Origin of the sequence: Microbacterium sp. CnD16-F (assembly GCF_024124465.1) — a bacterium.
Classification (GTDB): domain Bacteria; phylum Actinomycetota; class Actinomycetes; order Actinomycetales; family Microbacteriaceae; genus Microbacterium; species Microbacterium gawkjiense.
Window position 1 is genome coordinate 1 of record NZ_JAMXSA010000002.1, and the last position, 54995, is coordinate 54995.

The 54995-nt window shown below is 71.6% G+C and carries 57 protein-coding genes, 1 tRNA gene and 1 pseudogene (1 of these 59 running past the window's edge); 31 read left to right on the forward strand and 28 right to left on the reverse strand.

Features of this window, described 5'->3' with window-relative positions; translation table 11 throughout:
* On the forward strand, positions 1 to 433 hold a 433-nt coding region (locus NH287_RS00630; RefSeq protein ID WP_253034052.1), incomplete at its 5' end, for a methyltransferase.
* Positions 434 to 442: 9 nt separating this feature from the next.
* On the opposite strand, the gene NH287_RS00635 is transcribed toward NH287_RS00630, so the two are convergent.
* From NH287_RS00635 to NH287_RS00645, 3 genes are all read right to left on the reverse strand, one after another.
* Positions 443 to 904, reverse strand: coding sequence for a DUF3817 domain-containing protein (locus tag NH287_RS00635; protein ID WP_253034053.1), 462 nt, complete (start codon positions 902 to 904; stop codon positions 443 to 445).
* Positions 905 to 973: 69 nt separating this feature from the next.
* Positions 974 to 1381, reverse strand: coding sequence for a hypothetical protein (locus NH287_RS00640; protein ID WP_253034054.1), 408 nt, complete (start codon positions 1379 to 1381; stop codon positions 974 to 976).
* Positions 1378 to 1803 (reverse strand): MarR family winged helix-turn-helix transcriptional regulator, encoded by a 426-nt coding sequence (locus NH287_RS00645; RefSeq protein WP_082886071.1) that lies wholly within the window; start codon positions 1801 to 1803, stop codon positions 1378 to 1380. Before NH287_RS00645 ends, NH287_RS00640 begins: the two co-directional genes overlap by 4 nt.
* An 83-nt stretch (positions 1804 to 1886) precedes the next feature.
* On the opposite strand from NH287_RS00645, the gene NH287_RS00650 reads away from it, so the two are divergent.
* From NH287_RS00650 to NH287_RS00670, 5 genes are all read left to right on the forward strand, one after another.
* Positions 1887 to 3146, forward strand: a complete 1260-nt coding sequence (locus NH287_RS00650) for a hypothetical protein (protein ID WP_253034055.1) — start codon at positions 1887 to 1889, stop codon at positions 3144 to 3146.
* Positions 3146 to 3625: a hypothetical protein gene (locus NH287_RS00655; protein ID WP_253034056.1), complete on the forward strand. Its 480-nt coding sequence runs from the start codon at positions 3146 to 3148 to the stop codon at positions 3623 to 3625. Before NH287_RS00650 ends, NH287_RS00655 begins: the two co-directional genes overlap by 1 nt.
* Before the next feature lie 159 nt (positions 3626 to 3784).
* Positions 3785 to 4528, forward strand: coding sequence for a hypothetical protein (locus NH287_RS00660; RefSeq protein ID WP_253034057.1), 744 nt, complete (start codon positions 3785 to 3787; stop codon positions 4526 to 4528).
* Positions 4506 to 4919 carry a phage holin family protein gene (locus NH287_RS00665; protein ID WP_253034058.1) on the forward strand — a complete coding sequence of 138 codons (414 nt, stop codon included), beginning with the start codon at positions 4506 to 4508 and terminating at the stop codon, positions 4917 to 4919. Before NH287_RS00660 ends, NH287_RS00665 begins: the two co-directional genes overlap by 23 nt.
* On the forward strand, positions 4916 to 5479 hold the full coding sequence (locus NH287_RS00670; protein ID WP_253034059.1) for a DUF3618 domain-containing protein: 564 nt from the start codon (positions 4916 to 4918) through the stop codon (positions 5477 to 5479). Before NH287_RS00665 ends, NH287_RS00670 begins: the two co-directional genes overlap by 4 nt.
* A gap of 201 nt (positions 5480 to 5680) precedes the next feature.
* On the opposite strand, the gene nrdF is transcribed toward NH287_RS00670, so the two are convergent.
* From nrdF to nrdH, 4 genes are read right to left on the reverse strand one after another with little or no spacing between them, the layout of a single operon-like run.
* Positions 5681 to 6658, reverse strand: coding sequence for a class 1b ribonucleoside-diphosphate reductase subunit beta (nrdF, locus tag NH287_RS00675; RefSeq protein WP_064001665.1), 978 nt, complete (start codon positions 6656 to 6658; stop codon positions 5681 to 5683).
* A gap of 29 nt (positions 6659 to 6687) precedes the next feature.
* A complete protein-coding gene (nrdE, locus tag NH287_RS00680) occupies positions 6688 to 8820 on the reverse strand; it encodes a class 1b ribonucleoside-diphosphate reductase subunit alpha (protein ID WP_217532303.1) in 2133 nt (710 codons plus the stop codon).
* Positions 8821 to 8825: 5 nt separating this feature from the next.
* Positions 8826 to 9263: a class Ib ribonucleoside-diphosphate reductase assembly flavoprotein NrdI gene (gene nrdI, locus NH287_RS00685; protein WP_253034060.1), complete on the reverse strand. Its 438-nt coding sequence runs from the start codon at positions 9261 to 9263 to the stop codon at positions 8826 to 8828.
* 3 nt (positions 9264 to 9266) lie between these two features.
* Positions 9267 to 9500: a glutaredoxin-like protein NrdH gene (gene nrdH, locus NH287_RS00690; protein ID WP_018188439.1), complete on the reverse strand. Its 234-nt coding sequence runs from the start codon at positions 9498 to 9500 to the stop codon at positions 9267 to 9269.
* 427 nt (positions 9501 to 9927) lie between these two features.
* On the opposite strand from nrdH, the gene NH287_RS00695 reads away from it, so the two are divergent.
* Positions 9928 to 11133 carry an MFS transporter gene (locus NH287_RS00695; RefSeq protein WP_253034061.1) on the forward strand — a complete coding sequence of 402 codons (1206 nt, stop codon included), beginning with the start codon at positions 9928 to 9930 and terminating at the stop codon, positions 11131 to 11133.
* A gap of 6 nt (positions 11134 to 11139) precedes the next feature.
* Here the strand turns inward: NH287_RS00695 and NH287_RS00700 are convergent, their stop codons facing one another.
* Positions 11140 to 11544 carry a pilus assembly protein CpaE gene (locus tag NH287_RS00700; RefSeq protein WP_253034062.1) on the reverse strand — a complete coding sequence of 135 codons (405 nt, stop codon included), beginning with the start codon at positions 11542 to 11544 and terminating at the stop codon, positions 11140 to 11142.
* 52 nt (positions 11545 to 11596) lie between these two features.
* Here NH287_RS00700 and NH287_RS00705 point away from each other — a divergent pair, with 52 nt between their 5' ends.
* The 5 genes from NH287_RS00705 to NH287_RS00725 are packed head-to-tail and all read left to right on the forward strand — an operon-like array spanning position 11597 to position 16197.
* Positions 11597 to 12370, forward strand: a complete 774-nt coding sequence (locus tag NH287_RS00705; RefSeq protein WP_253034063.1) for an alpha/beta fold hydrolase — start codon at positions 11597 to 11599, stop codon at positions 12368 to 12370.
* Positions 12367 to 13524: an acyl-CoA dehydrogenase family protein gene (locus NH287_RS00710; RefSeq protein ID WP_253034064.1), complete on the forward strand. Its 1158-nt coding sequence runs from the start codon at positions 12367 to 12369 to the stop codon at positions 13522 to 13524. The genes NH287_RS00705 and NH287_RS00710 overlap by 4 nt, the downstream gene beginning before the upstream one ends.
* A gap of 41 nt (positions 13525 to 13565) precedes the next feature.
* Complete coding sequence (locus NH287_RS00715) at positions 13566 to 14837, forward strand: DUF445 domain-containing protein (protein WP_253034065.1); 1272 nt, start codon at positions 13566 to 13568, stop codon at positions 14835 to 14837.
* 2 nt (positions 14838 to 14839) lie between these two features.
* A complete protein-coding gene (locus NH287_RS00720; protein ID WP_253034066.1) occupies positions 14840 to 15718 on the forward strand; it encodes an agmatinase family protein in 879 nt (292 codons plus the stop codon).
* Complete coding sequence (locus NH287_RS00725; protein ID WP_253034067.1) at positions 15715 to 16197, forward strand: histidine phosphatase family protein; 483 nt, start codon at positions 15715 to 15717, stop codon at positions 16195 to 16197. Before NH287_RS00720 ends, NH287_RS00725 begins: the two co-directional genes overlap by 4 nt.
* Here the strand turns inward: NH287_RS00725 and hutI are convergent.
* The 3 genes from hutI to hutH are packed head-to-tail and all read right to left on the reverse strand — an operon-like array spanning position 16184 to position 20719.
* Positions 16184 to 17416, reverse strand: a complete 1233-nt coding sequence (gene hutI, locus NH287_RS00730) for an imidazolonepropionase (RefSeq protein WP_253034068.1) — start codon at positions 17414 to 17416, stop codon at positions 16184 to 16186. The genes NH287_RS00725 and hutI overlap by 14 nt on opposite strands.
* Position 17417: 1 nt before the next feature.
* Entirely contained in the window at positions 17418 to 19082 is a 1665-nt protein-coding gene (gene hutU, locus NH287_RS00735; RefSeq protein WP_253034069.1) for a urocanate hydratase, read from the reverse strand.
* A complete protein-coding gene (hutH, locus tag NH287_RS00740; protein WP_253034070.1) occupies positions 19079 to 20719 on the reverse strand; it encodes a histidine ammonia-lyase in 1641 nt (546 codons plus the stop codon). Before hutH ends, hutU begins: the two co-directional genes overlap by 4 nt.
* Before the next feature lie 52 nt (positions 20720 to 20771).
* Here hutH and NH287_RS00745 point away from each other — a divergent pair, with 52 nt between their 5' ends.
* Positions 20772 to 21611: an IclR family transcriptional regulator gene (locus NH287_RS00745; RefSeq protein ID WP_374209347.1), complete on the forward strand. Its 840-nt coding sequence runs from the start codon at positions 20772 to 20774 to the stop codon at positions 21609 to 21611.
* 288 nt (positions 21612 to 21899) lie between these two features.
* Here NH287_RS00745 and NH287_RS00750 read toward each other — a convergent pair whose 3' ends face one another.
* Positions 21900 to 22700: a substrate-binding domain-containing protein gene (locus NH287_RS00750; protein WP_253034071.1), complete on the reverse strand. Its 801-nt coding sequence runs from the start codon at positions 22698 to 22700 to the stop codon at positions 21900 to 21902.
* On the opposite strand from NH287_RS00750, the pseudogene NH287_RS00755 reads away from it, so the two are divergent.
* From NH287_RS00755 to NH287_RS00775, 5 genes and pseudogenes are all read left to right on the forward strand, one after another.
* A pseudogene (locus tag NH287_RS00755) lies at positions 22672 to 23067 on the forward strand (carbohydrate ABC transporter permease); the annotation flags it as partial. The gene NH287_RS00750 and the pseudogene NH287_RS00755 sit on opposite strands and share 29 nt — an antisense overlap.
* Positions 23064 to 24953 carry a glycogen debranching N-terminal domain-containing protein gene (locus tag NH287_RS00760; RefSeq protein ID WP_253034072.1) on the forward strand — a complete coding sequence of 630 codons (1890 nt, stop codon included), beginning with the start codon at positions 23064 to 23066 and terminating at the stop codon, positions 24951 to 24953. The pseudogene NH287_RS00755 and the gene NH287_RS00760, both read left to right, overlap by 4 nt.
* A 54-nt stretch (positions 24954 to 25007) precedes the next feature.
* Positions 25008 to 26840: a Na+/H+ antiporter NhaA gene (gene nhaA / locus NH287_RS00765; RefSeq protein WP_253034073.1), complete on the forward strand. Its 1833-nt coding sequence runs from the start codon at positions 25008 to 25010 to the stop codon at positions 26838 to 26840.
* 10 nt (positions 26841 to 26850) lie between these two features.
* Positions 26851 to 28497: a cyclic nucleotide-binding domain-containing thioredoxin-disulfide reductase gene (locus NH287_RS00770; protein WP_253034074.1), complete on the forward strand. Its 1647-nt coding sequence runs from the start codon at positions 26851 to 26853 to the stop codon at positions 28495 to 28497.
* A 14-nt stretch (positions 28498 to 28511) separates the two neighbouring features.
* Positions 28512 to 28856: a UBP-type zinc finger domain-containing protein gene (locus NH287_RS00775; protein WP_064001646.1), complete on the forward strand. Its 345-nt coding sequence runs from the start codon at positions 28512 to 28514 to the stop codon at positions 28854 to 28856.
* Positions 28857 to 28872: 16 nt separating this feature from the next.
* Here NH287_RS00775 and NH287_RS00780 read toward each other — a convergent pair whose 3' ends face one another.
* A complete protein-coding gene (locus NH287_RS00780) occupies positions 28873 to 29349 on the reverse strand; it encodes a YbaK/EbsC family protein (protein ID WP_253034075.1) in 477 nt (158 codons plus the stop codon).
* Between the two features lie 4 nt (positions 29350 to 29353).
* Positions 29354 to 30157 (reverse strand): methyltransferase domain-containing protein, encoded by an 804-nt coding sequence (locus NH287_RS00785; protein ID WP_253034076.1) that lies wholly within the window; start codon positions 30155 to 30157, stop codon positions 29354 to 29356.
* Between the two features lie 109 nt (positions 30158 to 30266).
* Between NH287_RS00785 and NH287_RS00790 the strand changes: the two genes are divergently transcribed.
* Positions 30267 to 31340 (forward strand): Glu/Leu/Phe/Val dehydrogenase family protein, encoded by a 1074-nt coding sequence (locus NH287_RS00790; RefSeq protein WP_253034077.1) that lies wholly within the window; start codon positions 30267 to 30269, stop codon positions 31338 to 31340.
* Positions 31341 to 31411: 71 nt separating this feature from the next.
* The gene (locus NH287_RS00795) at positions 31412 to 31660 is read left to right on the forward strand and encodes a hypothetical protein (RefSeq protein ID WP_253034078.1); all 249 of its coding nucleotides are present in this window, start codon (positions 31412 to 31414) and stop codon (positions 31658 to 31660) included.
* Here NH287_RS00795 and NH287_RS00800 read toward each other — a convergent pair.
* From NH287_RS00800 to galU, 4 genes are all read right to left on the reverse strand, one after another.
* Positions 31649 to 31724 (reverse strand) — tRNA-Ala (locus tag NH287_RS00800). The genes NH287_RS00795 and NH287_RS00800 overlap by 12 nt on opposite strands.
* A 54-nt stretch (positions 31725 to 31778) precedes the next feature.
* On the reverse strand, positions 31779 to 32774 hold the full coding sequence (locus tag NH287_RS00805; protein ID WP_253034079.1) for a large exoprotein: 996 nt from the start codon (positions 32772 to 32774) through the stop codon (positions 31779 to 31781).
* A gap of 72 nt (positions 32775 to 32846) precedes the next feature.
* Positions 32847 to 33467 (reverse strand): GNAT family N-acetyltransferase, encoded by a 621-nt coding sequence (locus NH287_RS00810; protein WP_253034080.1) that lies wholly within the window; start codon positions 33465 to 33467, stop codon positions 32847 to 32849.
* Between the two features lie 22 nt (positions 33468 to 33489).
* On the reverse strand, positions 33490 to 34368 hold the full coding sequence (gene galU, locus NH287_RS00815; RefSeq protein ID WP_253034081.1) for a UTP--glucose-1-phosphate uridylyltransferase GalU: 879 nt from the start codon (positions 34366 to 34368) through the stop codon (positions 33490 to 33492).
* Positions 34369 to 34446: 78 nt separating this feature from the next.
* On the opposite strand from galU, the gene NH287_RS00820 reads away from it, so the two are divergent.
* The 3 genes from NH287_RS00820 to mscL are packed head-to-tail and all read left to right on the forward strand — an operon-like array spanning position 34447 to position 35818.
* Positions 34447 to 35037 (forward strand): 5-formyltetrahydrofolate cyclo-ligase, encoded by a 591-nt coding sequence (locus tag NH287_RS00820; RefSeq protein WP_253034082.1) that lies wholly within the window; start codon positions 34447 to 34449, stop codon positions 35035 to 35037.
* A 15-nt stretch (positions 35038 to 35052) separates the two neighbouring features.
* Complete coding sequence (locus tag NH287_RS00825; protein ID WP_253034083.1) at positions 35053 to 35325, forward strand: FmdB family zinc ribbon protein; 273 nt, start codon at positions 35053 to 35055, stop codon at positions 35323 to 35325.
* Between the two features lie 34 nt (positions 35326 to 35359).
* Complete coding sequence (gene mscL / locus NH287_RS00830) at positions 35360 to 35818, forward strand: large conductance mechanosensitive channel protein MscL (RefSeq protein ID WP_253034084.1); 459 nt, start codon at positions 35360 to 35362, stop codon at positions 35816 to 35818.
* Positions 35819 to 35988: 170 nt separating this feature from the next.
* Here mscL and NH287_RS00835 read toward each other — a convergent pair whose 3' ends face one another.
* Positions 35989 to 39681 carry an AAA family ATPase gene (locus tag NH287_RS00835; protein WP_253034085.1) on the reverse strand — a complete coding sequence of 1231 codons (3693 nt, stop codon included), beginning with the start codon at positions 39679 to 39681 and terminating at the stop codon, positions 35989 to 35991.
* A gap of 194 nt (positions 39682 to 39875) precedes the next feature.
* Here NH287_RS00835 and NH287_RS00840 point away from each other — a divergent pair, with 194 nt between their 5' ends.
* On the forward strand, positions 39876 to 40400 hold the full coding sequence (locus tag NH287_RS00840; protein ID WP_253034086.1) for a methylated-DNA--[protein]-cysteine S-methyltransferase: 525 nt from the start codon (positions 39876 to 39878) through the stop codon (positions 40398 to 40400).
* Between the two features lie 57 nt (positions 40401 to 40457).
* On the opposite strand, the gene NH287_RS00845 is transcribed toward NH287_RS00840, so the two are convergent.
* Together NH287_RS00845 and NH287_RS00850 are read right to left on the reverse strand one after the other, a co-directional pair.
* Positions 40458 to 42077, reverse strand: coding sequence for a cation acetate symporter (locus NH287_RS00845; protein WP_253034087.1), 1620 nt, complete (start codon positions 42075 to 42077; stop codon positions 40458 to 40460).
* On the reverse strand, positions 42074 to 42424 hold the full coding sequence (locus NH287_RS00850; protein ID WP_197471567.1) for a DUF485 domain-containing protein: 351 nt from the start codon (positions 42422 to 42424) through the stop codon (positions 42074 to 42076). The genes NH287_RS00845 and NH287_RS00850 overlap by 4 nt, the downstream gene beginning before the upstream one ends.
* A gap of 125 nt (positions 42425 to 42549) precedes the next feature.
* Between NH287_RS00850 and NH287_RS00855 the strand changes: the two genes are divergently transcribed.
* A complete protein-coding gene (locus NH287_RS00855; protein WP_253034088.1) occupies positions 42550 to 43398 on the forward strand; it encodes a LuxR C-terminal-related transcriptional regulator in 849 nt (282 codons plus the stop codon).
* Between the two features lie 28 nt (positions 43399 to 43426).
* On the forward strand, positions 43427 to 43792 hold the full coding sequence (locus tag NH287_RS00860) for an Lsr2 family protein (protein ID WP_217532244.1): 366 nt from the start codon (positions 43427 to 43429) through the stop codon (positions 43790 to 43792).
* Between the two features lie 30 nt (positions 43793 to 43822).
* On the opposite strand, the gene NH287_RS00865 is transcribed toward NH287_RS00860, so the two are convergent.
* On the reverse strand, positions 43823 to 44482 hold the full coding sequence (locus NH287_RS00865; protein ID WP_374209348.1) for a LysE/ArgO family amino acid transporter: 660 nt from the start codon (positions 44480 to 44482) through the stop codon (positions 43823 to 43825).
* A gap of 84 nt (positions 44483 to 44566) precedes the next feature.
* Between NH287_RS00865 and NH287_RS00870 the strand changes: the two genes are divergently transcribed.
* Both NH287_RS00870 and NH287_RS00875 read left to right on the forward strand, forming a co-directional pair.
* The gene (locus NH287_RS00870; RefSeq protein ID WP_253034089.1) at positions 44567 to 45448 is read left to right on the forward strand and encodes a LysR family transcriptional regulator ArgP; all 882 of its coding nucleotides are present in this window, start codon (positions 44567 to 44569) and stop codon (positions 45446 to 45448) included.
* A 105-nt stretch (positions 45449 to 45553) separates the two neighbouring features.
* Positions 45554 to 45823, forward strand: a complete 270-nt coding sequence (locus tag NH287_RS00875) for a hypothetical protein (RefSeq protein ID WP_217532311.1) — start codon at positions 45554 to 45556, stop codon at positions 45821 to 45823.
* Here NH287_RS00875 and NH287_RS00880 read toward each other — a convergent pair whose 3' ends face one another.
* From NH287_RS00880 to NH287_RS00905, 6 genes are all read right to left on the reverse strand, one after another.
* A complete protein-coding gene (locus tag NH287_RS00880; RefSeq protein ID WP_253034090.1) occupies positions 45824 to 46666 on the reverse strand; it encodes a hypothetical protein in 843 nt (280 codons plus the stop codon).
* A gap of 90 nt (positions 46667 to 46756) precedes the next feature.
* On the reverse strand, positions 46757 to 47146 hold the full coding sequence (locus tag NH287_RS00885) for a hypothetical protein (RefSeq protein ID WP_253034091.1): 390 nt from the start codon (positions 47144 to 47146) through the stop codon (positions 46757 to 46759).
* A gap of 12 nt (positions 47147 to 47158) precedes the next feature.
* Complete coding sequence (locus NH287_RS00890) at positions 47159 to 48808, reverse strand: AAA family ATPase (protein ID WP_253034092.1); 1650 nt, start codon at positions 48806 to 48808, stop codon at positions 47159 to 47161.
* Between the two features lie 36 nt (positions 48809 to 48844).
* Positions 48845 to 49360, reverse strand: coding sequence for an SRPBCC family protein (locus tag NH287_RS00895; RefSeq protein WP_253034093.1), 516 nt, complete (start codon positions 49358 to 49360; stop codon positions 48845 to 48847).
* A 20-nt stretch (positions 49361 to 49380) separates the two neighbouring features.
* Positions 49381 to 50043, reverse strand: a complete 663-nt coding sequence (locus NH287_RS00900) for a response regulator (protein ID WP_253034094.1) — start codon at positions 50041 to 50043, stop codon at positions 49381 to 49383.
* A complete protein-coding gene (locus tag NH287_RS00905) occupies positions 50040 to 51611 on the reverse strand; it encodes an ATP-binding protein (protein ID WP_253034095.1) in 1572 nt (523 codons plus the stop codon). The genes NH287_RS00900 and NH287_RS00905 overlap by 4 nt, the downstream gene beginning before the upstream one ends.
* 173 nt (positions 51612 to 51784) lie before the next feature.
* On the opposite strand from NH287_RS00905, the gene NH287_RS00910 reads away from it, so the two are divergent.
* The 3 genes in view from NH287_RS00910 to NH287_RS00920 are tightly spaced (at most 12 nt apart) and all read left to right on the forward strand, a layout consistent with a single transcriptional unit that may run on beyond the window.
* Positions 51785 to 52804 carry a tripartite tricarboxylate transporter substrate binding protein gene (locus tag NH287_RS00910; protein ID WP_253034096.1) on the forward strand — a complete coding sequence of 340 codons (1020 nt, stop codon included), beginning with the start codon at positions 51785 to 51787 and terminating at the stop codon, positions 52802 to 52804.
* Positions 52801 to 53358 (forward strand): tripartite tricarboxylate transporter TctB family protein, encoded by a 558-nt coding sequence (locus tag NH287_RS00915; RefSeq protein WP_253034097.1) that lies wholly within the window; start codon positions 52801 to 52803, stop codon positions 53356 to 53358. Before NH287_RS00910 ends, NH287_RS00915 begins: the two co-directional genes overlap by 4 nt.
* 12 nt (positions 53359 to 53370) lie before the next feature.
* Positions 53371 to 54995 carry the 5' portion of a tripartite tricarboxylate transporter permease gene (locus tag NH287_RS00920; RefSeq protein WP_253034098.1) on the forward strand. It continues 70 nt past the right edge of the window, so the window shows 1625 of its 1695 coding nt (coding positions 1-1625); its start codon is at positions 53371 to 53373; the stop codon falls past the right edge of the window.

Here is a 54995-nt window from a genome sequence, read left to right on the forward strand (position 1 = left end):
CGACCCGCTCATCGACTTCGCGTGCGGCACGGGCGCCGTCGCCGCGCACCTCGCCCTCGCTCACCCCGGGCGGCACGTCTACGCGTCCGATCAGTCCGCCGCCGCCGTGGCCTCGGCGCGCGCGACGACCGCGGCGAACGGCGTGGACGACCGCGTCGAGGTGGCGCGCGACGACCTGCTGCAGGCACGGGCGGATGCCTCGGCATCCTTCATCGCGCTGAACCCGCCCTTCCACAGCGGGGCCGCCGTGACCGACCGCCTCGCACCGCGGATGTTCGCCGACGCGGCGCGCGTCCTGCGGCCCGGCGGCGAACTCTGGTGCGTCTGGAACTCCGGACTGCGCTACCGCAGCGCGCTCGAGCGGATCGTCGGTCCCACGCGGCAGGCGGCGCGCGACGCGAAGTTCACCGTGACGGTCTCGACGCGGCGCTGACCCCCGGGATCACCGTCCGCCCGGCGGCCCGACGATGAGCAGCACGACGTAGAGCGCGACGACGGCGACGACGATCAGCGCCACGAGGATGCCGGCGTGGCGCAGGAACCACCGCAGCAGCCGGTCGATCGGACGCCGGTCACGCGGGTCGGCGGTCTCCTCGAGCCGCCAGTGCCCGTCGAGGCGTCCCGTCCGGCGCAGCCACATCTCCATCGGCAGGGTGGCGTAGGGGACGATCGCCGATCCCACCGCGAGCAACGCCACGCCGAGGTGCCACCGGTTGTTGAGGGCGACCAGGATGGCCGTCGCCCCGTAGGAGAGGAAGACGAACCCGTGGATGCCGCCGCCGATCGTGACGGCGACGGCCGGACCGCCGACCGCGCGGATGATGAGGCCGGCGATCAGCAGGGTCCAGGAGAACAGCTCGGCGATGGCGAGCACGCGATACAGGGAGGCAGGGGTGCGGAACACGCCTTCAGCCTAGCTGAAGGACCCCGTGCCACCTGTGCGCGCGCTGTGACGGCTCCGCACGGTGACCACTCAGCGACGTGTCGACCAGAGCGCCCACGCGACCAGGAGCGGCTGCAGGAACAGGCGAGCGAACCTCTTGGCGTCGGAGTCGAGCCCCGGCACGTCGCGTCCGGTGCGCCAATGGTGCACGTTGCCGGGGAAGACCGCGACGAACAGAGCGGCGACCGCGACGCCCACGCGCCGGCGCTCGCGCGGGAGCACGAGGAGCGCAACGCCGAGCAGCGCCTCGACGACACCCGACACGACGACGATGGTGTCCTTGTCGGTGCGCAGCAGCCGGGTCGCCCAGTCCGGCACCGCGATGCGGAACCCGCGGCGGAGGACGGTGAGGTGACCGACGCCGGCGGCGACGAGGAGAGCAGCCAGCGCCGAGCGCGCCGCCGTGCGGAGCGGGTCCCGCGGTGCCGCGCGCGTCATTCGACGACGCCGGCGCGGATGCCGTCGAGCGACTCCGCGACCCTCGGATGCGCCTGTGCCAGCGCGCGGTCGAGGGCGGCGAGGCGTTCCTGCGCGTCCTGCAGGACCTTCGCACCGCGGGGCGTCACGCTCAGGTCGCTGGCCGCGCCGGCCTGCGCCGTCGCGTCCGCCACGAGGCCGTCGTCGACGAGGGCGTGCACGGCGGCGTGCGCCGACTGGACGGTGATGCGGGAGCGGCGTGCGAGCTCCGAGAAGGAGATGCCGGGCTCGGCGCCGATGTGCCCGAGCAGACCGAACTTGCGGGTCGAGATGCCGAGGTCGCGCAGCTCCGCGGCGAGCTGCGCCTCCCACGAGGCGGAGACGGCGAGCAACGCGATCACCGGGCTGAAACGCGGAGCGTCCTCGGTCGGGGTATCTGCCACGCGAGCAGTCTATGAGTCATGGGAGCGGCCGTCCGTGATTGGCGTGGCCGGGAGCGGTCCCGGCTGCCAATACAATCAGCGCTATGATGCGCGCGAACGCCCATCCGACCGCAGCCCTGGCCGCTGCGGCGATGGCGTTCGCCCTGATGACTCCCGGAGCCCCGGTGGCGCAGGCATCCGCCGCGGCGCCGACCTCGGATCACCACCGGACGCACCTCAGCGTCTCGGCGACCCTGGCCGAGCTGGCCTCCCTCGATCGCGACGGCGTGAGGGCGCTGCTGGACCGCACGCCCGGGCTCATCGCGACGCTGCTCACGCAGACCTCCGCTGCCGACGCCGCGATCTGGTGGGCCGAGATGGATGCCGCGCGCCGCGACGACCTCATCCGCACGGTGCCCGTGCTCGTCGGCTCGCTCGACGGCATCGACGCCGCCGACCGTGTCCGCGCCAACCGGTACGCGGCGCGGGCGCGCCTGGCGCGGGTCGACGAGCGGTTGCAGCAGGTGAGTCGCCGGGGCGCGGAGGGAGACGCGACACTGCTCGGCGACCTGTTGCTCGAGCGCCGGTACCTCACGAAGGTCGTCGCCGGGCAGGTGCGCCTCTACCTCTACTCCCCCGAACGCGGCGCGATGATCGAGATGGCGGGCGATCCGTCGACCGCTGCCGGCATCCTGCTCGTCGTCCCGGGGACGAACGCGTCGGTGCGCAGCTTCATGGTGGACGACCCGATCACCTCGTTCGCCGACTGGCAGGTCGCCAACGCCGACCCGGGCGCCCCCGTCGTCGCCTTCACGGTGCTCGCCGCCCCCATGCCGCAGATCTCCCTGAACCTGGCGTCGGGCCCGCAGAACAACACGATCGCCACGGCGGCGGGTGCGGACTACGCTCGCATCGTGAAGGGAATCGAGGTCGCTCTCCCCGGGCTCCCGACGCTCAGCTACGAGCACAGCGCCGGGTCGCAGGTCGGCAGTTCGGCCGAGATGCACGGCGCCCGTTTCGACGTACGGTTCCTCGCCGGCGGCGTGGGGGCCACCGACGGCTACCGCCCGGTCAGCGGAACGACCTACTACGCGGCGCAGGCCGCGGAGGACGTCAACCGGTACTACGCGGGCTTCCAGGTGGGCGACATCGGTTACGGCGTCGGCCCCGAGGACATTCCCGGGGTCATCGTGCTGGACCCCGGGTACGCCGAGGAGCAGGCGACGGGCTCGGTCGGCGCGATGCTCATGCAGGGACTGGATCTGCACAACCGACTGTTCAGCGGCGACGGTCACACGAACGGAACCGTCCTCAAGGACGTGCGCCTGCTCCTGGCCTCGCTGGCCCGCGGAAGCAGCGGCTGATGCGCGCCCGGTCCGGCGCAGCGACGATGCTGCTCGTGACCTGCCTCATCGGTCTCACCGCCTGCTCCACGGGAGCGGGGCCGTCGTACGCGGACGTGCGCGCCCAGGCGGAGGACGCGGTCGCCGAGATCGTCGCCGCTCTCCCCGACGGCGCCGAGTTCGTCCCCGACGGCGGGGCGAGCGCGCAGCCGTGCGATTCAGAGGTCAGCCCGGGCGGCCCGTCGACGGGCGAGTTCGCGACGATCCACGGCGCCGTCGCGCTGCCGGAGGGAACGGATGCCGCCGCGACCGTCACGGAGCTCCCCGTCGCCCTCGGCGACGGCTGGGCGCTCGAACCGGCCGGCGTCGACCTCGACATCGCGACCGTGCGGCTCAGTCGCGCCGAGACGAACGTGTCGGTCGACGTCACGGAGTCGACGGTGCAGGGGCGCCCCGGACTCGACCTGCTCGCCGTGTCGGAGTGCGGCCGCGGGGGCTGACGCCGCTCAGGCCGGCGGCGGCGCCGTGGACCTTCCCGGCCCGCTCCCGGTCCCCTCGTGTACCGCCTCGCGCGTTGGTGCGCAAGCCCGGTACGACTTGCTCGACCCGCTCGCACAGTGGCGCTCCCAGGACAGGAGTCCTCGAGCAAGGGAGCAACTATGTCAGTCGGATATGGACCCACGGGTACCGGTGGCGCCGACGCCGGGTCGGGGAAGACCGAGACCGTGAAGGATGAGGCATCCGCCGTCACCGGCACCGCGACCGACGCGGCGAAGGATGTCGCGCACACCGCCAAGGATGAGGCGGCGTCGGTGGCGGGCGAGGCGAAGTCGCAACTGAAGGACCTCTACGCGCAGAGCCGCACCGAGTTCTCGGAGCAGGCGGCGCAGCAGCAGGAGCGAGTCGCGAGCGGGCTGAAGGCCGCGGGCGAGGAGCTCGGGTCGATGGCCCGCAACGCGGAGGGCGGCGGCATCGCCACCGACCTCGTCCAGCAGGTCTCCGACCGCCTCACCGGCGCGGCTGCGTGGTTGGGCGAACGTGACCCCGCCGCCCTCCTCGACGAGGTGAAGCGGTTCGCGCGGCGCCGCCCCCTCGTCTTCATCGCCGGCGCGGCCGTCGTGGGCGTCGTCGCCGGGCGACTCGTCCGGGCGATGGCGTCGCATGACGACAGCGGTCCGTCGACCTCGCGCACCGCGCTTGCGCCCGCCCCGGCAGCGGCGGCGGTCCCGGCATCCGCGCCCGCCACCCCCGTCGACGGACGGGACCCGGCCTACATCGACCCGATCGCGGCCGACACGACCGGTGAACTGCCGCCGTCGGACACGCCGCTCTACGACGAGTCGGCCGGGTTCCGCGGCGGCGCAGACGAGAGGGTCACGGATGAACGACGCGACACCTTCTGAGCGCAAGGCCGCGTCGACCTCGCTCGGCGACCTGCTCGGCGAGGTGACACGCGATCTGTCGACGCTGATGCGGCAGGAGATCGCGCTCGCGAAGGCGGAGCTGAAGCAGTCGGCCACGACCTCCGCCAAGGGCGCCGGGCTTCTCGGCGGTGCCGGGTACGCGGCCTCCATGGTCGTCCTCTTCCTGTCCCTCGCCTTGTGGGCCGCCCTCGCGACCCTCGTCGGGTGGGGCTGGTCGGGCGTGATCGTGGCGGTCCTGTGGGCGATCATCGCGGCGATCCTGTACGTGGTCGGCCGCACGCAACTGAAAGAGGTGCAGGGCGCGCCGCAGACCGTCGAGACCCTGCAGGAGATCCCAGAGACATTCAAGAGAAACGAGGAGAACCGATGAGCGATTCACCTGACGCGATCCGCGCCGACATCGAGCGCACCCGCGCCGAACTCGGCACCGACGTCGACGCACTGGCCGACAAGGTCAACCCGTCGAAGATCGTCGACCGCCAGACGAGCAAGATCAAGGGCGCAGTCGGCTCCGTCCGCGACCGGATCATGGGCACCGCCGACGACGCCGGCTCGTCCGCGCACGACCTCGCCGGGTCCGCGCACGGCGTCGCCCACGACGTGAAGGCCAAGGCGGAGGGCAATCCGCTCGCCGTCGGCCTGATCGCCTTCGGCGCGGGGCTTCTCGCCGCATCCCTCATCCCCGCCTCAGCGAAGGAGAAGGAGCTCGCCGAGACGGCGAAGGAGCAGGCGCAGCCGCTCGTCGACGAGCTCGGGGAGGTGGCGAAGGATGCCGCCAGCCACCTGAAGGAGCCGGCTCAGGATGCCGCGACCGCCGTCAAGGAGCGTGCCCAGGAGGCCGTGCAGACGGTGAAGGACGAGGGTTCCGACGCCGCCGGGACCGTGACCGACCGCGCCCAGGAGGCGCGGAGCAACATCAGCGAGAACTGATCCCGAGAGGAGACATCATGAGCGATCCCATCGCGGACAAGCCGAGTCAGGCCGAGGGCGACATCGGCGACGACGACATCACGAAGGACGAGCAGGAGTCCGACGAACAGGACGACTGACCGCACGGGCCGCCGCGCAGCGAACGACGAAGGCCCCCGGCATCCGCTCATGCGAGCAGTGCCGGGGGCCTTCGTCAGTGACTCAGAAGTCCCAGTCGTCGTCTTCGGTCGCGACGGCCTTGCCGATGACGTACGACGATCCCGACCCACTGAAGAAGTCGTGGTTCTCGTCGGCGTTCGGCGACAGGGCCGACAGGATCGCCGGGTTCACGTTCGTGACCGTGGCGGGGAACATCGCCTCGTAGCCGAGGTTCATGAGCGCCTTGTTGGCGTTGTAGTGCAGGAACTTCTTGACGTCCTCGGTCTGGCCGATGCCATCGTAGAGGTCCTGCGTGTACTGCACCTCGTTGTCGTAGAGCTCGTAGAGCAGCGAGAACGTGTAGTCCTTGAGCTCGTCGCGCTCGGCCTGGCCGAGGGTCTCGAGTCCGCGCTGGAACTTGTAGCCGATGTAGTACCCGTGCACCGCCTCGTCGCGGATGATGAGGCGGATGATGTCGGCCGTGTTCGTCAGCTTCGCCTTCGACGACCAGTACAGCGGCAGGTAGAACCCCGAGTAGAAGAGGAACGACTCGAGCAGGGTCGAGGCGACCTTGCGCTTGAGTGGCTCGTCGCCCCGGTAGTAGTCCATGACGATGCGGGCCTTCTTCTGAAGGTTCTCGTTCTCGACGGACCAGCGGAACGCGTCGTCGATCTCGGGCGTCGACGCGAGCGTCGAGAAGATCGACGAGTAGCTCTTCGCGTGCACCGACTCCATGAACGCGATGTTCGTGTAGACGGCCTCCTCGTGCGGGGTGATCGCGTCGGGGATCAGCGAGACGGCGCCGACGGTGCCCTGGATCGTGTCGAGCAGCGTCAGGCCGGTGAACACGCGCATCGTGGTCTGCTGCTCCTCGGGGGTGAGCGTCGCCCACGACTGGATGTCGTTGGACAGCGGCACCTTCTCGGGCAGCCAGAAGTTGTTCACGAGGCGGTTCCACACCTCGAGGTCCTTGTCGTCCTGGATGCGGTTCCAGTTGATCGCCTGGACCGAGCCGAGGAGCTTCAGGGGTTCGGGGGTCATGTCTTCTTCCTCTATCGAATCTCGGCCGGTCAGAGCATGCAGGAGACGCACTCGGTCATGTCGGTGCCTTCGAGCGCCATCTGACGGAGACGGATGTAGTAGATCGTCTTGATGCCCTTGCGCCAGGCGTAGATCTGCGCCTTGTTGATGTCGCGCGTGGTGGCGGTGTCCTTGAAGAACAGCGTCAGCGACAGGCCCTGGTCGACGTGCTGGGTGGCGGCGGCGTAGGTGTCGATGACCTTCTCGTAGCCGATCTCGTACGCGTCCTCGTAGTACTCGAGGTTGTCGTTCGTCATGAACGGCGCCGGGTAGTAGACGCGGCCGATCTTGCCTTCCTTGCGGATCTCGATCTTCGACGCGATCGGGTGGATCGAGCTCGTCGAGTTGTTGATGTACGAGATCGAGCCCGTCGGCGGGACGGCCTGCAGGTTCTGGTTGTAGATGCCGTGCTTCTGGATGGATGCCTTCAGCTCGAGCCAGTCCTGCTGGGTCGGGATGTGGATGCCCTCGAAGAGCTCCTCGACCCGGGCCGTCGCCGGCTTCCACTCCTGCTCGGTGTACTTGTCGAAGAACTCGCCCGAGGCGTACTTCGAGTCCCAGAAGCCGTCGAAGACCTGACCGCGCTCGATGGCGATCTTGTTCGAGGCCTGCAGCGCGTGGAACAGCACCGTGTAGAAGTAGATGTTCGTGAAGTCGACACCCTCCTCCGAGCCGTAGTGGACGTGCTCGCGGGCGAGGTAGCCGTGCAGGTTCATCTGGCCGAGGCCGATGGCGTGCGACTTGTCGTTGCCGTCCTCGATGGAGCGGACCGAGCGGATGTGGCTCTGGTCGCTGACCGCGCTGAGGGCACGGATGCTGGTTTCCACCGTTCCGGCGAGGTCGCGGCCGTCCATCGCGAGGGCGATGTTCATCGAGCCGAGGTTGCAGGAGATGTCCTTGCCGATCTGGTCGTACGAGAGGTCCTCGTTGAACGTCGTCGGCGTGTTGACCTGCAGGATCTCCGAGCAGAGGTTGGACATGTTGATCCGACCCTTGATCGGGTTGGCCTTGTTCACCGTGTCCTCGAACATGATGTACGGATAGCCCGACTCGAACTGGATCTCGGCGAGGGTCTGGAAGAACTCGCGCGCCTTGATCTTGGTCTTCTTGATGCGCGCGTCGTCGACCATCTCGCGGTACTTCTCGGTGACCGAGATGTCGCCGAAGGGCACGCCGTACACCCGCTCGACGTCGTACGGCGAGAAGAGGTACATGTCCTCGTCGTTCTTCGCGAGCTCGAACGTGATGTCGGGCACGACGACACCCAGCGACAGCGTCTTGATGCGGATCTTCTCGTCCGCGTTCTCGCGCTTGGTGTCGAGGAACTTCATGATGTCGGGGTGGTGGGCCGAGAGGTACACGGCACCGGCGCCCTGACGCGCACCGAGCTGGTTGGCGTAGCTGAAGCTGTCTTCGAGCAGCTTCATGACGGGGATGATGCCCGAGGACTGGTTCTCGATCTGCTTGATCGGGGCGCCCGCCTCGCGGATGTTCGAGAGGAGCAGGGCGACGCCGCCGCCGCGCTTGGACAGCTGCAGCGCGGAGTTGATGCCGCGGGCGATCGACTCCATGTTGTCCTCGATGCGCAGGAGGAAGCAGGAGACGAGTTCGCCGCGCTGCGCCTTGCCGGCGTTGAGGAAGGTGGGGGTGGCGGGCTGGAAGCGGCCCGACAGGATCTCGTCGACGAGCTTCGTGGCGAGGTCCTGGTCACCGGCGGCGAGGGCGAGAGCGGTCATCACGACGCGGTCCTCGAAGCGCTCGAGGTAGCGCTTGCCGTCGAAGGTCTTGAGCGTGTAGCTCGTGTAGTACTTGAACGCGCCGAGGAACGTGTCGAAACGGAACTTCTGCGCGTAGGCGTGATCGTTGAGCCACTGGATGAACTCGAACGGGTACGCGTCGATGACGGCGCCCTCGTAGTACTCCTTCTCGACCAGGTAGTCGAGCTTCTCCTTCAGCGAGTGGAAGAAGACGGTGTTCTGGTTCACGTGCTGCAGGAAGTACTCCCGCGCCGCGCGCTTGTCGGCGTCGAACTGGATCTTCCCGTCCTCGCCGTAGAGGTTCAGCATCGCGTTCAGGGCGTGGTAGTCCATGCCCTCGAAGCGCGCCTCCGTCTTGAAGGCCATATCGGTCACTGCAGCTTCCACCAGTCTTCCAATCCGCCGCTCACGCGGTCGACGTCCTCGGGCGTGCCGAATACTTCCAGCCGGTACAAGTGCGGCACCTGACACTTGCGGCTAATGATGTCCCCGGCGAGGCAGAACGACTCGCCGAAATTGCTGTTTCCTGCGGAGATGACTCCGCGGAGCAGGCTCCGATTGCCCTCGTCGTTGAGGAAGCGGATGACCTGCTTGGGAACCGCGCCCTTCTCTTCTCCTCGGCCCTGGCCGCCCCCGTAGGTGGGGGTGACCAGGACGTAGGGCTCCTCGACGCGGAGCACGGGTTCGGAGGAGTGGAGCGGGATGCGGCGTGCCGGCATCCCGAGCTTCTCGATGAAACGTGCGGTGTTACCCGACACGCTCGAGAAGTAGACGAGCAGCGGCACGTTCGTCACGACGGCCGCGCTCATCGCTCAGACCAGGCGCGAGGCGAGCTCGTCGATCTTGTCGGGACGGAAGCCCGACCAGTGGTCCTCGTCGGTCACGACGACGGGGGCCTGCAGGTAGCCGAGCGACTTGACGTGCTCGAGCGCCGCCGGGTCCTCGGAGAGGTCGAGGACCTCGTAGTCGATGCCCTTGGAGTCCAGCGCGCGGTACGTCGCGTTGCACTGCACGCAGGACGGCTTCGTGTACACAGTGATCGCCATTCGTCGAACCTCTCTCGTCCTCCGGAACCCGTCGCGCGGGGTCCATCTCGTGTGAAATCTGGGGGTGAATCCATTGGCCGGAAGGCTGGGAGCCCGCCGGGAGCTCAATACTACATATGGGTACGGACACCGGGAAGCACCACAAGGGGTAGTAGTTACATCCGTGTAGTTTTTCCGCCGTCCTCCACAGGTACAACACAAGTTCTCCACCGTTTCATCCCCAATCCGGCAGGTCCGGAAGGGGGTCGAAAAGGCCAGGATTCCGGCCGAAACCCTCCCGGGTTCGGACGGTTGTCCACAGGTCGCACGCTAGAGCGGGCCACCGACATCCGATTCCGGGACCGGTCGGCGTGTCGGGCGTGTCGCGGCGTGTCGCGCCGGCCCCGCACCCCCGTCGGACGTCGTCGGCGGTCGGTACGATGAACGGGTGGCGGGATACTCGGAACTCCTGCGCGTCCCGGGTGTCGCGCGCATCATCGCGGCACAGTTGACGGCACGGTTCCCGAGCGGGATGACGAGCCTCGCCGTCCTCCTCCACGTCGAGCAGTCGACCGGGTCGTACGGCGCCGCCGGCATCGTCCTCGCCGCACTGTCGATCGGTCAGGCGATCTCCGGCCCGGTGACCAGCCGGTGGATGGGTGTCTGGGGGATGCGACGCGTCCTCACCCTCACCGCCGTCGTCTGCGCCGCCGCCGTGTTCGCCCTCGCCCTCAATCCGTTCGGGATGCCGGGGTTCATCGTGTTCGGCTTCATCGCCGGCATCGCCAACCCGCCCGTGCAGCCGGCCGTCCGCACGATCTACCCGAAGATCGTCACCTCGCGGCAGCTGACGCCCCTCTTCTCGCTGGATGCGAGCCTGCAGGAGATCATCTGGATCTTCGCGCCCGTCGTCATCACCCTCGTCGCGACCCAGGTCGGCACCGTCCCCGCGCTCCTGCTGATCGTCGTCATCCTCATCGGTGGGTGCGCCTGGTTCATCGCCTCGCCCGAGGTGGGGCGCGTCCGCATCCCCCGCAGCCGCCGCGGCTTCGGTCGCGTCCTCGGCAAGCCCGTCGTGCTGCTGTCGACCGTGACCGGCTTCCTCCTCGTGGGCGCGTGCGCCGCGGTCGAGGCGGGCGTGGTCGCGACCTTCGGGCACGAGGGCATCGAGGCGGGTCTCGTCCTCGCCGTCTTCGCCGTCGGCAGCCTCGCGGGCGGCCTCGGGTTCGGGCACATCCCGATCGGCCGCTGGGCGATGGCCCGCCGCCTCACGATCGTGGCCGTCGGCGTCACCCTCGTCATCATCAGCCTGAACGCCTGGTGGATGGGCGCCTCGCTCTTCGTCGCGGGCCTCGGCATCGCCCCGGCCCTCGCCGTCATGTTCGCCATCACGAGCGCGAGCGTCCGCTTCAGCGAGACCGCCGAGGCCTACGGCTGGATCGGCACCGGCCAGCTCATCGGCGCCGCGGCCGGCTCGGCCGTCGCGGGGTTCCTCATCGACGGCATGGGGGCGGTCGGCGCCTTCTTCGCCGCGTCGGCGTTCGCCGTCGCGGGCGCGCTCGTGGCGGCGGTCTTCGTGCGCGGGTTCCCCGACCTCCGCGGCCGCGACGCGAGCCCGATCCCCGACACCGAGCCGGTCCCCCTCATCACCTGAGCGCGGTCAGCGGATCCGCCCGAGCAAGAACAGCAGGGCCTGACCGTAGGCGTCGGCGGGTTCGGGATGCCGGAAGCAGTGGGGCGCGGCATCCACTTCGATCTCGACCTCGTGCGTGTCGGGCAGGCGCCGCAACGCGCGGAACGTCCCCCGCAGCAGCTCGCGCAGCTGCGCCTCGGAGGGCAGCCACAGGGCGTCCTCGAGCGCGACCGAGTCGAGCGCCCACTCGGTCGTGCCGTTGAAGGCGAGCAGGTCGCCGGTCGGATAGCTGCGCGCCTCGACGGTCATCTCGCTGACGGTGTAGACGTCGGCCTCGAACTCGGGCTCGTCGAGCTGGAACCGGTCGCCGGAGCGGGGACGCCAGGTCAGGCCGCTCGCGCGCAGCTCGCGTGCCAGGTCGGTGGAGATCATGCCCCCATCCTGGCCCGGCACCGGGGGCCGGGGCCCGTCCTAGGCTGAGAGCATGCCGTCACCCGTCACCCTCCCCCGCCTCGGTTGGGGCGACCCGCGCGCGCCGCGGCACGCCCTCCTCGTCCACGGTCTGGGCTCGAACGGCGCGCTCATGTGGCGATACGCCGTCGCCCTCGCCGACGCCGGCTGGCACGTCGAGGCCGTCGACCTGCGCGGGCACGGCACCGCCCCGCGCGCGCTCGACTACGCGATCGCGGCGTACGCGACCGACCTCGTCCACACCCGTCCCGCCGACGACGGGACGTGGGACCTCGTCCTCGGCCACTCCCTCGGCGGCGCCGCCGCGACCGTCGCTGCGGCCGACGCGCCGACGTGGACCCGCCACCTCGTGCTCGTCGACCCCGCCATCCACCTCTCCGACGAGGACCGTGAAAGCGTCCGCGCGAGCCAGGAGCAGGCGTTCGCCGACACCTCGATCGCCGCCGTCCGCGCCGCCCACCCCGGGTGGCTCGACGTTGACGTCGAGCTGAAGGCGATCGCCGCCGCGCAGGCGAGTCGCTCGGCGGTCGAGGCGACGGGCACGCAGAACACCCCGTGGGATGTGCGGGAGGCCGCATCCCGTCTCACCGTGCCGACCCACGTCATCGCCGGCGATCCCGCGGTGTACTCCATCTTCACGGGGGCGCTCGCGGCCGAGGTGCAGCAGAACCCGCTCGTGTCGATGGCCGTCGTGCCGGGCACGGGGCACTCGCCCCACCGCGATGCTCCGGATGCCGCCGCGCGGGCCCTGCTCGACGCGGTCGCCGCCTGGGGGCTGGGCGCATGAGCTTCGACGTCGCCACACACCTGCCCGACGATCTGCTCGCGCGCATCCGCTCGCGCGCGGCCGCCGTCGACGCCGAGAACGTGTTCCCCGAGGAGGACCTCGCCGACCTCCGGGCGGCGGGTTACCTCGCAATCCTCGTGCCGACGGAGCTCGGCGGTGCGGGACTCGGCCTGCGCGAGGCATCCGTCCTGCAGCAGCGGCTCGCGGGCGCGGCCCCCGCCACGGCGCTCGCGATCAACATGCACCTCGTCTGGACCGGTGTCGCGAAGGTGATGTCCAACCGGGGCGACGACGCCCTGCGCTTCCTGCAGGAGGGCGCCGCCCGGGGCGAGGTGTTCGCCTTCGGCATCAGCGAAGCCGGCAACGACCTCGTGCTGTTCGGCAGCGACACGGATGCCGCGCCCCGGCCCGACGGCTCGTACGCCTTCACGGGCACCAAGATCTTCACGTCGCTCGCGCCGGTATGGACGCACCTCGGGCTCCACGGCCTGGACGCGTCCGACCCCGACGACCCGCGGCTCGTGTTCGGCTTCGTTCCGCGCAGCGACGCCGTCGTCACGCGCGACGACTGGGACACGCTCGGGATGCGGGGCACCCAGTCGCGCACGACCGAGCTGCACGGCGCGGTCGCCCCCGCCGACCGCATCGTCCGGAAGCTGCCCGTCGGTCCGAGTCCCGACCCGCTCGTCTTCGGCATCTTCAGCGCATTCGAGATCCTGCTCGCCTCGGTGTACACCGGCATCGCGCGCCGTGCCCTCGACCTCGCGGTCGAGACGGCGCGCGCCCGGACCTCGAAGAAGACGGGCCGTTCCTACAGCCAGGACCCCGACATCCGGTGGCGGGTCGCCGACATGGCCCTCGCCTACGACGCCCTGCCCGTGCAGGTCGAGACCCTCGCCGCCGACGTCGACGGCCTCGTCGACCACGGCGCGATGTGGTTCCCGAAGCTGTCGGCGATCAAGCACCGCGCGGCGGTGACGGCGAAGCAGGTCGTCGACGAGGCGATGCTCGTCGCCGGCGGCTCGTCGTTCTTCACCCGCAACGAACTGAGCCGGCTCTACCGCGACGTGCTGGCCGGTCTGTTCCACCCGTCCGACCCCGAGTCGGTGCACGGCGCGCTCGCGAACGCGTGGCTGGGTCCGCTCGAGCCGTGAGTCGCCCCGGCGCGTGAGGGGCGCCGTGGCAGGATGGCCGAATGGCCCGCATCCCGTACGGCTCGCTGAGCACCGCTGATCAGCAGCGGTATCGCGGGCTCCGCACCATGAAGGCGGTCGCGCTCGGCGCCCTGCTGTTCATGGCGATCGTCTTCGTCATCGCGTTCATCCTCGAGAAGGACCTCTCGGGCTGGGGGTACGTGCGCGCGGCGGCCGAGGGCGGCATGGTCGGCGCGCTCGCGGACTGGTTCGCGGTGACGGCGCTGTTCCGGCATCCGCTCGGCATCCCGATCCCGCACACGGCGATCATCCCGCGCCGGAAGGACGAGATCGGTCGCACGCTCGGCGAGTTCGTCGAGACCAACTTCCTCGAGGGCGGCGTCGTCCGCCAGAAGCTCGAGTCCACGCACATCGCGCGGACCGCGGGCACCTGGCTGCAGGACCCGGCCCACGCGAAGACCGTCGCGGCCGAGGCGTCGACGATGGCCAGCGGCATCCTGACGGCGCTCAGCGACGACGAGGTGCAGGATCTCATCAGCGACCTCGCTCACGAGCACCTGCTGAGCCCGTCGTGGGGTCCGTCGCTTGGGACGTGGCTCTCGCGGGTGGTGGATGCCGACGCCCACCGCGGCGCGGTCGACCTGGGCGTCGACAGCATCGCCCGCTGGCTCGACGCGAACCGCGAGGCGTTCGACGGCCTCGTCTCGCGCCGTCTGCCGTCCTGGGTGCCGTCGGTGGCGATGCGGCTCGTGGACGACACCGTCTACCACGAGGCGACGAAGTTCGTCGCGGCCGTGCAGCGCGACCCCGAGCACCCGGCGCGCAAGGCGCTCGACCAGTACCTCGAGCGCCTCGCCGACAACCTGCAGCACGACCCCGAGACCATCGGCCGACTCGAGGGCGCGAAGAGCGCCGTCTTCGACAGCCCGCGGGTGCGCGCCCTCGCCGCCGACGCGTGGAACACCGCGAAGGCCGGCCTGCTGCGCTCCCTCGCCGACGAGGACAGCCCGCTCCGCCGTCGCGTGACCGCCGCACTCGGCGACCTCGGCGACCGGCTCGCGACCGACACGGCTCTGCAGGAACGCGTCGACAAGCGCATCGCGGATGCCGCCGTCTTCCTCGTCGATCGCTACCGCCACGACATCGCGTCGATCATCACCGACACCGTGGAGCGCTGGGACGCCGACGAGACGAGCCAGAAGATCGAGCTGCAGGTCGGCCGCGACCTGCAGTACATCCGCCTCAACGGCACGATCGTGGGTGCCCTCGCCGGCCTCGTGATCTTCACCGTCGCCCACCTGCTGCTCCCCTGACCATGGCGCTCTCCGTCGATCCGCTCTGGCCGCGCGCCGGGGACTGGCCGGCTCCGGACGGGCGGGTGGATGCCGCGATCCTCGGCCTGCCCGCCTTCCGCACGTCGCTGTCCCCTACCGGGGCGCACGCGACACCCGCCGCCGTGCGCGAGGCGCTGCGCCGATTCAGCCCGACCCTGCTCGGCCCTCCCCCCGTCGACATGAACGAGGCGCTCCGGATCGCGGACGCCGGTGACGTCGCCGACCCTGACGGACCCGAGGGCGAGGCGCGCGTGCGTGAACGCGTCCGCGGGCTGCGCGCGGCATCCGGTCTCGTGATCGCCCTCGGCGGCGACAACTCCGTCACCTACGCGACCGCACAGGGAGCGGGGGCGTCGGGGCTCATCACCCTCGACGCCCACTTCGACCTGCGCGACGGGGTGTCGAACGGCTCCCCCGTGCGCCGCCTGGTCGAGGACGGTCTCGACCCGCGGCGCATCGTGCAGATCGGCATCGCGGACTTCGCCAACTCGGTCGCCTACGCCGAGCGCGCCGCCGACTTCGGCATCACGGTCATCACGCTCGACGAGGTCCGGCGCCGTGGCGCCGAGGACGTCATGATCCAGGCGCTGTCGATCGCGGGCACCGCCGGTGACGTGCACCTCGACATCGACGTGGACGTCTGCGACCGCTCCGTCGCGCCGGGATGCCCGGCATCCGTCCCCGGCGGACTCGAGGCGTGGGAGCTGCGCTCCCTCGTCCGCGCGGCGGCCGGAGACCGTCGCATCGTGAGCGCGGACATCGTCGAAGTCGACGCGACGGCGGATGCCGCGGACGGCCGCACCGTCCGACTCGCGGCGCTCTGCGTCCTGGAACTGCTCGCCGGAAGGGCCCTCGCATGATCACCCTCATCCTCGTCCGTCACGCCAAGAGCGACTGGGGCACCGGACTCGACGACCACGAACGTCCGCTGAACGACCGCGGGCGGCGGGACGCCCCGGTCATGGCGCGACGGCTCGCCGCGACCGGCGTGCGACCGGCCCGCATCCTGTCGTCGACCGCCGTGCGTGCGCGGACGACGGCGCAGACGTTCGCCGACGCGCTCGGCGTTTCGGTCGAGACCGATGAGGGCCTGTACGGCGCCCCGGGCTCGCGGCTGCTCGCGACCGCCGCCGCGAGCGGCGTCACCGACGTCATGGTCGTCGCGCACGACCCGGGGATGACAGTGCTCGCCGAGCAGCTGTCGGACGGCGGGATCGGCGCGATGCCGACGTGCGCCGTCGCGACCTTCGTCTGGGACACCGACGACTGGGACGTCGCGACGGCTGTCCCGCCGGCGCGCTGGAACCTCGACACCCCGCGGGACGTCAGCGGGAACTGACCACCTCGCCGCCGCGGTACACGCGGTGGACGAGCGGCACCCCCGGCCGGTAGGCCAGGTGCCGCCGGCTCGGCGCGTCGAGGACGACGAGATCCGCGTGCGCACCCACGCCGAGGTGGCCGACGTCGCTGCGGCGCAGCGCCCGCGCTCCCCCGGCGGTGGCCGCCCACACCGCCTCGCCGACGGTCATCCCCATCTCGCGCACGGCGAGGGCGATCATGAGCGGCATCGAGCTCGTGAACGACGAGCCCGGGTTGCAGTCGCTCGCGAGGGCCACCGTGACACCCGCGTCGATCAGCCGTCGCGCGTCGGGGTACGGCTGCCGCGTCGAGAACTCGACGCCCGGGAGGAGTGTCGCGACCGTGTCCGACGCCGCAAGGGCCGCGACGTCGGCATCCGTCAGATGGGTGCAGTGATCGACGGATGCCGCGCCCAGCCGCACCGCGAGCTGCACCCCCGGCCCCTCGCCGAGCTGGTTGCCGTGCACGCGGACGCCGAGCCCGGACGCCGCACCGGCGCGGAGGATGCGCTCGCTTTCGGCCTCGGTGAAGGCACCCCGCTCGCAGAACACGTCGACCCAGCGGACGTGCGGGCGGACCGCGGCCAGCATGGCGTCGCACACGAGGTCGACGTACGCCTCGCGGGCGGCTCCCTCGGGGACGACATGCGCCCCGAGGTACGTGACCTCGTCGGTCACCTCCGCGGCGAGCCGGGCGAGACGTTCCTCGCCGTCGAGGGTGAGGGCGTACCCCGTCTTGACCTCGAACGTCGTCGTCCCCTGCGCATGCAGTTCGGCCACCAGGGCCGCGAGGCGGGCGCGGAGCTCGTCGTCGGTGGCTGCCCTCGTCGCCGCGACCGTGCGCCGGATGCCGCCCGCGGCATACGGGACGCCCGTCATCCGCGCCTCGAACTCGTCGGCGCGATCCCCGGCGAACACGAGGTGCGTGTGACTGTCCACGAAGCCCGGGATGACCGCCCGTCCGCCGAGGTCGACGCGCGTGACCTCGACCTCCGACCGCGAGACTGCACCCGCAGCCCGAGACGTCGGCGACGGACCGCTGTCTCGGGCCGCCGTTGCAGTCTCGGCGTCGGAGGCGGCGCCCAACCACGCGACCCGGCCCTCGTCGACGAGGAGGGCGGCGTCGGCGATGGTCGCGGCGGGGGCCGCGGCATCCGCGTTCGTCGTCAGTTCGGCGATGCCGGTGAGGAGCGTCGCCATCTCACGCGTCCAGCATGGGGACGGTCAGGCCGCGCTCGCGGGCGACCTCCTTCGCACGGTCGTACCCGGCGTCGACGTGGCGCATGACGCCCGTGCCGGGGTCGTTCACCAACACGCGCGCGAGCTTCTCGGCCGCGAGCGGCGTGCCGTCGGCGACGGTGACCTGCCCGGCGTGGATCGAACGCCCGATGCCGACGCCGCCGCCGTGGTGGATCGACACCCACGCCGCCCCCGACGCCGTGTTGAGGAGCGCGTTCAGGAGCGGCCAGTCGGCGATCGCGTCCGAGCCGTCGGCCATCGCCTCGGTCTCGCGGTACGGGCTCGCGACCGACCCCGCGTCGAGGTGGTCTCGGCCGATCACGATCGGACCCGACAGCTCACCCGAGGCGACCATTTCATTGAACTTCAGGCCCGCGAGGTGGCGCTCCTTGTAGCCCAGCCAGCAGATGCGGGCGGGCAGGCCCTCGAAATGCACCTTCTCACCGGCCTTCTCGAGCCAGCGGTGCAGCGCGGTGTCGTCGGGGAAGAGCTCCGCAACGGCGCGGTCGGTCTTCGCGATGTCCTCCGGGTCGCCCGAGAGCGCCACCCACCGGAACGGCCCCTTCCCCTCGGCGAACAACGGACGGATGTAGGCGGGGACGAACCCGGGGAACGCGAACGCGCGGTCGTACCCGCCGAGCTCGGCCTCGCGGCGGATCGAGTTGCCGTAGTCGAAGACGGCAGCCCCGGCATCCTGGAACCCGACCATCGCCTTCACGTGCCGCGCCATCGACGCCCGCGACCGCTCGGTGAACCCCTCGGGATCGGCGGAAGCCTGCGCCTTCCACTCCTCGAACGCGACGCCCGAGGGCAGGTACGCGAGCGGGTCGTGCGCGCTCGTCTGGTCCGTCACGATGTCGATCGGGATGCCGCGGCGCAGCAGCTCCGGGAACACGTCCGCCGCGTTCCCCACGACGCCGATCGAGCGCGCCTCCCCCGCCGCCTTCGCCGCGAGCGCCCGCTCGACGGCCGCATCGAGATCGGCGGTGTGCTCGTCGAGGTAGCCGTGCTCCACGCGTCGGCGCAGGCGCGACTCGTCGACGTCGACGACGAGGACCGCTCCCCCGTTCATCGTGACGGCGAGCGGCTGCGCGCCGCCCATGCCGCCCGCGCCGCCCGTGAGGGTGAGCGTCCCGGCGAGCGAGTCGCGGCCGAGCGAGCGCGCGACGGCGGCGAACGTCTCGTACGTGCCCTGCAGGATGCCCTGCGTGCCGATGTAGATCCACGACCCCGCCGTCATCTGGCCGTACATCGTCAGGCCCAGGTGCTCGAGCCGGCGGAACTCGGGCCACGTCGCCCAATCGCCGACGAGGTTCGAGTTGGCGATGAGCACCCGCGGCGCCCACTCGTGCGTGCGGAACACGCCGACCGGCTTGCCGGACTGCACGAGCAGCGTCTCGTCGGGCTCCAGCTCGTCGAGCGTGCGGACGATCGCGTCGTACGCCTCCCACGTGCGGGCGGCCTTGCCCGTCCCGCCGTAGACGACGAGGTCCTCCGGGTGCTCGGCGACCTCGGGGTCGAGGTTGTTCATCAGCATCCGCTTGGCCGCCTCGGCGCCCCAGCTCTTCGCGGTGCGTTCGGCGCCTCGCGCCGCGCGGACGGTGCGGGTCGTGGTCGTGTCGGTCATGCCTGTTCTCCTTCGAACGGTGCGGCACTCGAGCGGAGATCTGCGCTCGAGCGGACGGTTTCGGGGGGATTCGTCCGCGCGACGGCGGATGTCCGCCCGACGGCTGGTCCGAATGCGGTGCGGGCGATCTCGCCCGACACCACGAGCTGCGTCACGGCCTCGAGGTCGGGGGCGACGAAGCGGTCGGGTCCCGGTCCCTCGACGACCGTGCGGACGAGGTCGCGCACGGCGCCGGTGACCGGCGCGGGCTGCAAAGGAGCGCGCAGGTCGAGGGCGCGGCATCCCGTCACCACCTCGATCGCGAGGACGCGGGCGAGCCCGTCGATCGCGCGACGCAGCTTGCGGGCGGCGGCCCAGCCCATCGACACGTGGTCCTCCTGCATCGCCGACGACGGGATCGAGTCGACGGATGCCGGCACGGCGAGGCGCTTGAGCTCCGAGACGATCCCCGCCGCGGCGTACTGCGCGATCATGAGGCCGCTGTCGACGCCCACCTCGTCGGCGAGGAACGGCGGCAGCCCGTTGCTGCGCGAGCGGTCGAGCGCGCGGTCGGTGCGGCGCTCCGAGATCGAGGCCACATCGGCGACCGCGATCGCGAGGAAGTCGAGGACGTAGGCGACGGGCGCACCGTGGAAGTTGCCGTTCGACTCGACCCGGCCATCGGGGGTCACGACGGGGTTGTCGACGGCCGACGCGAGCTCGCGTTCGGCCACGGTGCGGGCGTGGTCGAGGGTGTCACGGGCGGCGCCGTGCACCTGCGGCGAGCAGCGCAGCGAGTAGGCGTCCTGCACGCGGGTGCAGACGGCCGGGTCGCGGTGGCTCGCGACGATCGGCGAGTCGGCGAGTGCGTGCCGTAGGTGCGCGGCCGAGACCGCCTGCCCCGACTGCGGGCGGAGCGCCATGAGGTCGGCCGCGAAGACGGCATCCGTCCCCAACTGGCTCTCGACCGAGAGAGCGGCGGCGAGGTCGGCGGTCGCGAGCAGGGTGTCGAGATCGGCGAGGGCGAGCGCCAGCATCCCGAGCATCCCGTCGGTGCCGTTGATGAGGGCGAGACCCTCCTTCTCCTCGAGCACGAGGGGACGGATGCCGCTGGCCGCCAGTGCCTCGGCGGCATCCGTCCGCGTGCCGTCCGCCGTGCGGACCGGTCCCTCGCCGAGCGCGGCGAGCGCGATGTGCGAGAGCGGGGCGAGGTCGCCCGAGCAGCCGAGCGAGCCGTACTCGTGCACGATCGGGGTGATACCGGCGTTGAGCATCGCCGCGTACGTGTCGACGACGACCGGGCGGACGCCGGTGCGACCGGTCGCGAGGGTCTGCAGGCGCAGCAGCTGCAGGGCGCGGACGACCTCGCGCTCGACCTCGGGTCCCGTGCCCGCCGCGTGCGAGCGGATGAGACTCGCCTGCAGCTGGCGGCGCCGGTCGGGGACGATGAACGTCGTCGCGAGCGCGCCGAAGCCGGTCGAGATGCCGTAGTGCGGCTGCGGGTCGTCGGCGAGGCGCTCGATGAGGGCGCGGGTCTCGGCCGTGCGGGCGAGCGCGGCGTCGGAGACCTCGACGCGCGCGTCGTGCCGGGCGACGGCGACGACCTCGGCGGGTGTGAGCGGGGCGTCGCCGAGGGTGACGGTGGTGAGGACGGGCATGGTCCGATTCCATCGGCTGCGCCGCCCCGGCAGGTGGCGCGCGTGGCATCCTGTGTCTGTGATCCCAGACAAGCCGCGGGCGCCGATCCCAGACAAGCCACGGGCGCCGATCCCAGACAAGCCGCCGACCCCGCACAAGCCGCAGGTCCCCGCCGCGGATCAGACGCTCCGCATCCTGAGCTTCCTGGCGCACCAGCGCGGGCCGGTGGCGGCGCAGACGATCGCGAGCCATCTCGGCATCCCGCGGTCGAGCATCTACCACCTGCTCGCGGCGATGACCGCGCACGGGTTCGTCGTGCACCTCGAGGGCGACCGGCGCTGGGGACTCGGCACCGCCGCGTTCGAGCTCGCCGGCGGGTACGCGCGGCAGGAGCCCCTCGCCCGCCTCGGCCGACCGATCGTCGCGCAGCTTGCCGACCGCGCCGGCGAGAGTGCGCACCTCGCCGTCATGACGGGCCGCGACGTCCTCTACATCGTCGAGGAGCGCGCACCGCGACGGCCCACGCTCATCACCGACGTCGGCGTGCGCCTCCCCGCGCACCTCACCGCGACGGGGCGCGCGATGCTCGCCGCCCTCCCCCGCGAGCAGGTCCGCGCATTGTTCCCGGATGCGGCATCCCTCTCCCCCCAGCGCACGGGTCGTGGACCCGGCCGCCCTGCCGAACTGCGCGAACTGCTGCGGCACACCCGCGCCGCCGGGCACGCGAGCGAGGACGGCGAGGTGACGCTCGGCTTCCGCTCGGTCGGCGTCGCCGTCCGGGACCACGCGGACTGGCCCGCCGCCGCCCTCGCCATCACCTGGCCTGACGGTGCCGCCGCCGACCCCGAGCACCTCGCGACCCTCGCCGCCGAGGCGGCCGCCGAGCTCTCCCGCCGCATCGGGCGGCGGTAACCGCCGCCCGCTCCCCCGCCCGGCCCGGCATCAACCGAGGACAGATCCTCCCAACTGGCCGGACCCACCGCTATCCCCGCCCCCACAGACCGATCCTCCGCGGTAGGTGCCGCCACGTCCGTCTGATCACCGCCCCAGCCGGCGCCGTCCGTCCGGACTCCCTCACTTCTCTGCTCGGCTACAACCGCGGAGAAATCGGTGCGGGTGGGCCGAACCCGTCCGGAATCCGATGCCGGCGCGCGAAAACTCCTCGGCTGGTGCCGGGCAAGCCGGTAGCGCGCCCGCGCCTCAGCGGACGACGAGGCGCGGCTGGACCAGCACGTGCCCCTCGCCGTCCCCCGCGGCGCGGCGCTCGATGCGGCCACCGCTGCCCATCAGCAGGTCGAGGGTGCCCGCGGCGACCAGCTCGGGCAGCTGCTCGACGCTCGACAGGCCCAGGGCCTCGACCGCGGGGGTGTTGTCGAACCCGATGATGAGCACGTCCGGCCGCTGCGCCGCGACGGCGGCGACGTGCGCGCCGACGGCGAGGGTGTCGCTCGCACACACGATCGCGTCGACTGCCGTCGTCGCCAGCAACTCCGCGACCTGCTCCCGCGCCTGGGCGACCCGCTCCTCCGCCGACAGGCGCAGGTCGGGGCGGGCACCGGCATCCGTCATCGCCTCGCGCCACCCCCGCTCCCGGTCATCACCCGTCGGCGACCCCGCGGGCCAGCCGAGGAACGCGACGCGCGGTCCGACGGTGAGGGCGTGCTCGGTCGCGGCGCGCGTGCCCGAGGCGCCGTCGACGTCCACCCAGAGGTGCGCGCTGTCCTCGGGCGAGGCGACGTCCCACGGGCGGCCGAACGAAACGAACGGCACGCCGCGCTCGGTCAGCCACGCCAGCCGGCGGTCGCCGTACCGCGTGCCGGTCACGACGACGGCCTCGACGTCGCCGGCGTCGACCAGCTCCGACATCCGCCGGATCTCCTCGTCCTGATCGGATGCCGCGTACACGAGCACCCGCAGGCCGCGGTCGCCGGCGCGCTCGGTCAGCGCGTGCACGAAGCGGTCGAGCACGACGCTCGTCGACGCGGCGGGGGTGTTCATCATGAAGAACTTCTTCGAGTCGATCCCGCCATCCGTCGAGGAACAGGCGCGCATCGACGGGGCCGGCACGTTCCGGGTGTACTGGTCGGTCGTCCTGCCGATGGCGCGCCCCGCGCTCATCACGATCGTGATCCTCTCGTTCCAGGGATCATGGAATGAGCTGACCCACTTCATCGTGTCGGTGCAGGACCCGGACCTGTTCACCCTCACCCGCGGGGTGGCGAGCCTGTCGTCCGGTCAGCTGAGCCAGGGCACGCAGTACCCGTTGAAGCTCGCGGCCGCGGCGCTCATGACGATCCCCGTCGCCGTCGTCTTCTTCATCTTCCAGAAGCGCATCATGAACACCTCCGAAGGAGCAGTCAAGGGATGACCGCAGGCCTCCAGCCCTTCCTGTCCGACGCCGTCGTGGCCCTCCGCGCCCCCACCCAGGTGTGGTCGCGGGCCGACGGCGAGCTCGGCAGCGGCGCGATCGACGGCGTCTTCCACGGCGACACCCGGTTCGTCCGCGCGACCCGGGTGCGCTACGGGACGGATGCCGCGACGCACGCGCCGGAATGGATCTCACGGTCGGCGAATGAGGCATCCGACCTGCGCTTCGAAGCGCTGCTGCGACGCCTGGACGACCGCACGCCCGACCCGAAGATCCGGCTGACGCGGCGCCGCATCGTCGCGGACGGCCGGGTGACGGAGGAGTTCACGCTCGTCTCGCACCTCGACGAGCGGGTGCCGCTCGTCCTCGAGGTCGCCGTCACCCCCGACGCGACCTCGATGCAGGACGTCAAGTCGGGAGCCGCGCCGGCCGCGGCGGTCGACCGCGCCCTCGCGGGCGACGCCGTCGAGATCACGGCCGGGGACGCGTCGATGCGGCTGTCGGCTCCCGGAGCGGAGGTCGCGGCATCCGAGGACGACATCGTCCTCACCTGGCACCTGGAGTGCCCGCCGCGGGCCCGGATGACCGTCTCGTGGCGCCTCGACCTCGACGACCCGTCGCTCGTCGTGCGCGGGACGTCGCGCGCTGCCGGCTGGGTGGTGCCCGAGGCCCCGGGCGCCGATCCCCGCCTGCACCGCTGGCTGCGGCAGGCCCTCGACGACCTCGATGCCCTGCGACTGACGCTTCCCGGCAGCGCAGACGAGTTCTTCGCCGCCGGCGCGCCCTGGTTCTTCGCGCTCTTCGGGCGCGACTCGCTGTGGGCGGCACGGCTGTTCCTGCCCGTGGACCGGGGCATGGCGGCATCCACTCTGCGCGTCCTCGGTCGCCTGCAGGGCAGCACGGCCGACCCAGAGACGGCCGAGGAACCCGGCAAGATCGCGCACGAGCTGCGGGCCGGCACGCTCACGATGCCCGGCGAGGGCATCTCGCTGCCGCCGCTCTACTACGGCACGGTCGACGCGACCCCGCTGTGGGTGACGCTCCTCGCCGAGGCGCACGCCGCCGGGATGCCGGTGGCCGACGTGCGGGATCTGCTCCCGACGATGCACGACGCGCTCGACTGGATGATCGCCGCAGCCAACGCCGACGGCTTCCTCGACTACGTCGACGAGACCGGCCACGGCCTCTCCAACCAGGGGTGGAAGGACTCCGGCGACTCGATCCAATGGCGAGACGGTTCCCTCGCCGCCGGGCCGATCGCCCTCTCCGAAGTGCAGGGCTACGCCTACGAGGCGGCGGTGAAGGCCGCCGACCTGCTCGACGCGCTGGAGGAGGACGGGGCTGAGCGGCTGCGCGCCTGGGCGGCGGAGCTGCGCACACGGTTCCGCGATCGCTTCTGGGTCGAGACGCCCGAGGGCCGCTACCCCGCGATCGCGCTGGATCGCGACGGCCGTCCGGTGGACACGCTGACCTCGAACGCCGGACACCTGCTGGGCACCGGCATCCTCGACCCGGAAGAGGAACGCGCCGTCGCCGATCTGCTCGTCGGACCGTCGATGTCGTCCGGTTTCGGCCTGCGGACCATGTCGACGGATGCCGGTGGCTACTGGCCGCTCAGCTATCACGGCGGGAGTGTGTGGGCGCACGACACGGCCATCGTCGCGCGCGGCATGGCGGAGGCCGGACTGCACCGGCACGCCGCCGTGCTCGTCGACGGAATGCTCGCCGCCGCCGAGGCGTTCGGGTACCGCATGCCGGAGCTGCACGCCGGCGACGCCGCGAGCGACGTCACCGTGCCGGCCCCGTATCCGGCGGCGTGCCGACCGCAGGCGTGGTCGGCGGCAGCGGCCGTCGTGTGTCACGAGATCGTCACGCGCACCGGCTGACAGCTCCCCCGGCTCGGGTGGAGACTGAGGTCCGACTCGAACCCCGGAGGATGCATGGCGCGCAAGCTCGCCTCGATCGCGGACCACATCGGCAGGATGGGACGCGCCCGGACGGGCGCACTGCTGCTGCTCATCGCGACGGCCGCCGCCATCGTGTGGGCCAACCTGTCGTCCGGCACCTACCACGGCTTCTGGGAGACGCACCTGTCGATCCGGCTCGGTGACATCCGACTCGACTTCACGCTGCACGCGCTCGTGAACGACGCCCTGATGGCGATCTTCTTCTTCACGGTCGGCCTCGAGGTGCGGCGCGAGTTCGCGATCGGCGAGCTGACCAGCTGGTCGCGCGCCGTCGTGCCCGTCGTCGCCGCCGTCGCCGGCCTCGCCCTGCCCGCGCTGCTGTTCGTCCTCATCGCCGGCCCCACGGGGAACGCGGATGCCTGGGGCGTCGTCATCTCGACCGACACCGCCTTCCTCGTCGGCGCCCTCGCGCTCATCGGGCCGCGGGGGTCGGGGCGCCTGCGCGTGTTCCTGCTCGCCCTGGCCGTCGTCGACGACATCGGGGCGCTCAGCATCATCGCCCTCGTCTACACCGACACCTTCACCCCGATGCCGCTGCTCGTCGCCGCCGTCGGCCTCGTCGGGATCTACTTCGTCCGGTACCTCCGCCGCGGGCGCGGGCCGATCTACGCGACCCTCGCGATCGTCGTGTGGCTCGCCTTCCTCGCCTCGGGCGTGCATCCGACGCTCGCCGGTGTCGCCATCGCGCTGCTCGTCCCCGTCTACCGCCCCGACCGCCGCGACGTCGAGCACGCGCTCGAGCTCGCCCGCACCTTCCCGCAGTCGCCGAGCACCGAGTACGCCCGCGCGGCGGCGAACAGCCTCCGCGAGTCGATCTCGATCAACGAGCGGCTGCAGACCGCGTACGCGCCGTACGTCGCCTACGTGATCCTGCCGCTGTTCGCGCTCGCGAACGCGGGCGTGACGCTCAGCCCCGAGATCCTCGCAGCGGCCGCGATGTCGCCGCTCACCTGGGGCATCGTCGTCGGCCTCGTCGTCGGCAAGTTCGCCGGCATCTGGGGGTCGACCGCCGTCCTGAAAGCCCTCCGCATCGGCGACTTCGGTCCCGGGCTCTCGCTCGACCGCATCGCGGGCGGCGCGGCCCTCGCCGGCATCGGCTTCACCATCTCGCTGTTCATCATCGACCTCGCGATCGAGGACCCCGACGCGCAGAACGAGGCGCGCGTGGGGGTGCTCGCGGCATCCGTCCTGGCCTTCGCCCTCGGCGCACTGGTCTTCCGCGTCGCGGATGCGCGCCACCCCGAGGAGGAGGTCGGGCAGACCCTCGTCCGCCCGGTCGACCCGCGGCGCGATCACATCTTCGGCCCTCTCGACGCGCCCTACGAGATCGTCGAGTACGGCGACTTCCAGTGCGGCTTCTGCCTCAAGGCGTCGGGGTCGATCCAGGAGGTCATGGCCGAGCTCGGCCCGAACCTGCGCTACGTGTGGCGGCACGCGCCGCTCACCGAGCAGCACCCCAACGCGCTCGCGGGCGCCGAGGCGTCGGAGGCGGCGGCGAAGCAGGGCAAGTTCTTCGAGTTCGAGCGGGGCCTGTTCGCCGACCAGGACAACCAGCTGCCCTCCGACATCGTGCGGCTGGCTGTCACGCTGGGGCTCGACGTGCCGCGGTTCGAACGCGACCTGACGGCGCCGGACGTCGCGAGCCGCGTCCGCGACGACATGTTCGACGCCGAGGCGATGAACATCCGCTCGGTGCCGACCTTCTTCGTGAACGGCCGCCGGCACACCGGACCGTACGACGCGCAGTCGCTCATCCGCGCCGTGCAATCGAACGCCGACGAGCCGGTCGCACCGGCGGGTCGGTAGGTTGATCGGCATGGCCGAAGAAACCGCTCCCACCGCGATGGACGCCATGATGTCGCCCGACCTGTCGGACGCGCACTGGCGCCGACTGATCGCGGCAGCCGTCCCGCAGGACGTCGAGGTCGGCGACTACGTCTTCCGCACCGGCGAGGCGGGATACGACCTGATCTTCGTCGAGAGCGGCGAGGTCGAGATCGTCCGCGACGCCCTCCGATGGGTCGGCGAAGCGGTGATCACGACGGTCGGTCCCGGTCGGTTCGCCGGCGAGCTCGGCATCCTCAACGGTCAGAGCGCGTTCCTGTCGGCGCGGGTGACGCAGGCGGGTCGCGTGCACCGGCTCTCGCGCGCCGCCCTGCGCGAGATCATGAGCGAGGACGACGAGCTCTGCGACGTGATCCTGCACGCGCTGTGGGCCCGACGGGAATCCCTGCGCACGGGTCCGGCCGCGATGACCCTGAAATTCGTCGGGACGACGACCTCGAACGACTTCCTGTCGCTCCGGCGCTTCGCCGAACGTCTCGACCTCGTCCACAAGGCGGTGGCCGTCGCCCCCGACGACCTCGCGACCCTCGACGGGCACGACATGGCACTTGACGACCTTCCGGTCGCCTACGTCCAGGGCGAGCCGATCCCCCGCGCCACCCCCGGCCTCGTCGCCGAGCGCCTCGGACTCAGCTACCAGGCCGAGTCCGACGAGATCGTGGACCTCGTCGTCGTGGGCGGCGGGCCCGCGGGACTGGCCGCCGCGATCTACGGCGCCTCCGAGGGCCTCAGCACGGTCCTCCTCGACGCCGTCGCCCCGGGCGGGCAGGCGGCATCCACGTCGCGCATCGAGAACTTCCTCGGGTTCCCCTTCGGTGTGAGCGGCGGCGACCTCATCGGGCAGGCGGTGCTGCAGGCGCTGAAGTTCGGCGTGCGGGTGTACGCACCGTGCGAGGCGGTCGCCCTCGACCAGGTCGGTGCGGACCTTCTCGATGTGACCCTCGCCGACGGCCGCGTGATCCGCGCGCGGAGCGCGATCGTCACCTCCGGCGCCGCGTACCGGCGCCTGGCCCTCGACCGGTGGGAGGACTTCGAGCGCTCGGGCGTCTACTACGCCGCGACACCCCTCGAGCTCCGGCAGGTGCAGGGCAAGCCGGTGGTCGTGGTCGGCGGAGCGAACTCGGCGGGTCAGGCGGCCCTCTACCTCGCCGCGCACGGGTCGCCGGTGCACCTCGTCGTGCGCGGTGGCGACCTGCGCGCGCGCATGTCGAGCTACCTCGCCGACCGGCTGGCCGAGGATCCGCGCGTGCGGGTGCACACGGCATCCCACGTCACCGGACTCGACGGCGGCGAGACGCTCGAATCGGTCACGATCGACTCGGCCGGCGCGGTCGATGCCCGCGGCCTGTTCTGCTTCATCGGGGCGGACCCGGCCACCTCGTGGCTGCCGACGCTCGATCGCGACACCGACGGCTTCATCCGCACCGGGACCGACGTCGCCGTGCAGTCCATCGCGCAGTGGCGGGACCTCGGGCGGGAGCCGTTGCCGTTCGAGACGTCGGCACCGCGGGTGTTCGCGGCCGGCGACGTCCGCCGCGGATCCATGAAGCGCGTCGCCGCCGCGGTCGGCGAGGGGTCGAGCGCCGTCGCCTCCGTCCACCGCGCCCTCGCCTACTGACCGGAAGGAACCGGATGAGCTCCGACATCGACACCAACGCCGCCCCGTCGGGGAGCGGCTGCCGGGAGTGCGACGAGCACGAGGGCTTCTGGGTGCACCTGCGCCGCTGCGCGTCGTGCGGGCACGTGGGATGCTGCGACACGTCGCCCGGGCAGCACGCGACGGCGCACTTCCGCGAGACCGGGCACCGGCTCGTGCAGAGCTTCGAGCCCGGCGAGGACTGGTACTGGGACTACGTCGACGAGGCGATGTTCGAGGGTCCCGAGTTGGCGCCGCCGACCAGCCACCCCGCCGATCAACCCTCCCCCGGGCCCCGCGGCCGCGTGCCGCTGAACTGGCGCGAGCTCATCCACACGTGAGGGTGACGGCCGGTCCTCAGACGACGGAGACGACCCGGCCGCCGGTGAGGCGCACGAGCTCGTCGAACGTCATCGGGAAGACCGTGTGCGGGGTGCCGCCGGCCGCCCAGATCTGCGGGTAGCGGGCGAGGTCCTCGTCGACGAGGGTCTCGAGCGGCGCGGGGTGCCCGGTGGGTGCGACGCCGCCGATGGCTTGGCCGGTCGCCTCGCGCACCTGATCGGGCGTCGCCCGGCTGATCCTCCCTCGCCCGAGGCGCGCGGCGAGGGCGGCGGTGTCGACGCGGTGGGCGCCGCTGGTCATGACGAGCAGGGGCGCACCGTCGCACTGGAACACGAGGCTGTTGGCGATCGCGCCGACCTCGACGCCGAGGGCGGCGGCGGCGAGCGCCGCGGTGGAAGCGGCGTCGGGCAGGACGACGATCTCCCCCGGGATGCCGGCGGCCCGCGGGGCGTCGTGCACGAGGCGGCTGCGCGCGCTGAGGTGGTCGGTCACGGGGTCAGCCTCTCGCCAGGATCTCGCCGTGGGGCATGAGCAGCCAGCCGTCCTCGGACGCGGCCCACTCGCGCCACCCCGCCGAGATGCGTTCGAGGTCGGCACGGTCGGCGATGCCCTGCTCGAGCGCGTGGTCGGCGTACGAGGAGTGCAGGGCGCGGTCGGCCCACGACCCGCCCCACCAGGCCCGCTGCTCGTCGGTCTCGAACAGCCAGGTCGACGCGCTCACGGCGACGTCGGCGAACCCGGCCGCGCGCGCCCACGCCTTGAGGCGTCGTCCCGCCGACGGCTCACCGCCGTTGGTGCGCCCCATCCGCAGCAGCAGGTCGAGCCAGTCGTCGAGCGCGGGGATGTGGGGGTGGATGATGATGCCCGCGTAGTCGACCTCGCGCGCGGCGACGAGCCCGTCCGGCCCCGCGACGCGACGGAACTCGCGCAGGGCGTCGACGGGACGTGCGAGGTGCTGCAGCAGCTGGTGCGTGTGCACGATGTCGAAGGATCCGTCTGCGGCGTCGAGGCGGTAGGCGTCGGCGGTCGCGAAGGTGACGTTCGTGACGCCCTCGGCCGCGGCATGGGCCTGCGCCTGGGCGACGACGTCGGCCGACGCGTCGACGCCGACGACCCGGCCGGGGGCGAGGCGACGCGCCAGGTCGACGGTGATCGTGCCCGGGCCCGCGCCGACGTCAAGGAGCGAGGCGCCGGGCCGCAGGTGCGGCAGCAGGTACCCGACCGAGTTCTCCGCCGTCCGCCAGGTGTGCGCCCGCAGCACGCTCTCGTGGTGGCCGTGGGAGTACCGCTCGGTCTGCATGGTCGACAGCCTAGGCGTCGAGCGATATGCGAGGCAGAATGATGACGGATGCCGCACATCGGCGGCATCCGCACCGCAGCGCCCACAAGGCCCGCCGAGAAGGAATGCAATGACGCACACCCTGCCCCTGCCCGATCTCACCCACGAACGCGTGGAGGTGATCACGGGTCGGCGCAGCGGACTCGTCGTCACCGTCGCCCTGCACTCCTCGGCGCTCGGCCCCGCCCTCGGCGGCGCCCGCCTGTGGCGTTACCCGCACTGGTCCGATGCGATGGGCGACGCGCTGCGGCTGTCGGCCGCGATGACGCTCAAGAACGCGACTGCGGGGCTGGATGCCGGGGGCGGCAAGTCGGTCATCGCGCTGCGCGAAGGCGACGCCCTCGACGCCGAGCGTCGACGCGCGGCCTTCCTCGACCTCGGCGACGCCGTCGAGTCCTTCGGCGGCCTGTACCGGACGGCGGAGGACGTGGGCTCGACGACGGAGGACATGCTCGTCGTCAGCGAGCGCACGGCGCACGTCGTGGGCCTGCCCGACTCGGTCGGCGGCTCGGGCGAGCCTGCCGGTCCCACGAGCCGCGGCGTGTACGCCGCCCTTCGCGCGACGCTCGAACGCGTCGCGGGGTCCCCCGAGGTGGCCGGCCGCCGCATCACGATCTCGGGCCTCGGCCAGGTGGGCAGCCGGCTCGCCGTGCGCCTGTCGGGCGAGGGCGCGCTCCTCACGGTCACCGACGTGAACCCGGCGAAGATGTCGCTCGCGGCGGAGCTCGGCGCGACGTGGGTCGAGCCCGGCACCGAGCACCTCGTGCCGGCGGACGTGTTCGTCCCGGCCGGCATCGGCGGCGTCCTGGACGACGACGTCATCGACGCGCTCGCGGCGAAGGCCGTCTGCGGACCCGCGAACAACCCGCTCGCCGACCGCTCGGGCGCCGCACGCCTGGCCGACCGCGGCATCCTCTACGCCCCCGACTTCGTCGCGAACGCCGGCGGCGTCATCTACCTCGACGTCGAGGCGCGGACGCCCGGTCACCGCGACGAGATCGCGACCCGCATCGACGGTATCGGCGACACCCTGCGCCGGCTGTTCGACGACGCCGCCGCACGCGGGGTCACCCCGCTCGACGCGGCCGAGGCCTACGCGGCCGAGCGGCTGGCTGCCGGCAGGCGCGAGCCCGCGGCGGTCTGACGGCGGGCGGCGGCATCGCGACGATCGACTGGCAGTCGACCGCGTGCGGCGACCCCGCGGCCGACGTCGCGATGACGCGGCTGCTGTTCACCGAGGCCGAGCTCTTCCCCGGCGCCTCGCGTGCGCAGCTGCTCGTCTACGGGGCGGCGCGGGGGCGATTGGGACGGATGTACCTCTCGAAGTACCTGTCCGTCACGGGGATGACCACGGCGCGCCGCCGAGCTGGACGCCGCGCGCGCAGCCGTCCGCCTGCCGGACTGAGAGCGCCAGAGACAGCGAAAGACCCCCGCGAGCGGGGGTCTTTCCGGTGGTGGACCTGAGGGGATTCGAACCCCTGACCTCTTCATTGCGAACGAAGCGCGCTACCAACTGCGCCACAGGCCCGGAAGCCTCAACATTACCACGACCGAACGGGCCGCTCGAACGCGAGGCGGGGTCTCACTGCCCCGATGCGCGGCGTGCGAGCAGCTCCCGCACGTGCGCCTCGATGCGGTCGTCGTCGGCCGGTCCGGCGAAGGCGACCTCGGCCGCACGGGTGCGACGGACGGTGTCGATCGACGGCGGCGCGGCCTGCGCGGCACGCTCGCGCATCGCCTCTTCGACGGCCGCTTGACGCAACGCCTCACGCGCCTCGGACGCGTCGAGCACGGCCGCGGCGCGGGAGCCCGCCGAGGCGGTGAGCGGTCGCGGAAGGGTGCGCGGCGTCCACTCCGCGCGGTCGGACTCGAGTGCGACGTCCTGCACGGCGCCCGGCGCACGCACGACCTCGGCGGGGAGGACGCGGGATGCCGCGCGTCGCGCGACGGTGTTCATGCGCGCGAGCACGAGCAGACTCGACGCCGCGACGACGGCTCCGACGGCGAGCAGGGTCCACCCGGCGCCGATCGCGCCGAGGTAACTCCCGACACCGGCCGCGACGACGGCCAGGATGCCCAGGATGGTCGCGGTCAGCCGCACGCGACGACGTGCGCGCGCACGCCGTGCCGCCGGCAGCGCTCGGGCCGCAGCGGCCTCCGCGATGGCACGCTCGCGGGCGATGGCGGCATCCGCTCGGGCTTTCTCGCGTGCCGCCTCGGCGTCGGCGACCGCACGACGACGGTCGGCCTTCGCGAGCTCGCGGTCGAGCGCGGCCTGCGCCTTCGCGGCAGCCAGTTCGGCGCGTGCGGCCTCGAGGCCGACGCTCTCCTGCTCGGCCTGCACACGACGCGCGAGGCGCTGCTGTGCGAGCGCGGTGCGCGCGTTGAGCTCGAGGCGCACCTCGCCGGGGGTCTCGCTCGTCTCGGCGAGGACACGGAGAGCCTGGTTCAGACGCACGGCGTTCCGTTCGGCAGCCTGGTACTGGTACCGGCTGTGCCACGAGGGCAGGAGGTACAACAGCCACAAGAGGACGGCAACGAGGACGATCACCCCGCCACCCATCACCTGCTCACCCATGCCGCTCACCGTATGTCGCCGGAGCGGTGCGGCCCGGCATCCGCTGGGCGTGTCTGAACTTCTGGTTGAGGGTTAACGGTCTGACGGAGGGATGGATGCCGCTTCCTGCGGCGCGCGCCCCGCCAACCACCGGTTGAGGACGCCCTCCCGGACCTCTTCGCGCACGAGCGCGAACGCGTAGTGGTCGCGCCACTCGCCGTCGATGTGGATGTAGCGCCGCCGCAGCCCCTCGTAGCGGAAGCCGAGCTTCTGCACGACCCGCAGGCTCTTGGCGTTTTCGGGGCGGATGCAGATCTCCATCCGGTGCAGACGCAGGTCCTCGAAGCAGACGTCCGTCGCGAGCGCGACCGAGGTCGGCGTGATGCCCTTGCCGGCGAAGCGCTCACTCACCCAGTACCCGATCGTCGCCGACGACAGCGACCCGCGGGCGATCCCCCACACGTTCAACTGCCCGGCGATCTCGCCGTCGTACTCCATGACGAAGGGCACACCGGTTCCGTCGCGGTACTGCTGCAGCAACCGGCGCACCCCGCTGCGCATGTCGAGCGAGATCGGACCGTCGGGGCTCGTCGCCTCCCACTGCCGCAGCCACGACCGGTTCTGCACGAGCTCGGTCTGCAACGTCTTCGCGTCACGCGGTCGCACGAGCCGGATCGAGATCGGGCCGTGCGCTCGCACGACCGGCCCGTCCATGCCCATCAGTGACGCGTCGGGTTCACAGACCCGATGCGAAGTCCTTGATCCACGGCCGGAGCTCGGCGCCCAGGTCCTCACGGTCGACCGCGAGCTGGACGATCGCCTTGATGTAGTCGGCACGGTCACCCGTGTCGTAGCGGCGACCGCGGAAGACGACGCCGAGGACGCCCTCGGTCGAGGCGAGCTCCTCGAGCGCGTCGGTCAGCTGGATCTCGCCGCCCTTGCCGGGCTCGGTGCGCTCGAGCACATCGAAGACGCCGGGCGTCAGGACGTAGCGGCCGATGATGGCGTAGTTGGAGGGGGCATCCTCCTTCTTCGGCTTCTCGACGAGACCCGTGACCTTGACCACGTCCTCCTCGTCGGTCGCCTCGACGGCGGCGGCGCCGTACATGTGGATCTGGTCGGGCGAGACCTCCATGAGCGCGACGACGGTCAGGCCGGTCTTCTTGTTCTGCTCGAGCATCTTCTCGAGCAGCACGTCGCGCGCGTCGATCAGGTCGTCGCCGAGCAGCACCGCGAACGTGCTGTCGCCCACGTGCGAACGGGCACGCAGCACCGCGTGACCGAGACCCTTCGGCTCGCCCTGCCGGACGAAGTGGATGTCGGCCATGTCCGACGAGTCCTGCACCCGCTTGAGCTTCTCGTGGTCGCCCTTCTTCGAGAGGTTGGACTCGAGCTCGGGGACGGAGTCGAAGTGGTTGGAGATGTTGTTCTTGTTGCGCCCCAGGATGATGAGCACATCGTCGATGCCGGCTGAGACGGCCTCCTCGACGACGTACTGGATCGCGGGCTTGTCGACGACCGGCAGCATCTCCTTCGGCATGGCTTTCGTGGCGGGCAGGAAGCGGGTGCCCAGACCCGCGGCAGGGATGACGGCTTTGATGCGCTCGGCAGACATGAATCTCACCATACAGATCAGTCGTGTCCTGCATATGACGCGGCCGGGACGGCGGGCGCGTCCCTTTACAATCGGACCATGACCGGCCCCGTGGACAGCGAGAAACGCGCGCTGCGCGCCGAGCTCCGCGAACGCCGTCAGCAGCGCTCGGCCGGCGCCCTCGAGGAGGCCGCCGCCGGCATCCGGACCCAGCTCGACGCGCTCGTCGCCGACCACGGCGTCCGATCCATGTCCTGCTTCCTCTCGACGACGACCGAGCCCGGCACGCGCGAGTTCATCGCCGCTGCGGTGGCGCGCGGCATCCGGGTCCTCCTGCCGGTGACCCGTGCCGACGGCCTGCTCGACTGGGCGGTCGCCGAGCACGAGGGCGACATCGCCGAGGGCATGTTCGGCCTGCCCGAACCCGTGGGCGAACTGCTCAGCCCCGTCGCCGTGAACGACGTCGACCTGCTCGTGATCCCCGCGGCTGCCGTCGACCGCAGCGGGATGCGGCTCGGCTGGGGTCGTGGCTACTTCGACAAGACGATCGGCTCGATGGAGAAGTGCCCGCCCGTCTACGCCGTCATCTTCGACTCCGAGCTGGTCGACGAGGTCCCGCACGAACTGCACGACCAGCCCGTCTCGGGGGTCGTCACCCCCACCCGCACCGTCCGCCTTCCCCTTCGCTGAGTCACCCGAGGTCCCATGCCCACCTACGCCTATGCCTGCACCGCGTGCGGCCACCGTTTCGACACCGTCCAGTCGTTCTCCGACGCCGCGCTCACCGAGTGCCCCGAGTGCGGCGGTCTCGTCCGCAAGCAGTACGGCTCGATCGGCGTGACCTTCAACGGCTCGGGCTTTTACCGCACCGACTCGCGCAGCACCAGCTCCCCCGCATCCTCTGGCGAAAGCTCGGGTTCTTCGACATCATCGAAGAAATCCGAAGCGTCCGCTTCGCCCGCCCCCGCGGGTTCGTAGCCCCGGCTCCGTGCCGGCGGAGGGAGGAGGAGCCGTGATCCAGGGCTTCAAAGACTTCATCATGCGCGGCAACGTCATCGACCTGGCGGTCGCCGTGGTCATCGGCGGCGCGTTCACCGCCATCGTGACGGCCATCGTCGACAGCGTCATCACGCCGCTCATCGCACTGTTCTACAAGCCGTCGGAGAACGGCGACATCGGGCCGACGTTCAGGGGTCTGCACGGGGACGAGGTCACCTTCCCCCTGGGCAACCTCCTCACCGCGATCATCAGCTTCCTCGCCGTCGCGCTCGTCGTCTACCTCGTGTTCGTCGTCCCGATGAACAAGTGGAAGGAGCGTCAGGCCGCCAAGGCCGGCGTCGTCGAGGAGGAGGCGAAGCTCCCCACCGAGGCCGAGCTGCTCGTCCAGATCCGCGACCTGCTCGAAAAGCAGGGCAGCACGCCCGCACCGGCCACGCGCCGGTCGACCGAACCGCCGTCGCCGTCGATCTGACGCGTCAGTAGTGCGGCGGGACGTCGTTCCGCAGTCGTTCATCGTTCGGGCCGGATGCCGGGGGTTCCCCCGCGTCCGGCCCGTTCGGCGTCTCGGGGGCCGGGTCCGTGCCCGGCGCAGGGGTCAGCCGCGCACGACGGGACCCCGGCACCCGCTCGACGCGCTGGCGCTCAGTCGACATCGATCGGCTGGGTGGATCCGGGGGCGGACGGCGTCTCGGGCTGCACGCCGAGGACCCCGGCGATGCGGAGAGCCACGGCGGCGGGATCGTTGTAGACGTCGAACGCGTGGACGCGCACGTAGTGCCAGCCGAGGCGGCGCAGCAGCTGCGGTCGCCGACGGAGCGTCTCGCGCAGGCTGTCGTGCGTGCTCTCGGGGTCGATGTCGGCCACGACGGCCTTGCCCTTGTACTGCGCGACGAGCGGGAGTTGACCGCCGCGGTAGTGCACGTCGACGGAGACACCGAGGCTCCGCAGGTGCTGCGCGAGGGTCAGGGTGAGCGGATCGGCGAGGTCCTCCAGTCGCGCGTCGCGCCCGCGGGCAGCGATCCGACCGAGGATGGCCATGAGGGTGGCGGCGCCGAAGGTCAGGCGTCCCTCGTCGAAGGCCGAGGGCCGGATCGACGAGACGATCACCATCGACCGGCGGGCCCGGGTCATGCCGACCGTCAGAAGCCGCTCGCCGTCGGCGGTGGACAGGTCGCCGAAGTCGCTGAGGACGCGGCCGTGCTTGGTCAGGCCGAACCCGAGCGAGAAGATGACGCGGTCGCGACTCTCGGCGACCGATTCCTCGAGGCCGAGGACGGCGAACGGCTCGGCGGTCTCGCGGCCGACGAAGTCGGCGACGTCCGAACGCCCCGCGAACGCGCTCGCGACCGCCGCGCGCACGCGCTCGGCGTGGCGCGCCGACGCGGTGACGACCATGAGCGACTCGGCGGGACGGTTGATCGCGTGCTCGACGACGAGCGTGACGACGCGGGCGACCTCGGCATCCGGGCTCTCCACGGCCCCCGTGTCGGGGTTCGGCGCGCCCGTGCCGCCCTCGACGTAGTCGACGCTGAGGCTGCCGCGACCGAGGTACGACCCCGCCCAGGGAAGCGAGCCGATCGCACCGCCGTAGAACGCGTCGTTGACGAGCTCGGCGAGGTCCTCTCCCCCGGCGCGGTAGCTGCGGGTCAGGGTCTCGACGGGGATCAGTTCGCTCAGTCGCTCGAAGACGCTCGTGTCGTCGAACGGCACCTCGGGCGCCTCCGGGTCGTCGCCGCGTCCCGACCAGAGCCGGAACGGTGTCGGCTTCTGCGTCACCGGGTCGCCGAAGACGACGATCTGCCGGGCGCGGCGCAGCGCGGGCGTCGCCTCGGCGAGGCACAGCGCGGCCGCGTCGGCGATGATGACGACGTCGAACTCGGGGTGATCCGGCACGTGCGGCACCTCGTAGGGCGACGCGAGCCAGACCGGCGCGAGCACGCGCATGAGGGTCGGCGCCGAGGCGACGAGCTCCGACGCCGACGCGGTGCCGCCGCGCAGCGCCGACTTCAGCGAGGCCGCCTCGCGCGGCTCGTCGACGATCGCGATGCGCCACCGCTTGGCGAGTTCCGAGGCCAGCAGGGGCCCCGACGACGAGGCGTGCGCTTCATCGACGAGACGGAAGTCGCGCTCGAGGCGGTCGAGCACCGTGGTGTTCGCGCCGAGCAGGGCGCGATCCGAGCGCAGCATGGCCTCGAGTGCGGAACGCCACCATGCGTACTCGAACTCCGCGGCCACCTCGGACTCGGGGACGTGGCGGGTCGAGAGCTCCATGAGGAGGGGCTCGAGACCGAGCTGCGCGAGTTCGCTGCGCAGCGCTGCACGCTCGACGAGGTTGTCGAAGACGTCGGATGCTGCGGCGAGGCCCGCGAGCGTCCGCAGCAGCTGCGGGATCGGCAGGCTCGCCAGCGGCTCGGTGCGACCGAGCGCGCGGTCGAGGTCGGCGAGGTCGGCGTTCGCCCGCTGCCATGCGGCCGCGACGTCGTCGAGACCGATCGGGATCTCGGGCGTGACGCCGGCATCGACGAGCTGCTGCCATTGCGTGCGCTGGTTCTGCACCCGCAGGAGCGCTTCGTGCATGTCGGTGACGTGCATGCCTGGCCGCACGTACTCCTTCGACAGGCGGCGCAGCCGCCTGCGGTTGGCCGTCGTCATCTGCGCCGAGTCCCGGCGCGACGAGTGCGCGGCGATCAGGTCGGTGAGGGGGCGCTCGAACACCGTGGGGCTGAAGCGGTCGAGCGAGGCGCGGATGCCCTGCAGCAGTTGCACGTACGAGCCCATCTCGGCGATGGTCGTGAACGGCCGCATCCGCGTCTGGCCGATCAGCTCGTAGCCGCGCTCGAGGAGCGCGGGGACCTCGGCGCGGTGCAACCGGCCGGCCAGCGCGTGCGCGGCGCGAGCTTCGTCGGTCGTCGAGAACGCGACGCCGTACCAGGGTGAGTCGTCGGGTCCGATGCGGAACTCGCCGAGGCGAGCGGATGCCGCGAGAGCTTCCGCGGCCTCGACGCGGCGCGTCGCGAGGCGCTGCACCGTCGCGAGGTCGAAGCGTGTGGTGGCGCTCGGCTGCGGCTCGTGGTCGGCGATGCGCGTGAGTTCGCGCAGCGCCTCGAGCGGGGAGACACCGACCGAGGCGTGGCGCTGGGTCAGCGCGGCGCGATAGTCGCGCAGCACGGTGCGCAGGCGCACGAGGGCGTCGTCCACCTCGGCGACCTTGGGCTGCTCGGCCTTCTCGTTGCGGGCGATCGCGCGGATGAGGTCGCGGTGCAGCCGGGTCGGCGACACTGCGAGGCCGGGCAGGCCGATGCCGGCCAACCGGTGGCGGACGCCGTCGAGGGTCGACCGGCGGGCGCTCACGACGAGCACGCGCTTGCCCGAGCGGACGAGTTCGCCGACCGCGTTGATGACCGTCTGCGTGCCGCCCGTTCCGGGGAGAGTGTGGACGGCCAGCGACTGCCCCTCGGTGATGCGGGCGAGCACCGCCTCCTGCTCCGCATCCGCGTCGAGGATCAGGCGGTCCGAGGCGGGCGTGCGGTCGTCGGGGCCGACGGCGTCGGGCTGCGGGCGCACGAACGAGAGGCGCTCGCGATCGGCGGGGTGACCCGCGAGCGCGTTGAGCACGGGGTGGTCGAGGTCGACGGCATCCCGCTCCATGTCGGAGGCGACGTCGGCGAAGGTCGAGACCACGAGCCGCGGCTGCACCGTGAAGGTGGGGACGTGCGCCGTCAGAGCGCGCAGCCGGTCGATGACGGGCTGCGGCTGGAACACGCCGCCGTCGTAGGCGAGGGCGGCGAGCGCGTCGCCGTCGAGGTCGACGCCGAAGTGGATGCGGGCCGCGGTGACCAGTTCGCGGTTGACATGGAAGGGGCCGTGCAACCGCAGGTCGAAGTCGGTGTGGTGACGGCGGATCGTCAGCGGACGCAGCAGGACGGGCGCGGTGCAGCTGACCCCGCCGATGCGCCACGACGCCATGCCGATGGCCAGGTGCACGGTGTCGAGGCCCCGCGTCGTGCGCAGTTCGACGTCCTTCGACGTGATGCGCTCGGCGGCCAAACGCGCGGTGCGGAGGGCCACCTCGTCGCGGAACATGTTCGACAGCAGGGTGGGACGACCCGTGATGAACTGCGGCAGGCTGCCCGGGTGGGCCTTGGTGATGTCGATGCCGGCGTCGCCGTCGTCGCGATAATGGAGGAGCGTCGAGGCGCCGCCCAGCTGGGCGGCCTCCTCGCGCAGTCGTTTGCGCTCGGGGACGGCCGCGTGCATGACGAGGACCTCGGGGTCGGACAGCGTCACGTCCGCCGGGGTCACCGCGGGCATCTGCTCGGCATTCTCGCCGCGCACAGCACCGCTCTCTGCTCGCCACACACCGAAAACACTAGGCGCGTCGAGCCCGGAAAGCGGGATCGACGGCCGAGTTTCGCGGATCGATCCTCACTCGGGCACCGATTCCTCCACATTCGGGTCGGGATGCCGCTTCTCCCCCGCCCGCTCCTCCCCCGTTCTCGGCGTCTCGGCCCCGCAACCATGATGAGGACATGACGATCGCAACCTACTCGGTGCACCCGACACCGATCGGCGAGGCCCTCCTGGTGACGACCGACGAGGGTCTCGTCGCGCTGTCGGTGCTGGACGGCCCGGCCTACGCCGAGGTCTCCCGGCTCAGCCTGCTGCTGCACAGCGTGCCGGTGCCCGACGACGGTCCGGCGCGGGAGGCAGCCGGCGAGCTCGACGAGTACTTCGCCGGCGCACGGCGGGCCTTCTCGGTGCCGCTCGACTGGCGACTCACGGCGGGCTTCACGCGGCAGGCACTCGAGGCCATCGCCGGGATCCCGTACGGCGAGACGGCGTCGTACGCCGAGATCGCCATCGCCGCGGGGTCCCCGCGGGCGCATCGCGCGGTGGGGACCGCGTGCGCCCGCACCCCCTGGTCGATCGTGCTGCCCGCTCACCGTGTGATCCGCAGCGACGGCTCCCTCGGCGAGTACGGCGGCCGGCCCGAGCACAAGCGGTTCCTTCTCGACCTCGAGGAGCGGGTCGCGGGCGCGACGGGCCGCGCATGACGGAGGCGGGCAGGGACGTGTAGGCCGTCCCTGCCCGCCTCGTCGCGGCATCCGCTCTTAGTGGTCGACCGCCTTCTCGGCGCCGTACCCGGTCAGCGAGCGGACCTCCATCTCGGCGGCCTTCGTGGCGTCCTCGGCCTTGCGGGAGGTCACCGACCCCAGCCAGCCGAGGAGGAAGCCCACCGGGATCGAGACGATGCCCGGGTTGTTGAGCGGCCAGATCGCCGTGCCGACGTTCTTGAACACACTCGTCTCGGTGCCCCAGAACACGGGCGACAGGACGATGAGTACGATCGCGGTCGCGAGCCCCCCGTACATGCTCCACACGGCGCCGCGCGTCGTGAACTTCCGCCAGAACAGCGAGTACAGGATCGTCGGCAGGTTGGCCGAGGCGGCGACCGCGAAGGCCAGCGCGACGAGGAACGCCACGTTCTGCCCCTGCACGCCGATGCCGCCGAGGATAGCGAGCACACCGATCACGATGACCGTGCGACGGGCGACCTTGACCTCGCCGTCCGGCGGCACGTTCCCCTTCTTCACGACGTTCGCGTAGATGTCGTGCGCGAAGGATGCCGCGGCCGTGATCGTGAGCCCGGCGACGACCGCGAGGATCGTGGCGAACGCGACCGCCGAGATGAACCCGAGCAGCACCGGTCCGCCGAGGGCCTCGGCGAGCAGCGGCGCGGCGGAGTTGACGCCACCGGGCGCCGCCTTGATCGTCTCGGAGCCGACGATGGCCCCGGCGCCGTAGCCCAGGACGAGCGTCAGCAGGTAGAAGAGGCCGATCAGCCAGATCGCCCAGACCACCGAGCGACGCGCCTCCTTCGCGGTCGGCACCGTGTAGAAGCGCATGAGCACGTGCGGCAGTCCCGCGGTACCGAGCACGAGCGCGATCGCGAGGGAGATGAAGTCCCACGGGTTGGCGCCGTACTGCAGGCCCGGGCCGAGGATCGCGTCCTGCGGGTCGGTCGTCGACTTCTGCACGGCCGCCTCGAGGAGCGTGTCGAGGCTGAACCCGTTGATCGCGAGGACCCAGATCGTCATGACGATGGCGCCGCCGATGAGCAGGAACGCCTTGACGATCTGCACCCACGTCGTGCCCTTCATGCCACCGATGAGGACGTAGACGATCATCAGCACGCCGACGACGGCGACGACGATCGACTGACCGATCTGCTCGGTGATCCCCAGCAGCAGCGAGACGAGACCACCCGCACCGGCCATCTGGGCGAGCAGGTAGAAAAAGCACACCGCGAGCGTCGTGATCGCCGCGGCGAGCCGCACCGGGCGCTGCTTCAGACGGAACGAGAGCACGTCGGCCATCGTGAACTTGCCCGTGTTGCGCATGAGCTCGGCGACCAGCAGCAGCGCGACGAGCCACGCGACGAGGAAGCCGATCGAGTAGAGGAACCCGTCGTAGCCGTTGATCGCGATGGCGCCCACGATGCCGAGGAAGGATGCCGCCGACAGGTAGTCGCCGGCGATGGCGAACCCGTTCTGCGGACCCGTGAAGGAGCGGCCTGCGGCGTAGTAGTCGGCGGCCGTCTTGTTGTTGCGACTGGCGCGGATGACGATGAACAGCGTCACCGCGACAAATGCGCCGAAGATCGAGATGTTGAGGACGGGGTTGTTCGTCGCGGCGCCGGCGGGGGCCGCGGCGAGGAGCACGGGGGTCATCGGGCCTCCTGCCGTTCGAGGTCTGCCCGGATTTCGGAGGAGATCGGGTCGAGCTTGCGGTTCGCGAAGGCGACGTAGCCCATCGTGATGGCGAACGTGGTGACGAACTGTCCGAGGCCCAGGAGCAGGCCGATGGTGATGTGACCGAACACCTCCTGCGCCATGAAGTCCGGAGCGAAGGACGAGAGCAGGACGTAGACGAAGTACCAGATGAGGAAGAGCACGGCCAGCGGGAAGACGACGCTGCGGTGCTTCTTCTTCAGCTCGACGAACCGCGGCGATCGTTCGACCGCGACGTAGTCGATGGCACTCCCTTCCACGCCTCCGTGGGGTGACTGGGACGACATGTGGCCTCCTTGCCTCATGGGGTGAGCGACGGTGCTCGCACGAGCCGTTCCTGGGAATCGGCCGCGTGGTAGGTTCGACCGTACGAAGGCGGCAGAGGTGCCGTCACCCCCGGAAGTAGGTACGCGTGGGATCGTCGGTCGAGAGCGACGCGGACACGCGGCTCGTCTCCCGAGCCGTGTCCGATCTGGCCCGTCAGACGCGTTTTCCCGTCGTTTTCGGCGGTCTCGAACGCGGCGGCGCCGTCCACGTCACCGCGATCTCGGGCACCCGCACCCGCAGCATCGAGGGACTCGTCGTCGAAGCCGGTCGCGGTCTGGGCGGTGCCGCGATGATCGAGAAGCGACCCCGCCTCGCCCTGGACTACCGCACCGCGCGCACGATCACGCACGACTACGACCGCGCCATCCTCGGCGAAGGCATCTCGACCCTGCTGGCCGTGCCCGTCGTCGTCACCGGCCGCCCGCGCGGCATCGTCTACTGCGGGTCGTGGACCCCCGGCCCCGTCGGAGATCTCGTCAGCCGGCCCGCCTTCCGCGCCGCCGACATGCTCGCGACCGAGCTGCGCGTCCGCGAGGAGGTCGACCGTCGCGTCGCCGCACTGACGCCGGCCGAACTCGCCCTGCCCGCCTCCGCGCAGGAGGATCTGCGCGAGAGCTACGCCGAGCTGCGGAGCATCGCCGCATCCGTCACCGACCCCGACCTGCGGGAGCGGATCGCGGCGGTCGAGAAACGCCTCGCGGGGATGTCGCGACCGGCGGCGGCCGAGGCATCGCTCGACGTCGCCCTCTCGCCGCGCGAGCTCGACGTGCTCGCCTGCTGCGCGCTCGGCGCCACCAATGCGGAGATCGCCGCGTCGCTGTCGCTGCGCGAGGGGACGGTCAAGTCGTACCTGCAGGCGGCGATGGCGAAATTGGATGCCTCGACCCGCCACGCCGCCGTCGCCAAGGCGCGCCGGGCCGGACTTCTGCCGTAGCGAGCACGCGCGCCACTAGGGTAAGCGCATGGCCCGCAAAATCGTGCATCAACTCGTCGACGACCTGGACGGCACCGTCCTCGAGGTCGGCGACGGAGAGACCGTGCTCTTCTCCCTCGACGGCACCGCCTACGAGATCGACCTCACCCACGACAACGCGAACGCCCTGCGCGACGTCCTGGCGCCGTACATCGACGCCGCGCGTCGTGTCTCGTCGCGCGGGACGACCTCACGCGCGGTCACCTCGTCGAACGGCGGCGGCCGCAAGCAGAAGCGAGCCGGGCAGCGCGACTACGCGCCGATCCGCGAGTGGGCCGCGAAGAACGGCTACCAGGTCTCGGAGCGCGGTCGCGTGCCGGCGCAGGTGCTCGACGCGTACGACGCCGCGCACTGACGGTCGCCGCGCCGCGGCATCCCCGCCCGATCAGCCGAGGACGAGGCTGACGGCGATGACGAGCATGATGACGGCGATGCCGGCGTCGAGGATGCGCCACGCGCGTGCCGTGCGCAGGAGCGGCGCGAGGTAGCGCGCGCCGTAGCCGAACACCACGAACCAGAGGGTGCTGCCGACGACGCCGCCGGCGAGGAAGAACCAACGCGCGTCACCGTGCGTCGCCGCCACCGACCCCAGCACGACGGTCGTTTCGACGATCGCGTGGGGGTTCAACCAGGTGACGGCGAGGATGGTCAGGAGCGTCGCGGTCCTCGTCGCCGCGCGCGGCCGGACGAGGACGGTGCCGGGGGTCGCGGCATCCGTCGGGGTCTCCGGCTCAGCGGCTTCGAGGCTGCCGCCGCCACGCCAGGCTCGACGCGCACTGACGAACGCGAACCCCACGATGAAGGCCGCACCGGCCCACCGCGCGATCGTCTCGAGCCACGGGTGGGCGGTGACGAGGGTCGCGACGCCGGCGACGCCGAGGGTCTGCAGGATCGCGTCGCTGACGACGCAGACGAGCACGACGATCCCCACGTGTTCGCGCCGCAGACCCTGGCGCAGCACGATCGCGTTCTGCGCGCCGATCGAGACGATGAGACCGAGGCAGAGTCCGAGGCCCGAGAGGAAGGCGGCGAGTTCGGGAGTCACAGGTCCCACGGTAGGCAGCTCGTCTTCTGCAGTACAGCGAAGGATTCTGCATCATCTGTAGCATCGCTTCACTACGCTGGTGGCGTGGACATCCCGTTCGAGCACCTGCGCACGCTGGCCGCCGCCGTCGACGCCGGCACGCTGGATCGCGCGGCCGCACGGCTCGGGATCACCCCGAGCGCGGTCAGCCAGCGCATCCGCGTCATCGAGCAGCGCGTCGGCCGGGTGGTGCTGCGGCGCACCAAGCCGGTGACCGCGACGGAGGCGGGCGAGCCGCTCGTGCGTCTCGCGCGTCAGCTCGACCTGCTCGAGCACGACGCCCGCGCCGCCCTGGGCGACGAGGCGGGCTCGGCAGTGGTGCCGCTCGCCGTCAACGCCGACTCGCTCATCACCTGGTTCCTTCCGGCGCTCACCGCCGTCACCGCCGCGCACCCGGTCACGTTCGAGCTGCACCGCGAGGACCAGGAACGCACAGCGCAGCTGCTCGCGGCGGGCACGGTCATGGCGGCCGTCACCTCGCAGCGCGACGCGGTGGCCGGATGCGTCTCCTCACCCCTGGGGCGGATGCGGTACACCGCCATCGCGACGCGGGACTTCGCCGATCGGTGGTTCCCGCAGGGGCTCGGGCGGGCGGCGCTCGAAGCCGCACCGCGCGTCGACTTCGACCGTCACGACACCCTGCAGAGCGCGTTCGCACGTCGCCACGGCGCCCGGCGGGACGCCCCCCGCCACATCATCAGCGCGTCGGCCGAGTTCGCGCAGGCGATCACGATCGGCCTGGGGTGGGGGATGCTGCTGCCCGGCCAATTCGAGGCGGGTGTCGCCGACGGCTCGCTCGTCATTCTGGCCGACGACACGGTCGAGGTCCCCCTGTTCTGGCAGCGCTGGAACCTCTCGTCGCCGCTCCTCGAGACGGTCACGACGGCCGTCCGCGAGGCCGCGGAACGCTCGCCCGCCGTCGGGTAGCGCGCGCCCCAGGCCGCGTCAATCCCCTCCGCCGCGCGGGTGCGCGGGGCGATGGTGATCACCTGGGATACGTGTCGACGGGGTGAGCGGGACGAGGTGCAGAACATGTTCGTGGATTCGGAGACGCTGCGCGCACTGCCGACACGTCGACCGGCGGATGCCGCACCCCGAGCGTCGCGCATCCAGTGGGACCTGATCGCGGAGGACCGCTACGAGGTCCGGATCGCCGGCGAGGTCGCCGGCTACATCGACGTCGTCGGCGCGGTCTACGTGGTCCTCACGGGGCCGCGGTACGACCGGGCCGAGGAGGTCGCGCAGACCCTCGTCTGGTCGACCGCCACGACCGCACTCGACCAGCACCGCGCGCGCGGCTGATCAGTCGGCCGCACGGTCGGCCGCGGACCGTGCCTTCGTCGCGGCGGTACGGGCTCGGCGGCGCTGCTCGGCAAGGTCCTCGACCTCGGCGCGTGCCCGCTCGGCATCGTCCTCGAGACGGGCGCGCTCCCGGTCGAGTTCCACCAGGCGGTCCTCGAGCGACGACGCCCTCTCCTGCGCCGCCTGCCAGCGGTCCTCGATGCGATCGAGGTCGCGCTCGAGACTCTCGGCGTGACGTCGCGCCTCGGCCGCTGCTCGCGCGGCCTCGCGGGCCGCGCGACGCTCGGCGAGGTCGTCGGTCGGCTCGGGCCGGGCTGAGGCGACGTCGAAGGGTCCCGAGACCGCGTCGGAGAGGTCGGGCGCGTCCATTCCGGTCGCCTCGATGGGGCGTAGCAACCGGGCGCTCGCGACGGCAGCCGCGGCATCCGGATCCCGCAGCGCGGCGTCGAGGGTCTGCTCGACTGCGGTGCGGATGGTGCCGCCTACCTCGACACCGCGCTCGCCCGCACGCCGCACGGCGCGATCGACGAGGTCACGGAGGATGCTGCGACGGCGCCGGGTGAGATCGGCGAGAGCGCGAGCATCGCCGGCATCCACTGCTTCGCGGAACTCGTCGGCGAGCTCGGCGGCCGAGGTGAGCGCGTCGGCGTCATCTGAGGCGAGCAGGTTGACGACCCAGGCGGCGAGGACCGGTTTGCTGAGCTTCTTGATCGCGGCCGCGAGATCCTTGTCGGATGCCTCTGCCGCGGCTGCGGTGCGCAACGCGACGAAATCACCGGCGGGAGCCACGCTCAGCCGCGTGGCGACCTCGATGAGCCGCGTGTCGTCCGTCTCACCGGTCATTTGCCCATCCTCCCCCATGTCGCCGGCGCGGATTCGGCAGGATTGCGGCACGGCACGGCACGAGCGCGACAGCAGCGAGATCTGCCACGGTCAGCCCGTCCAGAACACGACGACGGCGACGAGTCCCACGCACACGGCGAAGGGCACGGCAGCCGCGCGCCGACGCCGGGCGGCGCCCACGACAGCCCACACGGCACTCGCCAAGCCGACGACGACGAAGACGGTCGTTCGAGCCCACCCCGTCTGGGTGACGATGACGCCGTCGCCGGCGGCGGGCTCCCACTCGCACCGTCGTCCGACCGGCCAGACTGTCTCCTCCGCGGAGATGAGCGCCGACTCCGACACTGAGACGCCCACGGGGGCGTCATCCAGCCAGCAGCGCGTCTCGACGTTCTCGCGCGTGTCCAGCCAGAGACCGGCGATCAGCGCAACACCGGCGAGGAGGGCGAGCGCGATCAGAACTCCCGTCGCGGCGCGCACCTGGTCGCCGTTCTACAGGCCGTTCGCGACGGCGGCGGCGGCGCGCATCCAGGCGTCCTTCGTGCGCGACTGCAGGGCGTCGTACCGGATGCGGCCGGCCTTGAGCGCGTCGTCGAACGGGATGATCTCGACCGCGCGGACGTGACCCTCGAAGCCGGCGGCGATGCGCTGCGCGGCGCCGATGCCGGCACGCTCGGACTGCCCGACGACGACCACGGCGCCGTCGGCGAGGCGGCGCGAGTGCTCGTCGCGCTTGCGCAGCGCGTCGAGGAGGAGGGCGGCGGATTCGGCCGACTCGGGGGCGGCGAGGGTCGGGACGACGAGCTGATGCGCCGAATCGATCATGCGCAGCCAGCGGTCGGCCGACTCATCGTTGCCCGAGTCGAAGATGACCATGCGGTAGTACCGCGCCGCGACTTGTGCGAGCAGGTCGAAGTCGGCGGTCGTGATGCGCTGGTCGGCCGCGAGCAGTTCGGGGTTCGAGCGCAGCACGTCGTAGCGGTCGACGGACTGGTGATGAACGAATCGTGCGATGTCGGAGACGGATGCGGTCGCCTCGAGCAGCCGCGATGCTTCGGGGAGCAGGTCGCGGATCGTCGTGTCGTAGTCGCCCTGCTCGGTGCGCCACCCCAGGGTGCCGCGGGTGTCGTTGTTGTCCCACGCGAGGACGTTGCCGCCGCCGTGGCGCGCGAACACCGCCGACAGCACCGCGGTCGTCATGGTCTTGCCGACGCCGCCCTTGCCGTTGGCGACGGCGATGGCGCGGCATCCGGCCCACTGACGCGAGACCGCCTTCTCGCGCTCCGCACGCGCGAGTTCCGCCTTCGACGGCTTGATCGGGATGCCGATCCGCACGAAGAACGAGCGCCAGCCCGAAACGGTGGCGGGGTGGACCTCGGGAGGCTCGATGAACGACGGACGGGGCCCATTGGAGGCGGATGCCTCGAACGCGGTCTCGGGCGCGGGTGCGCCGTCGGTGGGGGCCGGCGCCTCGGGCGTGGCGGTCGCTGTGCTGTGCGGGTCGGCTGCGGGCTCCGGTTCGTCCGTGGGCTCCGGCTCGTCCGCGCGCGCGACGTCGACGGAGTCGGTTCCCGTCGCCGGGGCGGCTGCGGGGATGTCGGTCACGCGGGCGGGCGCCCATTCGGCCGGCGCCGTGTCGTCCTCGTCGAGGTCGTCGTCGTCCCCGCTGTCGAAGACGGGGGGCCGCTCGGCGGACTCCGGGAGAGGGTTCGACGACGGCGGGAAGAACGCCGGCACCTCGGCGACGAGCACGGGCTCCGCGCCATCCACCTCGGGCTCAGCCTCCGGGGCGGAAGCGTCGTCCTCGTCAGCCTCGGCCTCGTGCACCGGCTCGGGGTCCGTGGTCCACCACGCCTGCTGGCGCAGCTCCGCACGGGTGACGGTACGGTCATCCACCTCGACGTCGATCTCGCCCGAAGGTCCGATGATCAGGCGATGCTCACCGCGGTCGCCGCTTGTGCGCAGTTCGATCGCCGCGCCGGCGGCCGCGGCATCCGCTCTCACCCGGTCGACGATGAGGCGGCGCACGCCATCGGCGTCGGGAGCGTCGAGGGTCTGTTCGGCGCCGTCGACCGTCGTGAACCGTGCCGACCCACCGATGACGTGCGCGGAGGCGTGTGTCGGTTCACTGCCAGTGCTCATGGATTCCTCTCGGTGCGCGACGGACGCGCTCCCACGCTATCGCGCGCGACGCCGAAATCCCCGGTGGACGGTCAGAGTCGCCGCGTCAGCCGCCCGGCCACCCGAGGCCGCGGCGGCTTTCCGGACCAGCACCGCGTTCCGCGTACGGATCAGCCGCTGCATGTACGGGCGCAGCAGGAGTGGTTCGACGATCACCCCGAGCAGCGGCGAGCGCAGGGTCACGGTGTCGGTCATGACCGTGACGTCCCCGTCCCGCTCGAACCGGTGCTCGTGACGGAAGACCCGGAACGGTCCGCGCACCTGCTCGTCGACGAACCGACGCGGCCGCTCGAGCGCGGTGATCTGCGAGGTCATCGTCCACATCACGCCGAAGTGGCGGGCGCGCCAGGTGACGCTCTCCCCCAGCCCGATCGTCCCGCTCGTCACCCCGGCGACAGCGCGCTCGCGCGACCGCCGCATGGAGTCGAGGTGCGCGTCGATCGACAGCGAGAGGTCGAACAGCACCTCCGGCGCGCAGCGCACACGCGTGACCTCGGTGAAGGTGGTCGTCATCCCGTCAGGCTATCCACCGCTCACACGACGTATCGCGTGCTCGGCCGCCCGGCGGTCGCGTAGTCCATCGTGCGGCGGGCGGCGCCCTCGTCGGCGAGGTGCTCGAGGTAGCGCCGGCAGCTCACCCGCGAGAGGCCGAGCTCCGCGGCGAGGTCGGCGGCCGTCCCGCCGCCGAGGCGGCGCAGCGCGTCGTGCACGAGCTCGAGCGTCTCGCGTGTGAGCCCCTTCGGCAGCGAGCGCCGGGCAGAGGGCCGCATGACGGCGTCGATCCGGATCTGGTCGAGCGTGCCGCCGGATGCCGCGGCTCCCCGCTCGGCGATGACGTCGTCGATCCGCTGGTGCAGGTCGTGGGCGGTGAACGGCTTCACGATGTAGTGCCGCACGCCCATGAGCCGCGCGTCGCGGACGGTCTCGACGTCGCGGGCCGCGGTGACGGCGACGACCTCGGGCTGGCGGACGGCGGCATCCGCCCTCACCGCGCGGAGCGCCTCGATACCCGAAAAGCCGGGCAGGTGCACGTCGAGCAGCACGAGGTCGGGTTCGAGGGAGCGGATGGCGTCGACGGCATCGGGACCGGATGCCGCCGTGCCGACGAGTTCGCACTGCGGATGGGCGTCGACGAAGCGGCCGTGCAGCTGGGCGACGGCGGGAGCGTCGTCGACGACCAGGACGCGGAGGCTCACGAGACCCTCGCCGGGACGGGGAGGACGACGGCGAAGCGCGCCCCGCCGAGGGCGGACCGGCTGAGGACGACGTCGCCCGAGTGGCGCCGGGCGATGCGACGGACGAGGGCGAGGCCGACGCCGCGGGTGCGGGCGCTCGGATCCTTCGTGCTGACGCCCTCGTCGAAGACCCGTTCGGCGAGCGCGGGATCGACGCCGGGACCGCTGTCCTCGACGACGACGCTGACGCCCTCGGCGCCGGCGTGCACGGCGAGCGCGAGCGTGTCGCCGGCGCGGCACGCGTCGAACGCGTTGTCGACGAGGTTGCCGACCACCGTGACGAGGTCCCCGGTCACAGCAGCGGGGACCATGCCCTCGGCGTCGATGGAGAAGGTGATGCCGAGTTCGCGCGAGCGCGCGAGCTTCGCCGAGAGGAGAGCCGCGAGCTCGGGCCCCAGCTGCTCGCTGGCGGCGCCGATGTCGAGCGAGCCGCCCGGCTGCATCCGCGCGATGAAGTCGCGTGCGTCGTCCCAGGCGCCGAGTTCGAGGAGCCCCGACACGACGTGCATCGAATTGGCGAACTCGTGCGCCTGCGCGCGCAGTCCGTCGGTGAGCGACTGCTGGCCATCCATCTCGCGGACCGCCTGGTGGAGTTCGGTGTGGTCGCGCAGCAGCAGGGTGCCGCCGACCGGCTTGCCGTCGTCGTCGTACAGACCCGTCGCCCGGGCGATGAGCGGACGCTCCCCGGCGAGGACGAGGCGCCCCTCGCGCTCCCCGTTGACGAGGACCTCGTGGATCGGTCCCTCGAGCACGTCCGAGGCTCGCTCGCCGATGAGCGGTCCCGCCCCGAGCAGGCGCACGGCGGCGTCGTTCGCGCTCGCGACGACCCCGTCGCGGTCCACGCGGACCACCCCCTCCGACAGACGGTGCAGCATCGTCTCGCGCTCGGCCACGAGCTCGGCGATCTGCTCCGGCTCGAGGCCCAGGATGCGACGACGGATGAGGGTCGCGACCCCGGCTGCACCGAACACGCCGACGACGGCCGAGCCGCCGAGCGCGAGGAGCAGCCACGGCAGCCGCGACTGCACATCGGCGGCGAGCTCCGACTCGAGCACGCCGACCGAGACGGATCCGATGACCTCGCCCGAGACGGCGCCGCTGGCGTACAGCGGCACCTTCACGCGGTACGACTCGCCGAGCGTCCCCGTCTCGGTTCCCGACCACACCTGACCCGACAGCGGTGCCGACGGGTCGGTCGACACGGCCTCGCCGATGCGGTCCTCGTTCGGATGCGAGTAGCGGATGCCGGCGGCATCCGTCACGACGACGTAGGTGAGATCGGATGCCTCGCGGATGACCTCGGCGAGCGGTTGGATCGTGGCGCTCGGGTCGGGGTCGTCGAACGCCTCGGCGATGGAGGGGAGCCTGCTGATCGAGAGGGCCACCCCCACCATCCGCTCCCGGTAGGACTCTCGGATGGAGCGCTCCTGCAGGGAGATCGCGACGACCCCGGTGATGACGATGACGACGCAGACGATGAAGGCTTGCAGCAGCAGCAGCTGCCATCTCAGCGACATCGCTCGGGGCACGCGCTCATTCTCCCCCGGAGCGCCCCGTCGCGCCCACCCCGGACGGGACCAATACTTTCCGAACTCGCTCTTAGTTGCGCAAGCGCGACAGCCCTCGGCGCGGTGCCTAGCGTCTGTGCGAACGGACGTCGGGGCGAGGATGCCTCGACGGAACTCGAAGAGGAGTCCCCCCCATGCGCAAGTCCCTCGCGATCATCGCCCTCGCGGGCGTCGCCGCCCTCACCCTGTCCGGCTGCAACCCCCGCGGCGCTGCCGTCGGCGGCGGCGGCGCGGAGTCCGAGGAGGCGGCTGCCCAGGTCGACGACGTCAGCATCATCGTCCCCGCCGACCCCGGCGGCGGCTGGGACCAGACCGGCCGCGCCGTCTCGGCGGTGCTCACCGACGAGGACCTCGTCGGCACGGCCGCGGTCACCAACATCGGCGGCGCCGGCGGCACCGTCGGCCTCGCGAGCCTCGCGAACGAGAAGGACCCGTACACCCTCATGGTGACCGGCCTCGTGATGGTCGGCGCGGTCGAGACGAACGCCGCCGAGAACCGCATCGAGGACACCACGCCGATCGCGCGCCTCACCGAGGAGCCCCTCGTCGTCGTCGTTCCGGCCGACAGCGAGTACCAGACCCTGCAGGACCTGGTCGATGCGGTCGTCGCGGAGGGCCAGTCGGTCACGATCACCGGCGGCTCCGCCGGTGGCGCCGACCACATCCTCGCGGGCCTCCTGCTCGAGGAGGCCGGCCTCGACGGCGCCGGCATCACCGAGAAGCTCAACTACATCCCGAACGCAGGTGGCGGCGAGGCGGTCTCGCTGCTGCTCGGCAACAACGCGGCGGCGGGCATCTCGGGTGTCGGCGAGTTCGCCGAGTACGTCGAGTCCGGCGACCTGCGCGCCCTCGCCGTCTCGAGCGACGAGCCGGCCCAGCTGCTGCCCGACACCCCGACGATGATCGACGAGGGCTTCGACATCACGTACACGAACTGGCGCGGCCTGCTGGCCCCCGGCGGCATCAGCGACGCGGATGCCGAGGGCCTTGTGAACCTCGTCACCGAGATGCACGAGTCGGCCGCCTGGCAGGAGGCGCTCGAGACCAACGGCTGGACCGACGCCTTCCTCACCGGCGACGAGTTCTCGACCTTCGTCGACGAGAACGTCACCGACGTGACGAGCACCCTGAAGAACATCGGTCTCGTGTCATGAGCGAGAGCACTCTGGACCGGGGTGCGCAGGAGACTGCGCGCCCCGGCTGGGGGGCGGACCGCATCGGCAACCTGATCTTCGCCGGCGTGATCGTCGCCCTGGGCGTGTTCGCCCTGGTCGGCGCGTTCTCGATCCGCGTTCCCGCCGGCGGGGTGATCGGCCCGCAGGTTTTCCCGTTCCTCGTCTCGGCGATCCTCCTCGCCTCGGGTGCCTTCCTGGTCGTCGCCGCCGTGCGCGGCAAGGTCGCCGCCCCCGAGGACGGCGAGGACATCGACCCGAACGCGGCGACCGACTGGTGGACGATCCTCAAGCTCGTGGGACTCGTCGTCGGCGTCATCGTCCTGCTCGAGATCCTCGGCTGGTGGATGGTCGCCGCGCTCCTGTTCGGCGGAGCGGCCTGGACCCTCGGCGCCAAGCGCCCGTGGGTCGCCTTCCTCGCCGGGCTCGTGCTCGGCGTCGGCACCCAACTGCTGTTCGGCGAGGGCCTCGGCCTGTCGCTCCCCCGCGGCATGGCCTTCGACTGGTGGTACGGCCCCGGTCCCCTGTTCGGCTGATCGGAAGAGATCATGGACGCACTGAACTCCCTCATGGCGGGCTTCGCGACGGCGCTGCAGCCCGAATACCTCCTCTTCGCCTTCATCGGCGTGATCGTCGGCACGGCGGTCGGGGTGCTGCCCGGCATCGGCCCGGCGATGACCGTGGCGCTGCTGCTGCCGCTGACCTACTCCCTGTCGCCCACGGCGGCGATCATCACGTTCGCCGGCATCTACTACGGCGGCATGTACGGCGGGTCGACCACCAGCATCTTGCTGAACACCCCCGGCGAATCGGCGTCGGTCATCACCGCCATCGAGGGCAACAAGATGGCCAAGCTCGGTCGGGGCGCCGCCGCGCTCGCGACCGCGGCGATCGGCTCGTTCGTCGCCGGGACGATCGCGACGGCACTGCTGACGCTGTTCGCCCCGATCATCGCGCGCTTCGCGGTGAACCTCGCGCCGGCGGACTTCGTCGCGCTCATCGTCGTCGCCTTCATCACCGTTGGCGCGCTGCTCGGCTCGTCGCCGGCGCGCGGTCTCGCCTCGCTCGGCATCGGCCTGCTCATCGGGCTCATCGGCACCGAGGTGACCACGGGCCAGGCGCGCTACACCCTCGGTGTCCTGGCGCTGTCGGACGGCATCAGCGTCGTGCTCGTCGCGGTCGGCCTGTTCGCGATCGGCGAGGCGTTCTACGTCGCCGCCCGCCTGCGGCACGGACCGATCCCGGTGATCCCCGTCACCCGCGGCTGGCGCAACTGGATGACCCGCGAGGACTGGAAGCGCTCGTGGAAGCCGTGGCTGCGCGGCACGTTCATCGGCTTCCCCGTCGGGACGATCCCCGCCGGCGGCGCGGACGTCGCGACCTTCCTCTCGTACGCGAGCGAGAAGAGCCTGTCGAAGAACAAGAGCCAGTTCGGTCGCGGTGCGATCGAAGGCGTCGCCGGTCCGGAGGCCGCGAACAACGCCGCTGCGGCCGGTGTGCTCGTGCCGCTGCTGACGCTGGGACTGCCGACGACGGCGACCGCCGCGATCATCATCACGGCGTTCCAGTCATACGGCATCCAGCCCGGTCCGCAGCTGTTCCAGAACCAGGGCGACCTGGTGTGGGCGCTCATCGCGAGCCTCTACATCGGCAACGTGCTGCTCATCATCCTGAACCTGCCGCTGGCGGGCATCTGGGTGAAGCTGCTGCAGATCCCGCGGCCCTACCTCTACGCGGGCATCATCACGTTCGCCGTCCTCGGGGCGTACGCCGTCAGCTTCTCGACGCTCGACATCGCGATTCTGCTGGTCGTCGGGGCGCTCGGGTACTTCATGCGCCGGTTCGGTTTCCCGATCGCGCCGCTCATCGTCGGACTCATCCTGGGCCCCATGGGCGAGCAGCAGCTGCGCAAGGCGCTGCAGCTGAGCCAGGGCGACCTCGCCGACCTCGTGCTGCACCCGTTCGCCGCCGTCGCGTACTCGGTGCTGGCGGTCATGCTCGTCGCGGGTCTGTGGCTCAAGCGTCGGCAGAGCCGGTACGAGCGCGCGCTCGAGGCGTCGCTCGCCGCCGAAGAGGGGCACCCGCAGGCGGCCGTGGACCGGATGTGGGATGCCGGTGACCGCCCGACCGACGTCCGCACCGACACGATCCGGGCAGAGCTCGCCGCGGCCGC

Coding starts and splice junctions, on each gene's coding strand:
- NH287_RS00750 (WP_253034071.1), bottom strand. CDS start 22,700: ATGATGAACACCCCCGCCGCGTCGACGAGCGTCGTGCTCGACCGCTTC.
- galU (WP_253034081.1), bottom strand. CDS start 34,368: ATGTCTGCCGAGCGCATCAAAGCCGTCATCCCTGCCGCGGGTCTGGGC.
- NH287_RS00705 (WP_253034063.1), top strand. CDS start 11,597: ATGCCGTCACCCGTCACCCTCCCCCGCCTCGGTTGGGGCGACCCGCGC.
- NH287_RS00655 (WP_253034056.1), top strand. CDS start 3,146: ATGCGCGCCCGGTCCGGCGCAGCGACGATGCTGCTCGTGACCTGCCTC.
- NH287_RS00875 (WP_217532311.1), top strand. CDS start 45,554: ATGTTCGTGGATTCGGAGACGCTGCGCGCACTGCCGACACGTCGACCG.
- hutH (WP_253034070.1), bottom strand. CDS start 20,719: ATGCCCGTCCTCACCACCGTCACCCTCGGCGACGCCCCGCTCACACCC.
- NH287_RS00860 (WP_217532244.1), top strand. CDS start 43,427: ATGGCCCGCAAAATCGTGCATCAACTCGTCGACGACCTGGACGGCACC.
- hutI (WP_253034068.1), bottom strand. CDS start 17,416: ATGGCGACGCTCCTCACCGGCATCGCCGAACTGACGACGAACGCGGAT.
- NH287_RS00725 (WP_253034067.1), top strand. CDS start 15,715: ATGATCACCCTCATCCTCGTCCGTCACGCCAAGAGCGACTGGGGCACC.
- NH287_RS00795 (WP_253034078.1), top strand. CDS start 31,412: ATGACGCGGCTGCTGTTCACCGAGGCCGAGCTCTTCCCCGGCGCCTCG.
- NH287_RS00720 (WP_253034066.1), top strand. CDS start 14,840: ATGGCGCTCTCCGTCGATCCGCTCTGGCCGCGCGCCGGGGACTGGCCG.
- NH287_RS00895 (WP_253034093.1), bottom strand. CDS start 49,360: ATGACGACCACCTTCACCGAGGTCACGCGTGTGCGCTGCGCGCCGGAG.
- NH287_RS00825 (WP_253034083.1), top strand. CDS start 35,053: ATGCCCACCTACGCCTATGCCTGCACCGCGTGCGGCCACCGTTTCGAC.
- NH287_RS00840 (WP_253034086.1), top strand. CDS start 39,876: ATGACGATCGCAACCTACTCGGTGCACCCGACACCGATCGGCGAGGCC.
- NH287_RS00760 (WP_253034072.1), top strand. CDS start 23,064: ATGACCGCAGGCCTCCAGCCCTTCCTGTCCGACGCCGTCGTGGCCCTC.
- nhaA (WP_253034073.1), top strand. CDS start 25,008: ATGGCGCGCAAGCTCGCCTCGATCGCGGACCACATCGGCAGGATGGGA.
- NH287_RS00660 (WP_253034057.1), top strand. CDS start 3,785: ATGTCAGTCGGATATGGACCCACGGGTACCGGTGGCGCCGACGCCGGG.
- NH287_RS00770 (WP_253034074.1), top strand. CDS start 26,851: ATGGCCGAAGAAACCGCTCCCACCGCGATGGACGCCATGATGTCGCCC.
- NH287_RS00845 (WP_253034087.1), bottom strand. CDS start 42,077: ATGACCCCCGTGCTCCTCGCCGCGGCCCCCGCCGGCGCCGCGACGAAC.
- NH287_RS00805 (WP_253034079.1), bottom strand. CDS start 32,774: ATGGGTGAGCAGGTGATGGGTGGCGGGGTGATCGTCCTCGTTGCCGTC.
- NH287_RS00715 (WP_253034065.1), top strand. CDS start 13,566: ATGGCCCGCATCCCGTACGGCTCGCTGAGCACCGCTGATCAGCAGCGG.
- NH287_RS00775 (WP_064001646.1), top strand. CDS start 28,512: ATGAGCTCCGACATCGACACCAACGCCGCCCCGTCGGGGAGCGGCTGC.
- NH287_RS00670 (WP_253034059.1), top strand. CDS start 4,916: ATGAGCGATTCACCTGACGCGATCCGCGCCGACATCGAGCGCACCCGC.
- NH287_RS00790 (WP_253034077.1), top strand. CDS start 30,267: ATGACGCACACCCTGCCCCTGCCCGATCTCACCCACGAACGCGTGGAG.
- nrdE (WP_217532303.1), bottom strand. CDS start 8,820: ATGGCCTTCAAGACGGAGGCGCGCTTCGAGGGCATGGACTACCACGCC.
- NH287_RS00910 (WP_253034096.1), top strand. CDS start 51,785: ATGCGCAAGTCCCTCGCGATCATCGCCCTCGCGGGCGTCGCCGCCCTC.
- NH287_RS00890 (WP_253034092.1), bottom strand. CDS start 48,808: ATGAGCACTGGCAGTGAACCGACACACGCCTCCGCGCACGTCATCGGT.
- NH287_RS00650 (WP_253034055.1), top strand. CDS start 1,887: ATGATGCGCGCGAACGCCCATCCGACCGCAGCCCTGGCCGCTGCGGCG.
- NH287_RS00640 (WP_253034054.1), bottom strand. CDS start 1,381: ATGACGCGCGCGGCACCGCGGGACCCGCTCCGCACGGCGGCGCGCTCG.
- nrdI (WP_253034060.1), bottom strand. CDS start 9,263: ATGAGCGCGGCCGTCGTGACGAACGTGCCGCTGCTCGTCTACTTCTCG.
- nrdH (WP_018188439.1), bottom strand. CDS start 9,500: ATGGCGATCACTGTGTACACGAAGCCGTCCTGCGTGCAGTGCAACGCG.
- NH287_RS00785 (WP_253034076.1), bottom strand. CDS start 30,157: ATGCAGACCGAGCGGTACTCCCACGGCCACCACGAGAGCGTGCTGCGG.
- NH287_RS00915 (WP_253034097.1), top strand. CDS start 52,801: ATGAGCGAGAGCACTCTGGACCGGGGTGCGCAGGAGACTGCGCGCCCC.
- NH287_RS00700 (WP_253034062.1), bottom strand. CDS start 11,544: ATGATCTCCACCGACCTGGCACGCGAGCTGCGCGCGAGCGGCCTGACC.
- NH287_RS00820 (WP_253034082.1), top strand. CDS start 34,447: ATGACCGGCCCCGTGGACAGCGAGAAACGCGCGCTGCGCGCCGAGCTC.
- NH287_RS00880 (WP_253034090.1), bottom strand. CDS start 46,666: ATGACCGGTGAGACGGACGACACGCGGCTCATCGAGGTCGCCACGCGG.
- nrdF (WP_064001665.1), bottom strand. CDS start 6,658: ATGACCCCCGAACCCCTGAAGCTCCTCGGCTCGGTCCAGGCGATCAAC.
- NH287_RS00810 (WP_253034080.1), bottom strand. CDS start 33,467: ATGGACGGGCCGGTCGTGCGAGCGCACGGCCCGATCTCGATCCGGCTC.
- hutU (WP_253034069.1), bottom strand. CDS start 19,082: ATGACCGACACGACCACGACCCGCACCGTCCGCGCGGCGCGAGGCGCC.
- NH287_RS00710 (WP_253034064.1), top strand. CDS start 12,367: ATGAGCTTCGACGTCGCCACACACCTGCCCGACGATCTGCTCGCGCGC.
- NH287_RS00850 (WP_197471567.1), bottom strand. CDS start 42,424: ATGTCGTCCCAGTCACCCCACGGAGGCGTGGAAGGGAGTGCCATCGAC.
- NH287_RS00665 (WP_253034058.1), top strand. CDS start 4,506: ATGAACGACGCGACACCTTCTGAGCGCAAGGCCGCGTCGACCTCGCTC.